The sequence below is a fragment of the Pseudomonas sp. 25 R 14 genome, assembly GCF_900004755.1.
In the GTDB taxonomy this organism is placed as follows: Bacteria; Pseudomonadota; Gammaproteobacteria; order Pseudomonadales; family Pseudomonadaceae; genus Aquipseudomonas; species Aquipseudomonas brenneri.
The window spans coordinates 1-54333 of record NZ_CVTS01000023.1 but is presented as its reverse complement, the minus strand read 5'-3'; the positions used below and the strand labels follow the sequence as shown (position 1 = coordinate 54333).

60 protein-coding genes and 1 tRNA gene (1 of these 61 only partly in view) are annotated in these 54333 nt (G+C 59.6%); 26 read left to right on the top strand and 35 right to left on the bottom strand.

Features of this window, described 5'->3' with window-relative positions; all coding sequences use genetic code 11:
- Window positions 1-172: the 5' portion of a LysR family transcriptional regulator gene (locus BFQ03_RS04255; RefSeq protein ID WP_065942540.1), read on the bottom strand. Its footprint begins 734 nt before the window's first position; 172 of the gene's 906 nt are visible here — the first part of the coding sequence; it begins with the start codon at window positions 170-172; its stop codon lies off the left edge, out of view.
- Between the two features lie 98 nt (window positions 173-270).
- On the opposite strand from BFQ03_RS04255, the gene BFQ03_RS04250 reads away from it, so the two are divergent.
- A complete protein-coding gene (locus BFQ03_RS04250; protein WP_065942539.1) occupies window positions 271-1437 on the top strand; it encodes an aspartate aminotransferase family protein in 1167 nt (388 codons plus the stop codon).
- Here BFQ03_RS04250 and punR read toward each other — a convergent pair.
- Window positions 1429-2346 carry a DNA-binding transcriptional activator PunR gene (punR, locus tag BFQ03_RS04245; RefSeq protein ID WP_032859329.1) on the bottom strand — a complete coding sequence of 306 codons (918 nt, stop codon included), beginning with the start codon at window positions 2344-2346 and terminating at the stop codon, window positions 1429-1431. The two genes, BFQ03_RS04250 and punR, sit on opposite strands and share 9 nt — an antisense overlap.
- 122 nt (window positions 2347-2468) lie before the next feature.
- On the opposite strand from punR, the gene punC reads away from it, so the two are divergent.
- Window positions 2469-3653, top strand: a complete 1185-nt coding sequence (punC, locus tag BFQ03_RS04240) for a purine nucleoside transporter PunC (protein ID WP_065942538.1) — start codon at window positions 2469-2471, stop codon at window positions 3651-3653.
- Here the strand turns inward: punC and BFQ03_RS04235 are convergent.
- Together BFQ03_RS04235 and BFQ03_RS04230 are read right to left on the bottom strand one after the other, a co-directional pair.
- Window positions 3650-4483 (bottom strand): hypothetical protein, encoded by an 834-nt coding sequence (locus tag BFQ03_RS04235; protein ID WP_032859335.1) that lies wholly within the window; start codon window positions 4481-4483, stop codon window positions 3650-3652. The two genes, punC and BFQ03_RS04235, sit on opposite strands and share 4 nt — an antisense overlap.
- A gap of 144 nt (window positions 4484-4627) precedes the next feature.
- The gene (locus BFQ03_RS04230) at window positions 4628-5578 is read right to left on the bottom strand and encodes a LysR family transcriptional regulator (RefSeq protein WP_065942537.1); all 951 of its coding nucleotides are present in this window, start codon (window positions 5576-5578) and stop codon (window positions 4628-4630) included.
- 172 nt (window positions 5579-5750) lie between these two features.
- On the opposite strand from BFQ03_RS04230, the gene BFQ03_RS04225 reads away from it, so the two are divergent.
- Window positions 5751-7262 (top strand): nucleobase:cation symporter-2 family protein, encoded by a 1512-nt coding sequence (locus BFQ03_RS04225; RefSeq protein ID WP_065942536.1) that lies wholly within the window; start codon window positions 5751-5753, stop codon window positions 7260-7262.
- Between the two features lie 141 nt (window positions 7263-7403).
- Here the strand turns inward: BFQ03_RS04225 and BFQ03_RS04220 are convergent, their stop codons facing one another.
- From BFQ03_RS04220 to BFQ03_RS04205, 4 genes are all read right to left on the bottom strand, one after another.
- Entirely contained in the window at window positions 7404-8153 is a 750-nt protein-coding gene (locus tag BFQ03_RS04220; protein ID WP_065942535.1) for an alpha/beta fold hydrolase, read from the bottom strand.
- Between the two features lie 133 nt (window positions 8154-8286).
- Window positions 8287-9561: an MFS transporter gene (locus BFQ03_RS04215; protein WP_032859347.1), complete on the bottom strand. Its 1275-nt coding sequence runs from the start codon at window positions 9559-9561 to the stop codon at window positions 8287-8289.
- A gap of 204 nt (window positions 9562-9765) precedes the next feature.
- Window positions 9766-10920 carry an acyl-CoA dehydrogenase family protein gene (locus BFQ03_RS04210; RefSeq protein ID WP_065942534.1) on the bottom strand — a complete coding sequence of 385 codons (1155 nt, stop codon included), beginning with the start codon at window positions 10918-10920 and terminating at the stop codon, window positions 9766-9768.
- A 69-nt stretch (window positions 10921-10989) separates the two neighbouring features.
- Window positions 10990-11847, bottom strand: a complete 858-nt coding sequence (locus BFQ03_RS04205; protein ID WP_065942533.1) for an IclR family transcriptional regulator — start codon at window positions 11845-11847, stop codon at window positions 10990-10992.
- Window positions 11848-12128: 281 nt separating this feature from the next.
- On the opposite strand from BFQ03_RS04205, the gene BFQ03_RS04200 reads away from it, so the two are divergent.
- A complete protein-coding gene (locus BFQ03_RS04200) occupies window positions 12129-13361 on the top strand; it encodes a CaiB/BaiF CoA transferase family protein (protein ID WP_032859353.1) in 1233 nt (410 codons plus the stop codon).
- A gap of 15 nt (window positions 13362-13376) precedes the next feature.
- On the opposite strand, the gene BFQ03_RS04195 is transcribed toward BFQ03_RS04200, so the two are convergent.
- Window positions 13377-14000 (bottom strand): hypothetical protein, encoded by a 624-nt coding sequence (locus tag BFQ03_RS04195; protein WP_032859356.1) that lies wholly within the window; start codon window positions 13998-14000, stop codon window positions 13377-13379.
- An 82-nt stretch (window positions 14001-14082) separates the two neighbouring features.
- Window positions 14083-14158, bottom strand: a tRNA-Asn gene (locus tag BFQ03_RS04190).
- 132 nt (window positions 14159-14290) lie between these two features.
- Here BFQ03_RS04190 and BFQ03_RS04185 point away from each other — a divergent pair.
- Window positions 14291-14794, top strand: a complete 504-nt coding sequence (locus BFQ03_RS04185; protein WP_050593321.1) for a hypothetical protein — start codon at window positions 14291-14293, stop codon at window positions 14792-14794.
- 10 nt (window positions 14795-14804) lie between these two features.
- Here the strand turns inward: BFQ03_RS04185 and BFQ03_RS04180 are convergent, their stop codons facing one another.
- From BFQ03_RS04180 to BFQ03_RS04170, 3 genes are all read right to left on the bottom strand, one after another.
- Entirely contained in the window at window positions 14805-17012 is a 2208-nt protein-coding gene (locus tag BFQ03_RS04180; protein ID WP_065942532.1) for a TonB-dependent receptor, read from the bottom strand.
- Between the two features lie 165 nt (window positions 17013-17177).
- A complete protein-coding gene (gene mug, locus BFQ03_RS04175; RefSeq protein ID WP_065942531.1) occupies window positions 17178-17690 on the bottom strand; it encodes a G/U mismatch-specific DNA glycosylase in 513 nt (170 codons plus the stop codon).
- A complete protein-coding gene (locus tag BFQ03_RS04170; RefSeq protein ID WP_032859362.1) occupies window positions 17683-18555 on the bottom strand; it encodes a LysR substrate-binding domain-containing protein in 873 nt (290 codons plus the stop codon). The genes mug and BFQ03_RS04170 overlap by 8 nt, the downstream gene beginning before the upstream one ends.
- A 135-nt stretch (window positions 18556-18690) precedes the next feature.
- Between BFQ03_RS04170 and BFQ03_RS04165 the strand changes: the two genes are divergently transcribed.
- The 4 genes from BFQ03_RS04165 to BFQ03_RS04150 are packed head-to-tail and all read left to right on the top strand — an operon-like array spanning window position 18691 to window position 22873.
- Window positions 18691-19743, top strand: a complete 1053-nt coding sequence (locus BFQ03_RS04165) for an agmatine deiminase family protein (RefSeq protein ID WP_032859365.1) — start codon at window positions 18691-18693, stop codon at window positions 19741-19743.
- Between the two features lie 4 nt (window positions 19744-19747).
- Window positions 19748-20656, top strand: a complete 909-nt coding sequence (gene aguB, locus BFQ03_RS04160) for an N-carbamoylputrescine amidase (protein ID WP_032859366.1) — start codon at window positions 19748-19750, stop codon at window positions 20654-20656.
- 1 nt (window position 20657) lies between these two features.
- Window positions 20658-21743 (top strand): extracellular solute-binding protein, encoded by a 1086-nt coding sequence (locus BFQ03_RS04155; RefSeq protein ID WP_065942530.1) that lies wholly within the window; start codon window positions 20658-20660, stop codon window positions 21741-21743.
- 20 nt (window positions 21744-21763) lie between these two features.
- Window positions 21764-22873 (top strand): agmatine deiminase family protein, encoded by a 1110-nt coding sequence (locus BFQ03_RS04150; RefSeq protein WP_032859369.1) that lies wholly within the window; start codon window positions 21764-21766, stop codon window positions 22871-22873.
- Here the strand turns inward: BFQ03_RS04150 and BFQ03_RS04145 are convergent.
- The 3 genes from BFQ03_RS04145 to BFQ03_RS04135 all read right to left on the bottom strand — a co-directional run bounded on the left by BFQ03_RS04145 (window position 22870) and on the right by BFQ03_RS04135 (window position 25575).
- Entirely contained in the window at window positions 22870-23931 is a 1062-nt protein-coding gene (locus tag BFQ03_RS04145; RefSeq protein ID WP_032859371.1) for a YkvI family membrane protein, read from the bottom strand. The genes BFQ03_RS04150 and BFQ03_RS04145 overlap by 4 nt on opposite strands.
- A 96-nt stretch (window positions 23932-24027) precedes the next feature.
- On the bottom strand, window positions 24028-24411 hold the full coding sequence (locus tag BFQ03_RS04140) for a RidA family protein (protein WP_032859372.1): 384 nt from the start codon (window positions 24409-24411) through the stop codon (window positions 24028-24030).
- Between the two features lie 27 nt (window positions 24412-24438).
- Window positions 24439-25575: an NAD(P)/FAD-dependent oxidoreductase gene (locus BFQ03_RS04135; RefSeq protein WP_032859373.1), complete on the bottom strand. Its 1137-nt coding sequence runs from the start codon at window positions 25573-25575 to the stop codon at window positions 24439-24441.
- A gap of 159 nt (window positions 25576-25734) precedes the next feature.
- Here BFQ03_RS04135 and BFQ03_RS04130 point away from each other — a divergent pair, with 159 nt between their 5' ends.
- The gene (locus BFQ03_RS04130) at window positions 25735-26352 is read left to right on the top strand and encodes a helix-turn-helix domain-containing protein (RefSeq protein WP_050593322.1); all 618 of its coding nucleotides are present in this window, start codon (window positions 25735-25737) and stop codon (window positions 26350-26352) included.
- Here BFQ03_RS04130 and BFQ03_RS04125 read toward each other — a convergent pair.
- Both BFQ03_RS04125 and BFQ03_RS04120 read right to left on the bottom strand, forming a co-directional pair.
- On the bottom strand, window positions 26346-26783 hold the full coding sequence (locus BFQ03_RS04125; RefSeq protein ID WP_065942529.1) for an N-acetyltransferase: 438 nt from the start codon (window positions 26781-26783) through the stop codon (window positions 26346-26348). The two genes, BFQ03_RS04130 and BFQ03_RS04125, sit on opposite strands and share 7 nt — an antisense overlap.
- Window positions 26780-27466 (bottom strand): ArsR/SmtB family transcription factor, encoded by a 687-nt coding sequence (locus BFQ03_RS04120; protein ID WP_065942528.1) that lies wholly within the window; start codon window positions 27464-27466, stop codon window positions 26780-26782. The genes BFQ03_RS04125 and BFQ03_RS04120 overlap by 4 nt, the downstream gene beginning before the upstream one ends.
- A gap of 112 nt (window positions 27467-27578) precedes the next feature.
- Here BFQ03_RS04120 and BFQ03_RS04115 point away from each other — a divergent pair, with 112 nt between their 5' ends.
- A complete protein-coding gene (locus BFQ03_RS04115; RefSeq protein ID WP_065942527.1) occupies window positions 27579-28079 on the top strand; it encodes a DUF2938 domain-containing protein in 501 nt (166 codons plus the stop codon).
- On the opposite strand, the gene BFQ03_RS04110 is transcribed toward BFQ03_RS04115, so the two are convergent.
- From BFQ03_RS04110 to soxR, 4 genes are all read right to left on the bottom strand, one after another.
- Window positions 28060-29919, bottom strand: coding sequence for a DUF3857 domain-containing transglutaminase family protein (locus BFQ03_RS04110; RefSeq protein ID WP_032859381.1), 1860 nt, complete (start codon window positions 29917-29919; stop codon window positions 28060-28062). The genes BFQ03_RS04115 and BFQ03_RS04110 overlap by 20 nt on opposite strands.
- Before the next feature lie 106 nt (window positions 29920-30025).
- Window positions 30026-30919 (bottom strand): bestrophin family protein, encoded by an 894-nt coding sequence (locus BFQ03_RS04105; RefSeq protein WP_032859382.1) that lies wholly within the window; start codon window positions 30917-30919, stop codon window positions 30026-30028.
- 77 nt (window positions 30920-30996) lie between these two features.
- Window positions 30997-32295, bottom strand: coding sequence for an MFS transporter (locus BFQ03_RS04100; protein ID WP_050593323.1), 1299 nt, complete (start codon window positions 32293-32295; stop codon window positions 30997-30999).
- Between the two features lie 140 nt (window positions 32296-32435).
- Window positions 32436-32918 (bottom strand): redox-sensitive transcriptional activator SoxR, encoded by a 483-nt coding sequence (gene soxR, locus BFQ03_RS04095; RefSeq protein WP_065942526.1) that lies wholly within the window; start codon window positions 32916-32918, stop codon window positions 32436-32438.
- A gap of 240 nt (window positions 32919-33158) precedes the next feature.
- Between soxR and BFQ03_RS04090 the strand changes: the two genes are divergently transcribed.
- Window positions 33159-33854 carry a tRNA (adenine(22)-N(1))-methyltransferase gene (locus BFQ03_RS04090; RefSeq protein ID WP_345788448.1) on the top strand — a complete coding sequence of 232 codons (696 nt, stop codon included), beginning with the start codon at window positions 33159-33161 and terminating at the stop codon, window positions 33852-33854.
- Window positions 33855-33908: 54 nt separating this feature from the next.
- The gene (locus BFQ03_RS04085; protein WP_065942524.1) at window positions 33909-34208 is read left to right on the top strand and encodes a DUF3144 domain-containing protein; all 300 of its coding nucleotides are present in this window, start codon (window positions 33909-33911) and stop codon (window positions 34206-34208) included.
- Window positions 34209-34299: 91 nt separating this feature from the next.
- On the opposite strand, the gene BFQ03_RS04080 is transcribed toward BFQ03_RS04085, so the two are convergent.
- The 5 genes from BFQ03_RS04080 to BFQ03_RS04060 form a co-directional block, all read right to left on the bottom strand.
- A complete protein-coding gene (locus BFQ03_RS04080; RefSeq protein WP_065942523.1) occupies window positions 34300-34839 on the bottom strand; it encodes a P-loop NTPase family protein in 540 nt (179 codons plus the stop codon).
- A gap of 65 nt (window positions 34840-34904) precedes the next feature.
- Window positions 34905-35531, bottom strand: a complete 627-nt coding sequence (locus BFQ03_RS04075) for a glutathione S-transferase family protein (protein ID WP_065942522.1) — start codon at window positions 35529-35531, stop codon at window positions 34905-34907.
- A 69-nt stretch (window positions 35532-35600) separates the two neighbouring features.
- On the bottom strand, window positions 35601-35768 hold the full coding sequence (locus BFQ03_RS04070; protein WP_065942521.1) for a DUF2986 domain-containing protein: 168 nt from the start codon (window positions 35766-35768) through the stop codon (window positions 35601-35603).
- 55 nt (window positions 35769-35823) lie between these two features.
- Window positions 35824-36510, bottom strand: coding sequence for an MOSC domain-containing protein (locus BFQ03_RS04065; protein ID WP_032859391.1), 687 nt, complete (start codon window positions 36508-36510; stop codon window positions 35824-35826).
- Window positions 36507-37076: a MarR family winged helix-turn-helix transcriptional regulator gene (locus tag BFQ03_RS04060; RefSeq protein WP_065942520.1), complete on the bottom strand. Its 570-nt coding sequence runs from the start codon at window positions 37074-37076 to the stop codon at window positions 36507-36509. The genes BFQ03_RS04065 and BFQ03_RS04060 overlap by 4 nt, the downstream gene beginning before the upstream one ends.
- A 115-nt stretch (window positions 37077-37191) precedes the next feature.
- Between BFQ03_RS04060 and BFQ03_RS04055 the strand changes: the two genes are divergently transcribed.
- The 3 genes from BFQ03_RS04055 to BFQ03_RS04045 are packed head-to-tail and all read left to right on the top strand — an operon-like array spanning window position 37192 to window position 37952.
- Entirely contained in the window at window positions 37192-37422 is a 231-nt protein-coding gene (locus tag BFQ03_RS04055) for a thioredoxin (RefSeq protein ID WP_065942519.1), read from the top strand.
- Between the two features lie 25 nt (window positions 37423-37447).
- Entirely contained in the window at window positions 37448-37708 is a 261-nt protein-coding gene (locus BFQ03_RS04050; RefSeq protein WP_032859395.1) for a Rho-binding antiterminator, read from the top strand.
- Between the two features lie 10 nt (window positions 37709-37718).
- Window positions 37719-37952 (top strand): hypothetical protein, encoded by a 234-nt coding sequence (locus tag BFQ03_RS04045; protein WP_032859396.1) that lies wholly within the window; start codon window positions 37719-37721, stop codon window positions 37950-37952.
- Here BFQ03_RS04045 and BFQ03_RS04040 read toward each other — a convergent pair.
- Window positions 37949-39004 carry an NAD(P)/FAD-dependent oxidoreductase gene (locus BFQ03_RS04040; RefSeq protein ID WP_065942518.1) on the bottom strand — a complete coding sequence of 352 codons (1056 nt, stop codon included), beginning with the start codon at window positions 39002-39004 and terminating at the stop codon, window positions 37949-37951. The genes BFQ03_RS04045 and BFQ03_RS04040 overlap by 4 nt on opposite strands.
- Window positions 39005-39222: 218 nt before the next feature.
- Between BFQ03_RS04040 and BFQ03_RS04035 the strand changes: the two genes are divergently transcribed.
- From BFQ03_RS04035 to BFQ03_RS30505, 3 genes are all read left to right on the top strand, one after another.
- Window positions 39223-39918 carry a DUF1963 domain-containing protein gene (locus BFQ03_RS04035; RefSeq protein ID WP_065942517.1) on the top strand — a complete coding sequence of 232 codons (696 nt, stop codon included), beginning with the start codon at window positions 39223-39225 and terminating at the stop codon, window positions 39916-39918.
- Between the two features lie 182 nt (window positions 39919-40100).
- Window positions 40101-40841, top strand: a complete 741-nt coding sequence (locus BFQ03_RS04030; protein WP_065942516.1) for a DUF1353 domain-containing protein — start codon at window positions 40101-40103, stop codon at window positions 40839-40841.
- Between the two features lie 232 nt (window positions 40842-41073).
- Window positions 41074-41625 (top strand): hypothetical protein, encoded by a 552-nt coding sequence (locus tag BFQ03_RS30505; RefSeq protein WP_065942515.1) that lies wholly within the window; start codon window positions 41074-41076, stop codon window positions 41623-41625.
- Between the two features lie 221 nt (window positions 41626-41846).
- Here the strand turns inward: BFQ03_RS30505 and BFQ03_RS04020 are convergent, their stop codons facing one another.
- Window positions 41847-42641 (bottom strand): aminoglycoside phosphotransferase family protein, encoded by a 795-nt coding sequence (locus BFQ03_RS04020; RefSeq protein WP_065942514.1) that lies wholly within the window; start codon window positions 42639-42641, stop codon window positions 41847-41849.
- 188 nt (window positions 42642-42829) lie between these two features.
- Complete coding sequence (locus BFQ03_RS04015) at window positions 42830-43762, bottom strand: LysR family transcriptional regulator (protein WP_065942513.1); 933 nt, start codon at window positions 43760-43762, stop codon at window positions 42830-42832.
- A gap of 109 nt (window positions 43763-43871) precedes the next feature.
- Between BFQ03_RS04015 and BFQ03_RS04010 the strand changes: the two genes are divergently transcribed.
- The 3 genes from BFQ03_RS04010 to BFQ03_RS04000 are packed head-to-tail and all read left to right on the top strand — an operon-like array spanning window position 43872 to window position 46216.
- Window positions 43872-44957, top strand: a complete 1086-nt coding sequence (locus BFQ03_RS04010; protein ID WP_065942512.1) for a TauD/TfdA family dioxygenase — start codon at window positions 43872-43874, stop codon at window positions 44955-44957.
- A 4-nt stretch (window positions 44958-44961) separates the two neighbouring features.
- Window positions 44962-45720 (top strand): sulfite exporter TauE/SafE family protein, encoded by a 759-nt coding sequence (locus BFQ03_RS04005; protein WP_032859412.1) that lies wholly within the window; start codon window positions 44962-44964, stop codon window positions 45718-45720.
- A 16-nt stretch (window positions 45721-45736) separates the two neighbouring features.
- On the top strand, window positions 45737-46216 hold the full coding sequence (locus BFQ03_RS04000) for a YbaK/prolyl-tRNA synthetase associated domain-containing protein (protein WP_016964635.1): 480 nt from the start codon (window positions 45737-45739) through the stop codon (window positions 46214-46216).
- 74 nt (window positions 46217-46290) lie between these two features.
- Here BFQ03_RS04000 and BFQ03_RS03995 read toward each other — a convergent pair whose 3' ends face one another.
- Window positions 46291-46821: a hypothetical protein gene (locus BFQ03_RS03995; protein ID WP_032859415.1), complete on the bottom strand. Its 531-nt coding sequence runs from the start codon at window positions 46819-46821 to the stop codon at window positions 46291-46293.
- 50 nt (window positions 46822-46871) lie between these two features.
- Entirely contained in the window at window positions 46872-47312 is a 441-nt protein-coding gene (locus tag BFQ03_RS03990; RefSeq protein ID WP_032859416.1) for a PACE efflux transporter, read from the bottom strand.
- Window positions 47313-47427: 115 nt separating this feature from the next.
- On the opposite strand from BFQ03_RS03990, the gene BFQ03_RS03985 reads away from it, so the two are divergent.
- On the top strand, window positions 47428-48318 hold the full coding sequence (locus BFQ03_RS03985) for a LysR substrate-binding domain-containing protein (RefSeq protein WP_065942511.1): 891 nt from the start codon (window positions 47428-47430) through the stop codon (window positions 48316-48318).
- Between the two features lie 114 nt (window positions 48319-48432).
- Here BFQ03_RS03985 and BFQ03_RS03980 read toward each other — a convergent pair whose 3' ends face one another.
- A complete protein-coding gene (locus BFQ03_RS03980) occupies window positions 48433-49923 on the bottom strand; it encodes a DUF1254 domain-containing protein (RefSeq protein WP_032859420.1) in 1491 nt (496 codons plus the stop codon).
- 19 nt (window positions 49924-49942) lie between these two features.
- Entirely contained in the window at window positions 49943-51406 is a 1464-nt protein-coding gene (locus tag BFQ03_RS03975) for a DUF1254 domain-containing protein (protein WP_139115635.1), read from the bottom strand.
- A 424-nt stretch (window positions 51407-51830) separates the two neighbouring features.
- Between BFQ03_RS03975 and BFQ03_RS03970 the strand changes: the two genes are divergently transcribed.
- The 3 genes from BFQ03_RS03970 to BFQ03_RS03960 all read left to right on the top strand — a co-directional run bounded on the left by BFQ03_RS03970 (window position 51831) and on the right by BFQ03_RS03960 (window position 53437).
- On the top strand, window positions 51831-52241 hold the full coding sequence (locus tag BFQ03_RS03970) for an ASCH domain-containing protein (protein ID WP_065942510.1): 411 nt from the start codon (window positions 51831-51833) through the stop codon (window positions 52239-52241).
- 188 nt (window positions 52242-52429) lie between these two features.
- Window positions 52430-52999 (top strand): DJ-1/PfpI family protein, encoded by a 570-nt coding sequence (locus BFQ03_RS03965; RefSeq protein WP_032859423.1) that lies wholly within the window; start codon window positions 52430-52432, stop codon window positions 52997-52999.
- Window positions 53000-53203: 204 nt separating this feature from the next.
- The gene (locus BFQ03_RS03960; RefSeq protein WP_032859424.1) at window positions 53204-53437 is read left to right on the top strand and encodes a hypothetical protein; all 234 of its coding nucleotides are present in this window, start codon (window positions 53204-53206) and stop codon (window positions 53435-53437) included.
- A gap of 84 nt (window positions 53438-53521) precedes the next feature.
- Here BFQ03_RS03960 and chrA read toward each other — a convergent pair.
- Window positions 53522-54333, bottom strand: an 812-nt coding sequence (gene chrA / locus BFQ03_RS03955; RefSeq protein WP_065942509.1) for a chromate transporter, incomplete at its 5' end; no start/stop codon positions are given.

The window sequence follows — 54333 nt, the reverse complement described above, 5'->3', positions numbered from 1 at the left end:
GGCTTTGCTTGCGGGTGGTGCGCTTGAGCAGGCTGACGCCGAGGCGCTGTTCCAGGGCGCGCAGGTGATTGCCGACCATGGTGGTCGACAGTCCACAGGCCTGGGCTGCCGCAGTCATGCTGCCGGCCTCCACCACTTTGACGTAGACGGTCATTGCCTGGAACAGATCCATTATCAACCCTTGATTCAAAGTCATTGCATATATGTGCAGTTTATCCAGCTTGAGTGGCTAACGATACTAAGGCCCTGACCCCGATGGAGCCCTATGCCATGACCGCCGCTTGCCTGATGACCACCTATCAACCCCTGGCCCTGAGTTTTACCCGTGGCCTGGGCACACGCCTGTGGGACCAGCAAGGCCGTGAGTACCTCGACGCCGTGGCCGGGGTGGCCGTGACCAATGTCGGTCACTCCCACCCACGGCTGGTGACGGCAATCAGCGAGCAGGCCGGGTTGCTGTTGCATACTTCCAACTTGTACGGCATTGACTGGCAGCAGCGCCTGGCGCAACGGCTGACCCAGTTGTCGGGCCTGGATCAGGCGTTCTTCAACAACTCCGGCGCCGAAGCCAATGAAACAGCGTTGAAACTGGCGCGCCTGCATGGCTGGAAAAAGGGCATAGAGCAGCCGCTGGTGGTGGTCATGGAGAATGCCTTCCACGGCCGTACCCTAGGCACCATGGCCGCCAGTGATGGGCCATCAGTGCGCCTGGGGTTTCAGCGTTTGCCGGGGGATTTCATCAAGATTGGCTTTGGTGACCTGGCGGCATTGGAGGCGCTGACCCGTGAGTTCGGCCCCAGGGTCGTCGCGGTGTTGCTGGAGCCGATCCAGGGTGAAAGTGGCGTGCAACTCGCCCCGCCGGGCTATCTGAAAGCCTTGCGTGCGCACTGTAGCCAGCACGGTTGGTTATTGATGCTCGATGAGATCCAGACCGGCGTTGGCCGTACCGGCACCTGGTTTGCCTTCCAGCAGGAGGGCATTGTCCCGGACGTCATGACCCTGGCCAAGGGGCTGGGCAACGGTATCCCGATTGGCGCCTGCCTGGCGCGTGCCCCGGTAGCCAAGCTCTTCACCCCCGGCAGCCATGGCAGCACCTTTGGCGGTAACCCACTGGCGTGCCGTGTGGGTTGTACGGTGCTGGATATCATTGAGGAGCAAGGCCTGCTGGAGAACGCCGCGCGTCAAGGCGAGCGGCTGCTGGCGCGGCTGCGGGTGGAATTGAGCGAGCACCCGCAAGTGCTGGCGATCCGTGGGCGCGGTTTGATGATCGGCATTGAACTGGCCACGCCGCAGCGCGACCTGGCCGAGCGGGCCGCACGGGAGCAGGGTTTGTTGCTCAATGTCACGCGGGGCAAGGTCATTCGCCTGCTGCCGCCCCTGACCCTGGATAGCAAGGAAGTGGAGATGATCGTGCGGGGCATCGCGCGGTTACTGTAAACCTGGCCCGTTCAGCCACTCCTGGTTCATCGTTTCGCTATCCCCCAGGTATTCCAGCAGCCAGGTCATGGCCGGGGACAGTTTGTTCTGCGCCCAGGCCACGCAGGACGGGCTGGCCGGGAAGGGCCGGGACAGTTGCAGGGCGGCCAGTTCGCCGCTGTCGATCAGCGGTTGCACCAGGTGCGCCGGAACCATGCCGACGCACAGCCCGTCCTGCAGGCAATCCATGGCCGATGCCCAGTTGGGGACTACCAGGCGTCGCTGGTTGTCCAGGGTCCAGGTATCGCGCTTGGGCAGGTTGCGCGAGGTGTCGGTCATACACAGTGATGCAAAGGGCCGCAGTTGATCGTCACTGAGTAAACCCTCGACCTGCGCCAGCGGATGCCGGGCGCTGACCACGCACAGCCAGTTCAACAGCCCCATGTCGCGAAACGTAAAGTGGCTGGCCACCGGCACCGCGCTGGTGGCGCCGATCACGATGTCGGTGCGCTCGTCAGCCAGGGCGTCCCACACCCCGTTGTACACCTCGTATTCCAGCAACAATTCCACTTCCGGGAACTGGCGATAGAAATCCAGTACCAGTTGCCGGCACCGCTGCTGCTTGACGATGGAATCCACCGCCACTTTCAACTGGCCGCTCCAGCCATTGGCCACCTGCTGGCACAGACGGCGGGTACCGAGCATGGTTTTCATCACGCCGCGGGCTTCGTCGATAAACAGGCGGCCGGCAGGTGTCAGTTCCACATCACGGTGGCGGCGGATAAACAACGGCACCGCCAACCATTCCTCGATTTGTCGTACTGTGTAACTGATGGCCGAGGGTACGCGGTGCAGTTCCTGGGCGGCGGCGCTGAAGCTGCCGTGACGCGCCACCGCATCCACCACATCCAGGGAGTATTCGGACCACATGGGTTCTGCCTTCAAAAATATTGATAAGAGTGTCCAATTATTATCGCTTCACAGGGCGGCTGTCAGCTTCATAATAGGCGCCAGTCAGCAAATTGTTTGATGGCAGGACCTACAAGGCTTCAATGAAAAACTCTTTTGGTTTCACCTGGTACCTGGCGGGGCTGAGCATGCTCGGCTACCTGGCCATGGATATGTATTTGCCCGCGTTCGGCGCCATGGGCGAACACCTGCAGATTTCACCCGGTGCGGTGGGCGCCAGTCTGAGCATCTTCCTCGCCGGTTTTGCCGTGGGGCAACTGCTCTGGGGGCCGCTGTCTGACCGCCTGGGGCGCAAGCCAATCCTGCTGGCCGGCCTGAGTCTGTTTGTGCTCGGCTGCCTGGGGATGTTCTGGGTCGAGACCGCGCCGCAACTGCTGGCGTTGCGGTTTGTGCAGTCGATCGGGGTGTGCAGCGCCGCTGTCAGTTGGCAGGCGCTGGTGATTGACCGTTACCCGGCCGACAAGGCGCATCGGGTGTTTGCCAGCATCATGCCGCTGATGTCCCTGTCACCGGCGCTGGCGCCGCTGTTGGGCGCGGTGGTGTTGAATCACTGGGGCTGGCAGGCGATCTTCGCCGTGTTGCTGGGCGTCTCGCTGTTATTGCTGGTGCCAACGTTGTTGCTCAAATCCATGCCCAAACGCCTGGCTGGCGACGGCGAAAAAGTCCGGTTGGGCTACGGGCAACTGTTCAAGTCGCGGGTGTTCACCGGCAACGTGATGATCTTTGCCGCATGCTCCGCCAGTTTCTTCGCCTGGCTGACCGCATCGCCGTTTATTCTTGGTGGCATGGGTTACAGCCCCAATGACATTGGCCTGAGCTATGTCCTGCCGACCCTGGCGTTTCTGGTGGGTGGCTACAGTTGCCGCAGTGCCTTGCAACGGTTCCAGGGCAAAGTCCTGTTGCCCTGGTTGCTGGTGGCGTACTGCATCAGCATGGTGGCGCTGTATCTGGTGGCGACCCTGACGGTGCCGACACTGACCACCTTGCTGATTCCGTTCTGCCTGATGGCCCTGGTCAACGGCGCCAGCTACCCGATTGTGGTGGCGAATGCGCTGATGCCTTTTTCGGAAAACTCCGGCAAGGCTGCCGCGCTGCAAAACACCCTGCAACTGGGCTTGTGCTTTGTCGCCAGCCTGCTGGTGTCGTCGCTGATCGAGGAACCCTTGCAGATCACCGCAATCGTGATGCTGGCGACCGCGCCGCTGGCGGTGCTGGGGTATTGGCTGGCGCGGCCCAAGTCGGATGAGTCGGAGCTGGCGGCGGCTTAAAACGTCACTTCCATGTTCACGGTTGGTGTCGAGGTGCGGCTACCACGGCCGCCATCCACACCGAACTTGTTATGCCAGTATTCGTAGCCCACGCCCAGGTACAGGTTGGGCTTGACGCTTTTGCCTGGCCGTACCGCGACCATCAGCGCGGTGCGCATCAGGGTCTCGGCCGCAGTGTCGCGACTGTTGTAGTCGTGGCCCTTGTCCCCGACATGGTTGATGAACCCCTGGAATTTTGCGCCATGGTTGCCGATCTCGAACGGGCGCATCCAGGTCAGGTTGAGCATGTAGGTGTCGTCGAAGGTGTGGTTCGGATCCTTCGCCCCGGGGATTCCGGAATGGTTGTTTTCCTTGTAGTACATCAGGCTCAGGTCCAGCACCCCGACCGTGTTGAACTTCAGGGTCGGCCCGATCACCAGGGCGCGCTTTTTCGCCGAGGCCAGGTTGTTGTTGCGGTTGGCGTCGAACCCCAGGGTCAGCGCGTAATCCTTGATCAGCCCCGTGCCCAGCGGCTGGTCAAATATCCGTGACGCATACAGCTGGTGCCGATAGACCGCATACACTTCACTGCCGCCGTGATCGGTGCCCTTGCGCGGGTCGCGGCTGTCGGACAGGAACACGTCGAGGTTGAGGAAGTTACTGCCGTACTGGTAGCCGCTGGCGTGGGTGAAGCTGTAGATGCGTTTGCTGAAGTCGTCGGGGTTGTTCGGATTGGTGAACTGTTGCCCGTAGCGAAATCCTACGCTGTTGTTCATCCACTCCACCGCGACAGCCTCCCCGCCGCCGAGGAGGGTGAATAATACGGTTGCGCCGTGCAGTGCCTTTTTCATTGTTTTAATTCCTTTGGCGTTTTGGCTCTTGGCAGCCGTGCAAGGGCTGCCGGGCGCAGTATCGGCACAACCTCGGTGACGCTCAAAGAACAGAATGTCGACTGGGCCGCTGCCGAATCGGCAGCACTGAAGTTGGCCAAAAGGTCAGGAAATGCGTGGTGTACAGGGTAATTCCTCGCGTTCACGCAAAGCGATTTCCTCGCTGATCAGGTGGGCCATCGACTCGACTGCCGTAGGCAAATCCCGACCCTTGCGCGCATACAGCCCCAGGTCGCTGAACATTCCGCCCTGATCACTCAGGGGGATATGCAGCAACTCACCCCTGGCCAAATCGGCCTCGATCCCGATCCGCGTCTGGAACGCCACCCCCAACTGCTGACGCGCCAACTGCCGCGCCAGTTCCATGGAGTTGCTTTGCAGCAACGGCTTGTGCGCAGCCGGCGAACGCTTGTGCAGCGGGGCGATCAAGTGGTGGATCGACAGCTCGCTGTTGGCCTGGATCACCCCGTGTTCAGCGCACAGGGTGTAGCTGACGCTGGCGTGGGAGGCCAGTGGGTGACCCGGAGCCACCAACGCACCAAGGCGGAAATGGCCGACACACAGTTGCGTGGTTTCTGCGCTGCGCGGCAGGGCAAAAGCCAGCCCCAGGTCCGCCTGGCCGTTGATCACCGCTGCCGGAATCGATTGTGAACCCTGCACGGTCACACCGATGGTCACCGCCGGATAGCGCTGGCGCATGCGCTTGAGCACGGCCGGCAACAACTCCACCGTGGCGCCTTCCACCGTGGCGATTTCCACATGCCCGGTCTGCACTTGGTTCAATCCTTCCAGTTCGCCGCGTACCCGTTCCACATCCTGCAGCACCAGGGTCACATGGCGGGTCAGGATTTCCCCGGCAGCGGTCAGGCGCAGCCCGCCGGGCAGGCGTTCGAACAGAGGCGCGCCGACTTCGTCTTCAAGCTTGAGAATTTGCCGGTTCACTGCGGACGATGCCACGTTCAGCCGGCGCGCGGCTTCGCGGATCGAATGGCAGCGACGGACCATATCGAAGTAGCAAATGGCCGCAGAGTGGATGCGCAGCGTGCGGTTGAGCATTTTTTTCAGGTCCTTGTGGGCACGGCTTCAAGCCTTGGGGCAGGGCGGCTGAATGGATTTTTGTAACGTCGATGGCAGGTATCTTGTGGAAATGATTGTATACAACTCTATGGACATCCAATCTTTCTATTGCATACAGTGAGCGCACAACAAAAACAGAGATCCCCTCACCATGACTATCCCGAAGGCGTCACCGCAACGGCCAGAAGATGAGAATCTTGGCGTCGCTGCCAACATGGCTTACGGCCTGCAGCATGTACTGACTATGTACGGCGGCATCGTCGCCGTGCCGTTGATCGTTGGCCAGGCGGCCGGGTTATCTCCAGCCGATATTGGCCTGTTGATCGCGGCGTCGTTGTTTGCCGGTGGCCTGGCCACGTTGTTGCAAACCCTGGGCCTGCCGTTTTTTGGCTGCCAGTTGCCGCTGGTGCAAGGGGTGTCGTTTGCCGGCGTGGCGACCATGGTGGCGATTGTCGGCAGCGATGGTGCGGGCGGTGTGCCGGCGATCCTTGGCGCGGTGATGGCCGCGTCGTTGATCGGGTTGCTGATCACCCCGATCTTTTCGCGAATTACCAAGTTTTTCCCGCCCCTGGTGACCGGGATCGTGATTACCACCATCGGCCTGACGCTGATGCCGGTCGCCGCCCGTTGGGCCATGGGCGGCAACAGCCGTGCCGCGGATTTCGGCAGCATGCCGAACATTGGCCTGGCGGCCATCACCCTGGTGCTGGTGCTGTTGTTGAGCAAGGTGGGCAGCGCCACGATCTCGCGCCTGTCGATCCTGCTGGCGATGGTGTTTGGTACGCTGATCGCAGTGTTCCTGGGCATGGCGGACTTCTCTACCGTGGCCCAAGGCCCGATGATCGGTTTCCCCACGCCGTTCCATTTCGGCATGCCGACCTTCCATGTGGCCGCGATCCTTTCCATGTGCATCGTGGTCATGGTGACGCTGGTGGAAACCTCGGCGGATATCCTCGCGGTGGGCGAGATCATCGACACCAAGGTTGACTCCAAGCGCCTGGGCAACGGCCTGCGTGCGGACATGTTGTCGAGCATGTTCGCGCCGATCTTCGGCTCGTTTACGCAAAGCGCCTTCGCCCAGAACGTCGGCCTGGTGGCGGTGACCGGGGTCAAGAGTCGTTATGTGGTGGCCACGGGCGGCCTGTTCCTGGTGATCCTTGGTCTGTTGCCCTTTATGGGCCGGGTGATTGCGGCGGTACCGACCTCGGTACTGGGCGGCGCCGGGATCGTGTTGTTCGGCACCGTGGCGGCCAGTGGGATCCGTACGTTGTCCAAGGTCGATTACCGCAACAACATGAACCTGATCATCGTCGCCACCTCCATCGGTTTCGGCATGATCCCCATCGCCGCACCAAGTTTCTACGATCAGTTCCCCAGCTGGTTCGCCACCATTTTCCACTCGGGGATCAGCTCCTCGGCGATCATGGCGATCCTGCTGAACTTGGCGTTCAACCACTTCACCGCCGGTAACTCAGACCAGCAGTCGGTGTTCGTCGCCGGCACCGAGCGTAGCCTGTGCTTCCAGGATGTGGCGGCACTGCGGGATGGGGATTACTTCAGCAAAGGCAAATTGTTCGATGCCGACGGTAAGGAAATTCCGGTGGTGGCGAACTCGCAGCACAAAGCGACGGCGCCGGGCAGGGCTGAAACCAGCGAGGTTTAGCCCGAACACCACGCACTAAATGTGGGAGCGGGCTTGCTCGCGAAAGCGGTGGATCAGTCGGTACATCCGGCGACTGAAAAACGGCTTTCGCGAGCAAGTCGAATCGTCGCACCGCCGCTCCCACATTTGATATGTGTGGTTTCAACATCGGGGGTGACAGGCCTCATCCAAAAACTTCACCACTGTGCCCATGCAAGCCTGGCGCTCTTCGACATGGGGCATATGGCTGGAGTCTTCGAACAACGCCTCGCGCACATCGGCGATTTCATCGAGGAACACCTTGAATTCCAGTGGTATGACCTGGTTATGGCGCCCGCAAATCATCAGGGTCGGTACTCGGATCTGCGTTAGCTGGCCAATCCTGATCGGGCCGTGCAGGGCGTTGTACACCGTAGGATCGGCCGCCATCTGGGCGAAGGTGCGTGCCACTTCTTCGGGCCACGGGTTGATCCGGCACAGAGGCTGGTCATCGAAGCCGGCAGCCAGGTTGGCGGCGATAAGTGCGCACAGGCCCTTGGGTTGGCGAATCGCGTGTTCACTGCCGAGCCTGGCGCCCCAGGCGTGCCCGAGGATCGCGTAATGGTTGCTGATGCGCAGATGGTCGAGCAGGTTGTCCAGCTCTTCGAGAAACAGTTCAACCGTCCAGAAATCGGCGGGCTGGTGGGGCAGGTGGGTGGAATGGCCATTGCCCAGTTGGTCGTAATGAATCACCGCATGGCCACTGGCAGCTACGTCCTTGAAGGCGTCCAGATAGTCATGGGTACCGCCGGGGCCACCATGGAGGATGACCAAGGGGGGCTTGCCGCTGTCGAGGTTCCCGGTCACGCGATACCAGGTCTGGTAGCCGCGAAAGGCGGCGTAGCCCTGGTGGGTCTGTTCGATGAATTCCATTTCCGGCCCTGCCATCAGCAATTGGTCGGGTACACGATAGTTTGAACAAAGCGTTTAAGTAACTGGCAAAACGGCTAGGTTTTCCTGCTGACCCAGGTGGGAACCGGTAACCCGGCTCCCGCCCAGGTTTGGCTTATTGCTTCTGCGGATCAAACTGCTTGTCACGGATAAACAGCGCCGGGATCACCCCGCAGATAAAGTACGCCGCGCCCATCACCATAAAGCCCACGCCAATCGAGCCGTGGGACGCCAGGAAGCCAATGGCCGCCGGCGCTACTGCCGCGCCAACCCGGCCGATGTTGTAGGCGCCGCCCACGGCCGAGCCGCGGAATTTCGCTTCGAAGCTTTCGGTCATGTAGGTCGCATTCACGCCGTAGGGAATGCCGTACAGGAAGCCGAAGGCAATCAGCAGCCAGAGGATGTTGTCCGGGCTCTGGTACAGCACGATCACCGGCAGGAACACCGCCGTGCCGAGGGCACCGAAGGCAAACACCACACGCCGACCCAGGCGATCAGCCGCGAGGCCGGCGAGGATCTTGCCGAAAATCATCGCCGCGTAGGTACCGACCATGTAGCTGGTCATCGACTTGAAGTTCATCCCCAGTTCGCCTTCCAGGTAGGACGGCATCCAGTTGTTGACCCCGTAGTAGCCGAACTGCAGGAAGCCTGCGGTCAGCGCCCAGAGCAGGAACATGCGGCTGGCCCTGGGGTCGCTGAAGATCAGCTTGAACATGCCATCGGGCTTTTTCGCCGAAACGCGCTGGATGCCTTCGGCTTTTTCCCGCGCACGTTCGGCCTGGGCGTTGAGCCAGGCCTGGGGTTCTGGCACCAGGCGTTGCATCAGTACGGCGAGGATCACCGGGATGATCGCCACGTAGAACAGCCAGCGCCAGCCGTGGTCCGGCAGGATCCAGCCGGCCAGCAAGGTGGCGACGATGTAACCCACCGACCAGCCGGCCTGCAGGGTGCCGAGCACGGTGGTGCGGTAGCGGGTCGGTACGTATTCGGCCATCAGGGTATTGCACGCGACATACAGTGCGCCCAGCCCGAGGGAGGCGAAAAAGCGGGTGGCCGCGAACTGCCAGTAGCTGTGGGTCAGGCCGAGGATCGCGGTGCCTACCGAGAACAGCACGATGCTCCACACCACGGTCTTGACCCGGCCAAAGCGGTCACAGGCCCAGCCCCCATAAATCCCGCCGACCGCCATCCCGGCCAGGGTGAAACTGCCCAGGCTGCCAGCTTCGACACTGGTCAGGCCGAACTCGGCCTTCAGGCTGCTGAGGCTGTAGGAAAGTAGCATCAAGTCTGCGCCGTCGATCAAAAGACCGAGGAAGCAGAAGATGAAGACAATGATCCACAGGTTGTTTTTTGCGGGCGACAACGCCCCCGTCGATGTGGCGACTTCCATAGCGATACCTTGTTGTAGTTGTAGGGCACTGGTTATGGGTGCTGCATGAACAATGAATATCTACTGTGGGAGCGGGCTTGTGTGGGAGCGGGCTTGCCCGCGATAGCGGCGTGTCAGTCAACTTTAATATCGAATGATGCACCGTCATCGCGGGCAAGCCCGCTCCCACACAAGCCCGGTTCCCCCCAAAGGGTTGTGTGGGGTTTAGCGCTGGGCCTCGCGAATCATGTTGCGCGCGATCACCAACTGCTGGATCTGCGTGGTGCCTTCATACAGGCGGAACAGGCGCACATCGCGATAGAACCGCTCGATCGCGTATTCGCTCACATAGCCCGCGCCGCCGTGGATCTGTACGCAACGGTCAGCCACGCGACCGCACATTTCCGTGGCGAACATTTTTGCGCAGGAGGCTTCGGTGCCGATATTCAGGCCCTCGTCACGCTTGCGCGCGGCGTCCAGCACCATGCAGCGGGCCGCATAGATTTCAGCCTTGCTGTCGGCGAGCATGGCCTGGATCAACTGGAACTCGGCAATCGGCTGGCCGAATTGCTTGCGGTCGATGGCGTAGTGCAGGGCATCGTCGAGCATGCGCTCTGCTGCACCGACGCTGATAGCCGCGATATGCAGCCGACCCTTGTCGAGCACCTTCATCGCGGTCTTGAAGCCCACACCCTCGACGCCGCCAATCAGTTGCTCGGCAGGCACCCGTACATTGTCGAAAATCACGTCGCTGGTATGGGCGCCTTTCTGGCCCATCTTATGGTCGCGCTTGCCCAGGGACACGCCCGCCGTGTTGCGCTCGATGATAAATGCGCTGATGCCACCGGAGCCCTTGATGTGCGGGTTGGTGCGGGCCATCACCGTGAAAACCCCGGCGTGGGGCGCGTTGGTGATAAAGCGCTTGGTGCCATTGATCACGTAATGCTCGCCATCGCGCACGGCGGTGGTTTTCAGCGAGGCGGCGTCAGAGCCGGAATCCGGTTCGGTCAGACAGAACGAACTGAGCAACTCGCCGCTGGCAAGCTTGGGCAAGTAGTGTTGTTTCTGCGCCTCGGTGCCGTCCAGCAGAATGCCAATGGCGCCGATGCCATTGTTGGTGCCGAAGTAGGAGCGGAACGCCGGCGAGGTGCGACCCAGCTCGAAGGCAATGCTCACTTCTTCTTCCATGGTCGCGCCCAGGCCGCCATAGGCTTCGGGCAAGGTCAGGCCGAACAGGCCCATGTCCTGGAATTGCTGGACGATATCCGCCGGGATTTCATCAGTCTCGGCGACTTCGTTTTCCCGGGGTATCAGCGCTTCGTTGACGAACTGGCGAATGGAGTCCAGCAGCAGGTCAAGCGTTTGCGGGTCTCGGATCATGTACATTCCTCGGCGGCCCGTTCGGCGGGCCTGTTGTATTGAATCTGCCAAGGCCGTGCACCGATCTGTCTAGCGGGCAGCGGCCTCGATGTTATTGACCATGTGCTTGAGACGCGGCCCGATGTCGTCTTCGAGTTTTTCCCGGGAAAGGTGAAAACTCGGCCCGCCACAGTTGAACGTCAACAGCCCATGTTGTGTGTGCAGCATGGGCACGGCGATGGCGTTGACATCGCGGTGCCACTCACCGATCGACATGCAGTAGCCGAAGTCGGTGTAATCCCGGAACGCGCGCTCCAGCCCTTTGCGAATCTTTGGCCAATCCTCCGGATGGCGCTGGCGGATATGCTCAAGCATGAATTCACGCTCGTTCCCCGGCATCGCCGCCAGGCACGCACGCCCCGCAGAACTCAAGTGCAGCGGCAAGCGCGTGCCGACCTGGCGGCGCATGGTCATGTTCGCTTCGCCCTGGACCACGTCCAGGTACACCATGTCCAGGCGGTCCCGGGTAGCCATCGCGACGGCGGCCTGGGCGTACTTGGCCATGGTCTCCATCACCGGGTGGGCCACGGCCCGCACCGACAGGTTGGAAAGCATCGCGTAACCAAACGCCATCACGCCCACATTCAACTGGTACCGGCCCGACTGCGGCAGGTGCTTGAGGTAACCCAAGCGGGTCAGGGTGTGGGTCATGCGGGTAATCGTCGGTTTCGGCAGGCCGGTCTTGCGCGCCAGTTCCTGATTACTCAACACGCTTTCGCTAGGGGTAAAGCAGCGCAGCAACTCCAGGCCACGGGCCAGTGCCGTGATGAACTGGCGGTCCTTGTCTTCCTCCTCTTCGGTGTTCATCGGATCCACCAGCAGGTGTTCGAAAGCAGTGCTGCCTGCAGGTGTCTCTGGTGTGTTCGGGTCCAGGCTTCGACGGCGCATGGTAGACATCCTTCTTTTATAAAATCAACAAAACAAAACCATATTCCGCTGTGCGAAACAATTGAATTTATTGAGCTTTAGCTGTGTCTTCATATTTATTCATTTTAAAACAGTTACTTATGGTTATTTTTATTGGGGTTTTAGGTTTTTACGTTTACATCCTCCATGCTGCTACATATCATTTGTTGAAAATGCGAAATGTTATTCCGCACTGCAAAATAAGTCATGGGTTTTAATCTATAACCCACAGTCGGCGATACAGACCTTCAGGAATAAAAACAATGGGTGCTTTAACAGGTTTGCGGGTACTGGATTTGAGCCGGGTGTTGGCCGGTCCCTGGTGTGGCCAGGTGTTGGCGGACCTGGGCGCGGAAGTGATCAAGATCGAACGCCCGCACAGTGGCGACGACACACGTGGTTGGGGGCCGCCGTGGATGAAGACCGACACCGGCGAGTCGTCCGGGCAAGCGTCGTATTACCAGTCCACCAACCGTGGCAAGCTGTCGGTGGCCATCGACCTGGCCAGTGCGCAAGGCCAGGAACTGGTACGGGCGCTGGCGGCCAGCTCCGATGTGCTGATCGAGAACTACAAGGCCGGCTCCCTGGCGCGCTACGGCCTGGACTATGCGACTCTGGCCGAGGTCAATCCACGTTTGGTGTATTGCTCCATCACCGGTTTCGGCCAGACCGGCCCACGTGCCGAAGAGCCCGGTTACGATTTCATCATCCAGGGTATTGGCGGGCTGATGAGCATCACCGGCGAGCGCGATGACTTGCCGGGCGGCGGCCCGCAAAAGGTCGGCGTGGCATTTTCTGATCTGATGACCGGGCTGTATTCCACCGTGGCGATCCAGGCCGCGCTGCTCAGCCGCGAACGCAGCGGCGTCGGCCAGCATATCGATATGGCCCTGCTGGATGTGCAAGTCGCGACCCTGGCCAACCAGAGCATGAACTACCTGGCCTCTGGCAAAGTACCCCAGCGCTTTGGCAATGCCCACGCCAACATCGTGCCGTACCAGGTGTTCCGTGCGGCCGACCGCGACTTCATCATCGCCTGCGGCAACGACAGCCAATTTATCGCGTTGTGCCAGAGCATCGGCCTGCCACACCTGCCGGATGATCCGCGCTTTCGGCGCAATGCCGATCGCGTTGCTCATCGCGCCGAGATCGTCGAGCTGTTGTCGGCGCACTTTCTTGGACGCACGGCGGATGAGTGGGTCGCCTGTATCCATGCCTCGAAAGTCCCGGTGGGTGCGATCAACAACATCGCCCAATCCCTGGAAGAGCCACAGGTAATCGCCCGCGAACTGATGGTGAAGATTCCCCATCCGCAAAACCCTGACTTCGCCATGGTCGGCAGCCCGATCAAGATGTCCGGCACCCCGGTGGAGTACGTGCGACCGGCGCCGATGTTGGGCCAGCATACGGATGAGGTGTTGGCGGGGCGGTTGGGGTTGTCCAGTGAGCAGTTGGGGCTGTTGAAGAGCAGTGGGGTGATTGAACAGTTACCGTAACGAGGGCGCGCGTGGTCACCGCTGCAATATTTTGCCCAATGCGCCCATGTCCATGGCTTCATTCATGCTCAACGGGCCGGAAAAGGTGAAGGGTTCCTTGTAGAGCGATTCATAGTGCATCTCCACAAACACGTCATTCCTTTGCAGGAACAGGCTCATTTGCAGCAGGCACAAGGGGCCGAACTGCGTGCTTTTAGTCGGCTCCAGAATCACGATGTCATTTCCAGGCCTGACCGCTGCGCCTTCGGTAGGCCAGCCTTTGGCGAAACACTCGGGATTCAATCGCGCTTTCTCCAGCACGGCCGGCCAGCGACTGTCCCCCAGCCCGTCGAACTGCTTGTCGCCGACGCGAACAGTGAACGACGTGATGATGCCCGGCCCAATCCCTTCGTTGGATAAGTACAGTCCGCTTTTTTTCGCCGTCAAATGCGGTGTAATCATCAGGTAGGGCCGTACGGAAAGGCGGTTGTGCTCGCGCATCAGGTCCAGTTGCCAGAAGGAAATCGACGCGGCGGCAATGGAAATCACCACTGCTGCCAGGGAAAGGAGGGTGCCGGAGGAAAGCGTGGGCTTTTTCGGTGTCAGTGTGGCGGTGGGGCGGCGCGGTTTGAAAAAGGGATGGTCATGCAGTTTTTTCACGGGTCGACTCCTTGTCGATAGGGGGACACGAGAAATTTCGGGCAAAAAAAAGCCTGCATTTCTGCAGGCTTCTTCTAGTGTATGGCTCCACGACCTGGACTCGAACCAGGGACCCAATGATTAACAGTCATTTGCTCTACCAACTGAGCTATCGCGGAATGCGGCGTATCTTACTGATTGAAAAGGATAAGTCAAACGTTTCGTGTTTTTTGTGCCTGTGCATGGCAGGGTACGCAACGGATTGCCTATCGCCGCAATACCTTCGGTGCCGAGTGCCCAAGGAAAAGTTCATGAGTTTCAGTTGGGTAGAGTTAGCTTTTGGCGCGATGGTGATTATCGCCCAGGGCCTGTCGTTTTGGTTCATGTATTGGTTGTTTAAAAAGCTACGAAAACCCAAGTCGGCAGCGCCTGCCTACGCCCTTGACACTGGTCTTGATGGTAAGGCGATTCCAGTGTTGGCGACGTTCACCGGGTTGAGGCGTGTTCCTTGGGTGGCTGTGGCTTCCAATAGTCTTAACCCGATGTTTCGCCTTGACGGTCAGCAGTTGTTTTACCGGGTTTTTCGGCAAAAGCAGCGCATGTTTCACGATATTTTGCTGGTGGACACGCGCAGCGCCTATGGCACCTTCAACCTGATTTTTGAATTCACCGACTCGCCGTTCACCTTCATCGTGAACCTGGGCAGTGCATCGCGAGTGGCTTATGTCCTGAGTCTGCTGCCCAGCAGCGTCCCGCTTTCCGAGCGGGCGCAGGCGGCGTGCCTGGGCGAGCCCCCGCGTGAGCGGGGGGTATGAATGGTTCTGATCAGAACGAGTAGGTCGCCGAAGCAATCGCTGAGCGCGCATCGCCGTATTCAATAGCCGAGGAGCGTGCAGCGTTGCCGTTCTGCTGGCGTACTCGCTCGACATAGTCCTTGTTGAACAGGTTATTGACGTTCAACTGCAGCTCCAAATCGTCGTTGACCTGATAACCCACCATCGCGTTGTGCACCCAGAAGGCATCCAGCTTGGCGGTGGTGCTGGAGGTTACATTGCGTTTGCTGGCATATCGCGCACCATAACCGACAGACCAGCCAGCCGGCAGTTCATAGGTTGTCCACAGGTTGAATGAGTGCGGTGGCGTATTTCCCAGGGCTTGGCCTTTGCGATCATTACCGGCTGGCGTGTTGGCGGCATCCAGGGTTTCGCTGTCGAGGAAGGTGTAGTTGGCGAACACATCCCACAGTTCAGTGACGCGACCGGTCACGCCGAGTTCGAAGCCTTGCACGCGTTGTTTGCCGGCCAACTGGGTGGAGCCGTCAGACATCGTTTCGCGAGCGTTGGTTTTTTCGACACGAAACAGCGCGGCATCCAGCTCCACGCGTTTGTCCAACAGCTCCCATTTGGTACCCAGCTCCCAGGTCTCATTTTTCTCCGGCGCCAGGTTTTCGGTCGCCGCACTCAAGCCGCCGCCGTTTGATGCCAGGTTTTCTGCCGATGGGTTGAAAGAGTTGCCCCAGGCAACATAGAAGCGACCGTTCTCGGTCGGCTTGTACACCAGGCCGGTGCGGGCACTCAGTTTTTCGTCGGTGGAGGACAGGCTGGAGGTTTGTACGTGGGTGCCTGTGTATCCGTTTGCCCGGCCTTCGATCTTGTCGTAACGCAGGCCCAGGTTGAGGTCCCATTGCTCATGCAGGGCGATGGAGTCGAACAGGTACAACGCTTTGTCGGTCAGTTTGGTTTCGGTGTAACCGCTGGTGGTTTTGTTGACCGGGCCACTCCAGTGGCCAGGCGGATTGCCCAGGTCATAACCGTTGCCGGGGTACAAAGAGGTACCGAGGCCATGGTTGTAGGTTTTCAGGTCCAGGGTTTCACGGGAGATTTCAACACCGGTCACCAGGTCATGGCGCATTCCGGCAAGTTGAAAGTTGCTGATCAGGTTGGTTTGGTTGATCCACATTTCGGTGATGGCATCACGTCCATAAGCTTGTGGGCCAGCCGGGCGGTAGCGGCCCGCTGGCACGCCGCCGGTGTTGACGTGCGAGGCCGACACGATGGTATCGCGGTCAGTACGGCTGTAGCGTGTGAGGTTTTGCAGGCGCAGGTTGTCGTTGAAGTCGTGTTCAAAGTTGGCGGTGAAGGCGCTTTGTTCGAGCTTCTCCTTGTCGAGATTCTTCCAGCCGAAGTAAGCATCGCGGTCAACGCCGGACAAACGTTTGCCGTCGAGCGCCGGGACGCCGTAGTCCGGCAAATTGTCATCGACTTGGTGAAATGCACTGAGGGTAAGGCTTGTAGATTCGTTGAAGCCCAACCGCAGCGACGGCGCGATCCCCCAGCGTTCCCGATCGATCTCTTCACGGCCGGCGACGTCGTTCTGATGCCCCATCAGGTTGAGGCGCACCGCGCTGTTGTCGCCTACACCCTCAAGCGGCTGGTTGGTGTCCAGTGTCAGACGGTAGTAGTTGTCAGTGCCAATACTGCCGCCAAGGCGGGTGAATGCCTGATCCTGAGGCTGTTTACTGATGATATTGATGCTGCCGCCTGTGGTGCCGGCACCGCCGAATACCGAGTTGGGGCCTTTGATCACTTCCACTTGTTCGACGTTGAACGTATCGGTGCGGCTGGTTTGCGCACTGTCGCGCAGGCCATCGATCTGGATGTTGCTGTTGGCAGAGAAGCCGCGGATGTTAATGCTGTCCCCAGATCCGCCACCCCCTTCACCGGCATTGAAGGTAATGCCCGACACGTTGGACAGCACCTGGCGCAGGCTCAGTGCCTGCTGCTCCTGAATCACTTTGGGCGACACCACGGTGATGGTTTGCGGCGTATCGAGTAGCGGGGCCACATATTTACTCGACGCCGAGTGCTCGGTCCTGGAGTCTTTGCGCGCGGCTTCGATCTTGATGCTATCCAATTGCAGGGCCTTCTGGCCTTCGGCGGCGATAGCAAAGCCGGAAGACGAGGCGATGGCAACGCTGATGGTAGAAGCCAGAAGGTGACGCTGTGGGAGTGGAGGGGTGGTGCCGGCGCGCATGGGAATTATTCTCAATTATTAAAATGAGAACCAATACTATTTGAGAATTTATGCTAAAAACTGTTTTGGCATAAAATGTTACATATTGAGGTGTGGCTATGGGAACTTTGCATCGGCCGCTTTCGGGTGAAGCGGCTTTATCAAGGCACTTGTGAGAGATGTTGGTTATCTGCCATCCATTGCCTGGCGCAACTGACGGTAGGCATCCACCAGTTGGTCCAGCGTAAAGGCGAGGTTTCTGCCACTGGGATTAGGCAGTACCCACACCGCAGCATCCCCCAACGTCCTGGATTGAAGTCCCCACGCGACCTCCCGCTGGCCCGACAATGCGCAATACCCCGCCTTACCCAGAAACGCCACATAGCGCGGTGCATTGCGGCGGATCTTGTGTTCAAACCCTTCGGCCGCTGCCTTGAACTCATCCAGCGATAACTGATCCGCCCGCGCCGTTGGCCGCTCTACCACCGTGGTCAGCCCGCAGCCGTACTGCAAGATCGTCCGATCCTCCTCGGGGGGCACTTGATGCGGGGTAAACCCGGCCAGGTGCAGGGTGCGCCAGAAGCGGTTGCCGCGCCCGGCGAAGTGATGGCCCTGGGTAGCGGCGAGCAGGCCGGGGTTGATCCCACAAAAGATCACCGCCAGCCGTTCGCTCAGAATATCTTCCAGCCCCTCACTCATCCGAGCCTCCAGGCGTCAGGTTGCCTATCAGCCACTGGCTGAAGCTGCGCGCCAATGGGTCGTTTTCGCTGTCACGGTGGGTCAGCAAGGCCCAGTTGGGGCCGCGAATGGTCGCCTCGACCAAAGGTTGCAGCAGGCCATTGTCCCGCGCGTGCTGGCTCAGCAATTGGCTGACCAGCGCGATACCCAGGCCGCCGCAGGCCGCGTCCAGCAACAGGCCGGGATCGGAAAAATTCAGGCCCTGGTCCTGCTGGCCGACATCGATCCCGGCCTCCACCGCCCAATGGCTCCAGTCCATTTCCCGCTCGCCATGCAGGGTCGTGCGCTGTTCGCGGGGCAGGGTCAGTACGCTGGGATGGGCGGCGGGATACAGGCGGTCGGCATGCAGCACTTTGAAGCTGCACTCGGCCTGGGCGCTGATGTCATCGCGCACGGCAAGGTCGATGGTCTGGGTGGCCATGTCCGGCACTTCATCGGTGCTGAACAGCCATAAGTCCACGTCCGGGTGGCGCCGGCGAAAATCCCCCAGGCGCGGCAGCAACCAGTGGCGGGCAAAGGCGGGCGTGGTGTTGAGCACCAGTTGATTGGCCTTGCGGTACTGCCCCAGTCGACGCACGCCCACCGACAGTTGCTGCAACAGGGCCTGGGTGGTGCTGAGGAAATCATGGCCGGCATCGGTCAGGGCGACGCTGCGCCCATTGCGAAAGAACAACGGCTGTTCCAGGTACGCTTCCAGGCTGCGGATCTGCTGGCTGATGGCCGATTGGGTCAGGTGCAGTTCGTTGGCAGCCTTATGAAAACTGCCCAGCCGCGCGGCTGCTTCAAAGCCACGCAGTGCCCCCAGGGGCGGCCAGTGCTTAAGCATACTGATAAGTTTTTCTAATCATTTTCCAGCAAAATCCATCGTTTGTTTGGCGGTTTGGCCAAACGTAGCATGGATCCCCATAGCGTGTACGCCGTTTTTGGTGAACACAAAGGCTTAACTCAGAAGGGGGTTTTCATGCTGCATAACGAGATGCCACACAGCGGCTGGTGGATGCCGGCGGAATGGGCCCGGCATGCCGCGACCTGGATGGTCTGGCCCCATAACCAGGCGCTCTGGGAATCCGGGTGGCGCGTGACCCTGGCCCAGGTGCAGGAGGATTTTGCCCGGGTCGCCAATGCCATTGCACGCTTCGAGCCGGTGAAACTGGTGGTTGACCCGTCTGCACTCGACAGTGCCCAAGCCCTGTGCGGCCCCAACATTGAACTGATCGCGCTGGCGGTCAACGACAGTTGGTGCCGCGACTCCGGCCCCAGTTTCATTGGCCACTCGCAACTGGGCCTGGCCGGTGTCAGCTGGCGTTTCAACGCGTGGGGCGGCAAGTCGGCCCATGACCTGGATGAGGGCCTGGCCCGGCGTACCCTTAACCATTTGGGCCTGCCTTGTTTCGGCACGCCGTTGAGCAATGAAGGCGGGGCAATTCATGTGGACGGTGAGGGCACGCTGATCACCACCGAGTCGGTGTTGCTCAACCCCAACCGCAACCCGGGCATGAGCAAAGCCGAGATGGAGGCGATCTTTGCGCGCTGGCTGGGGGTGACAAAAACCATCTGGTTGCCGGGGGATCCGCAGTCTGTCACCGGGGACATGACCGATGGCCATGTCGATGGCGTGTGTGCCTTTGCCCGACCTGGCGTGTTGCTGGTCGACGCCACCCATGATCAGGGCTCGGTGTACGCCGAGGTGGCCAGGGAAAACCGCCGCGCCCTGGAGTTGGCCACCGATGCCCAGGGCCGCCGCTTCGAGTTGATCGAACTCTATGAAGCCAGCGAGGCAGTGGATGCCGACGCCGAGGTGTTTTGCGCGTCCTACACCAACTTCTATATTGCCAACGGCGCGATCATCATGCCGGCCTATGGCATCGCGGCGGATCAAGTGGCGGCTGATGTGCTGGCCCAGGCATTCCCAGGTCGTGTGGTGGTGCCGGTGCGCATCAATCACCTGGCCCATGGCGGCGGCGGTGTGCATTGCATCACCCAGCAACAGCCGGCCTGGCCGGTACAGGGGTGATGCCATGACTCTGTTGACCATCGCCACTACCCAGATGCCCTGCACCTGGGACTTGCAGCACAACCTTGAGCAAGCCGAGCGATTGGTGCGTGAAGCGGCGGCCCAGGGCGCCCAGGTTATCCTGCTGCAAGAACTGTTCGCCACGCCGTATTTCTGCATCGAACAACAACACAAACACTTGGCTCTGGCCGAGGAGTACCGCCACAGTAGGGTGCTCAAGCGCTTCGCCGCGCTGGCCAGGGAACTGGGAGTAGTGCTGCCGTTGAGCTGGTTCGAAAAGGCCGGCAATGCCTACTTCAATTCATTGAGCGTGGCCGATGCCGACGGGCAGTTGCTGGGGGTGTATCGCAAGACCCATATCCCCAATGCCATCGGCTATCAGGAGAAGGAATATTTCAGCCCCGGCGACACCGGCTTCAAGGTCTGGGACACCGCGTTCGGCCGCCTCGGCGTGGGCATCTGCTGGGACCAGTGGTTCCCCGAGACCGCACGTTGCCTGGCGTTGCTGGGGGCTGAGGTGTTGCTGTTTCCCACCGCCATCGGTTCCGAGCCCGGTTGTGCCAGCCTGGATTCCCGTGACCATTGGCAGATGGCCATGCGCGGGCATGCTGCCGCGAATCTGCTGCCGGTGGTGGCGGCCAATCGTGTCGGCCGGGAAGTGGCGACCACCGATGCGAGCTTGCAGATGGACTTCTACGGTTCGTCGTTTATCTGCAATCACAAAGGCGCGCTGCTGGCCGAGGCCGACCGTGACAGCACCGGCGTGCTGGTTCAGCAGCTGGACTTGGCGGCCATGGCCGAAGAGCGCCTGACCTGGGGCATCTACCGAGACCGCCGCCCGGACATGTATGGCGGCTTGCTGACCCAGGACGGTCGCCACCTGCACCCACGCTGGCAGACCCAAGGGGTATGACATGAAGCTGATCCACTGCACCCTGGCCCTGAGCATCGTCATCCCGACGGTACAGGCCGACGAAAAGATCCTGCGCCTGTACAACTGGGCCGACTATTTTGCCGAAGACACCCTGGCCCGCTTCACTGCCGAAACCGGGATCCAGGTGATCTACGACGTGATGGAGGGCAGCGAGACCCTGGAGGCCAAGTTGATGGCCGGTGGCAGTGGCTACGACCTGATCTTCCCCGGCGACACCGTGGGCGAGCGCCTGATGCGTGCCGGCAGTCTGCAACCGCTGGATCCGGCAAAACTTGAGGCGCTGGATGATATCGAGCCGGGCCTGCAACAGCTGCGCAGTCATTATCGAGCCTCCAATCAGGCTACCGTGCCCTACACCTGGGGCACGATTGGCCTGACCTATAACGCGGAGCAGATCCTACAGCGCATGCCGAATGCGCCGGTCAACAGCCTGGACCTGTTGTTCAAGCCTGAATTGGCCCACCAATTTGCCGACTGCGGTATCTCGCTGATCGACTCGCCGGATGAAGTGCTGGCCGTCGTGCTCATCTACCTGGGGCGCGAGCCGCGCAGTGCCAAGCCCGAGGACCTGGCGGCGGCCAGCGAACTGTTGCTCAAGCTGCGGCCCTCTATCCGCAAGTTCCAGTCGCAGCCGGTGAGCGACCTGGTCAATGGCAACCTGTGCCTGTCCCTGGGCTACAGCGGCGACATGACCCAGGCGCAACGGGCGGCCGATGCGGCGGGTAAAAAAGCCCAGTTCCAGTACCACATTCCCCGCGAGGGCACGACGGTGTGGATGGACACCATGGCCATTCCTGTGGATGCGCGGCATCCGGAATACGCCTACGCGCTCATCAACTTTGTCATGCGCCCGGAGAACATGGCGGCCATCAGTAATTTCACCGGTTACCCCACGGCCAATGCCAAGGCCCGCGCCAGCGTTGAGCCGGCCATGCGCAACAACCCGCAGATTTACCCGGATGACGCCACTTTCAAGCGGCTGGTGGCCGGGCAGGACATTCCCCAGGCCGACATGCGTGCACGCATGCGGGTTTGGACTAAATTCAAGACAGCCATCGGTCAATGATGGTTCACACAGAGGTACACATGAGCACACGTCGCCAATTCATCAAACAGGCCGCGGTGGTGGCCAGCCTGGGCGCCGTCGCGTCCATGGGCTTGCCTGTGCAGGCGGCGCTCCAGGGCCGCTGGTTCATGCCCGATGAGGGCGAGAAACACCAGCGCGCCTTTATCGCTTTTGGCGCCCAGGAGGCGATTCACGAAGACTTCACTCCCGCTGTGCAGGACGCCCTGGGCCGTATCGCCCGGGCCATTGCCGAGTACGAGCCGGTCACGGTGTTCTGCCGCGAAGAGGAGCGCGAGCTGGCCGAGGAAAAATGCGGCACCCGCAATATCACTTTCGTCCACGCCGAACTGGATGACATCTGGATGCGTGACACCAGCGCCAACTTTGTCGTGGATGACCAGGGCCAGTTGGGCGCGGTGGACTTCAACTTCAACGGCTGGGGCAACAAGCAGCAGCACGCCGACGATGCCGAACTGGCGGCTCACGTTGCCGAACTGGCAGGCGCAACCTATATCCGCAGCGAACTGGTGGGCGAGGGCGGTGCCATCGAAGTGGACGGTCATGGCACCGGGATCATGACTGAAAGCAGCTGGATCAATACCAACCGCAACCCTGGCTGGAGCAAGGCCGATGTGGAGGCCGAACTGAAAGCCCGGCTGGGCTTGCGCAAGATCATCTGGTTGCCGGGCATCAAGGGCAAGGACATTACCGACGCCCATGTCGACTTTTACGCACGCTTTGTCACGCCGGGCGTGGTCATCGCCAACCTGGACACCGACCCTGAGTCCTACGACCACAAAGTCACCTTGGCCCATTTGGACATTCTCAAGCAGGCCACCGATGCCGATGGCCGGCCATTGCAAGTACACACCGTGTCGCCGCCGCTCAACCCGCGCAGCAACCGCTTTAGTCGTGACAACCCGGATTATGCGGCGGGTTACATCAACTATTTCGTGATCAATGGCGCAGTGATTGCGCCAGAGTTTGGCGACAAGGTCGCCGACCGCAAGGCCTTCGACCTGCTGTCCAGGCTCTACCCGGGGCGCAAGGTGGTGCAGCTCAATATCGATGCCATCGCCGCAGGCGGCGGTGGCATTCACTGCGTGACCAGCCACCAGCCTTGGGTTTAGCCCGTTGCCCCGGCAAGGCGCCCGAGGCGCAACCAGCCAATCAACACGGCGGCGATCAGCAAGAAGCCCAGGTAGCCAAACAGCGGATACACCTGGCCGACCAGGCTGATAAAACCGATCAGGCTGCCGGCAAAGGCCAGCACCGCGAAGGCGGCAGAACCGATACGGAATGTGCGGGTGCCGGGTGGCAGCAGGCGGGCCGAGAAAGAGTACAAGGTGCCGACGGCGGTGTTGAGGATCATCAGGAAGATAATCACCGCCATCAGCAGCCCGAGGGCTGGAGAGACTTCGCTGGCGATGGACAGCATTGGCATCGGCAGATCCGCCACGCTGTCCAGGCGCGACAACAGTCCCAGGCTCATGACCAGCATCAGCAGGCCCAGGATGGCGCCGCCGAGAATTCCGCCCCAGATCGCCTGTTTTTCGCTTTTCGCCGCGCCGCCCATGATCGCCAGGATCGGTACGCCGGCCACGATGTTGTAGGACACGTACAGCAATGCACCGAGCAGCCAATGGCTGGCACCGGCACTCTGGCGGCTGGCCAGTTGATCCAGCTCTGCGAAGCCCTGGCCACGGGTGGCAACGCCGTAGAGCGCTACACCGACGGCTGTGAGGATCAAAAACGGCGTGACCGAGCCGATCAGGCCGATGACCTTGTGCACGTCCAGGCACACGATAACGATCACCACCAGGGTGACCGCCACGCTGCCCAGTGTGGCCGGGATGCCGAACTGCTGTTCCAGCAATGCCCCGCCGCCCGCCAGCATGACCACGGTGACCGCAAACATGAAAAAGGTGATCATCAGGTCGACCAACACCCCCAGGTGGCGCCCGCACAGTGCATACACCACATCTTTATGGGAGGTGGCGCGCAGGCGGCTTCCCATGCCCGCCAGCGCCATGCCGAGGAAGGTGAACAGTACGGCGCTGAGCACCGCACCGAGTAATCCCCACACGCCGAAATCGACGAACATCAGCAACAGTTCCCGGCCCGAGGCGAACCCCGCACCGACGATCACACCGACAAATGCACCGGCAATCTTCAGACTTTCTTTCATGACGACTTCCCTTGAATTGTTGTTGTTAAGGGGCGTGCGAGCTTGCTTGTGAAACACCTCAACGAAACGCGTTGCCTTGAGGCTTTTCGCCAGGTATCAGCGGGTTGGCGGGCCGACCCAGGCCTGGACTTCGATTTCTATATCGACCCCCAGCGCCAGTTGCGCCCCGACGGTGGAGCGCACCGGGAAACCTTGTTTGAAGTAGCGCGCATACACCTCGTTGAAACCGGCGAAGTGCTGCATGTCCGACAGCCACACCGTAGCCTTTACCACTTGGTCAAACCCCACGCCGCATTCGGCCAGGGTTTCGCCGATGCGGCTCATGACGGCTTCGGTTTGCAGCTGGATATCGCCGCGTACCACTTCACCTTTCGGGTCCATGGGCACTTGCCCGGAGAGGTACAGCAGATCGCCCACCCGAATGGCTTTGGAAAACGGGTAGGGCAGGTGGCTGGGATAACGCTGGAGACTTTCTGGCATGACAGGGAACCTCGGCAGAGTGAATGATCAGCGCAAGCGGGCGGGAGCCAGGCGCTGGGGTTCGACGCCCTGGCGCCGCAGCGCCTCAGGCAAGGGTTGATCGAGCAATAGGGCATAGGCCAGTTGCGAGACCCCGGCCGCCGACTGAATGCCATAACCGCCTTGGGCGGCGAGCCAGAAGAAGCCTTCACAGCGCTCGTCCCAGCCCACCACCAGATCGCCATCGGCCACGAACGAGCGCAGGCCGGCCCAGCTGTGGCGTGGCCGGCGAATGCTCAGGGAGGTGGCGGCTTCGATGTGGTAAATCCCGGTGGCGATGTCCAGCTCTTCGGGCATCACGTCTTGTGGCGGGACCGGGTCGGCGTTGGCCGGTGAGCCCAGCAGTTGGCCGGCGTCGGGCTTGAAGTAAAAGCTTTCATCGATGCCGATAACGGCGGGCCAGCGTGAAAAGTCCAGGCCTTCGGGACCGTCGAAGGTAAAGGCGGTACGGCGGCATGGTTGCAGGCCGATCGGTGCTACGCCGCATTGTTGCGCCACCTGATCGGCCCAGGCGCCAGCGGCGTTGACCAGGTTGCGAGCTCGCAATTGTCGGCCGTCGGCCAGTGTCAGCAGCCAATGCCGGCCCTGGCGGATGGCGGTGCTCAACTGCGCGTCACACTGCAAGACACCCCCAGCACGACGCATGGCCCGCAGGAAACCCTGGTGCAGCGCATGCACATCAAGGTCGCGGGCCTCGGTTTCAAGCATGGCGCCGGCGATGATTTCCGGACGCAGGCAAGGCACCAATGCCAGCGCCTGTTCGCAATCCATCAACGAGACATTGGCCGTGTTTGCCTGATGGCCGTCGAAGGTTTTTTGCAGTAACGACTGCTGCTCGTGACTGGCCACATACAGGCAGCCGCGTGGCTCCAGCAGCGCGTGCTCGGTAAAGCCTGCCGGTGGCTGCTCGTAGAAGGCCCGGCTGGCGCGGGTCAGCGCTTGAATCTGCGCAGTGCCGTAGGTTTCCATGAACATGGCGGCAGACCGGCCGGTAGCGTGATACCCCGGCTGGCTCTCACGTTCGAGCACCACCACACTGGCTTCGCCGGCCAGGCGATAGGCCAGTGACGCGCCCGCAATGCCGCCGCCGATGATGGCGAAATCGAAACAATCACTGTCCTGCATGCCGACGTCCCTTGTGTGTGCGAATGAAGTTTTTCTCGTTTTTGATAATTCTCACATAAGAGAAATGTAGGATATGAGAATTTTCCAGTCAAGCCTTCGTCGTGGGTTAATATTCCGGCCCGAGTCCCCGCACCGTTTTTTGTACGACAGAGAGACCGCATGAGTTCCGATCAGACAGCGCCCGCTTCGTGTTCCCCGGACCATCCGCTGATAGATCGCAGCCAGGTCGGCGCGCGTTTGCGGGGGATCCGCAAAGACCAGAAGCTGACGCTCAAGCAGTTGTCCGAGCGTTCGGGCGTGGCGCTGTCGACCCTGTCGAAGATGGAGTTGGCGCAGGTCTCGGTGAGCTACGAAAAGCTGGCGGCGGCGGCGCGTGCGCTGGGTGTGGATATTGCGCAGTTATTCAGCCCGGTGAAGGCGCTGGCGAACCTGCTCCAGCCCACAGTGGTCAGCACCGCCATTGATAGCGCGGCGGGCTACAGCACGGGCAATTACGATTACCACCCGATGGCAGGGGACTTCCCCGGGCGGCGCATGACGCCGATGTACGCGCGCATCTTCGCCCGTGAACTGACCCAGTTTGACGACTACATCCGCCATCCCGGCCAGGAGTTTGCGGTGGTGCTGTCCGGACGGGTGCGGATTCAATTCGAAACGGGCGAGTCCATCAGCATTGGCTGCCGCGAAACCGCTTATTTCAACAGCGGCATCGGTCATATCTACCTGGCGGAAAGCGAGGCGGACGCTGAAGTGATGGTGGTGATGACGGATTACTGAGGTGCGCTGGCGCCACTGCTCATCAAGTATTCCACTTGGCCGCTGTGTTCATCGACCTGTTCATGGGTGACTACAAACCCTTGCGACAGGTAGAACTGGCAGCTGGCGGTGTTGTTTTTATACACCGCCAGGGTCAGCACGGGGCGCTGCTTCCTGGCGTGAGCCATCAAGCGTTTACCGATGCCCTGGCCCTGGCAGTCGGGGGCGACAAACAGCGCGGCCATCTGGTTATCGAGCAGCGAGTAGAAACCCACGACCCTTGAGTCGCGCTCCATGACGTAGGTTTCTGAGGCCGGGATATACAGGTTGCGCATGTTCTCGATCTGCGATTGCCAGAAGGCGGCGTCGATAAAGTCGTGGGCGATGAGCGAGGCATCCAGCCAGATTTGCAGGACGCAGTCGAGGTCTTTGGGTTCCAGGAGTCGGATCATTTTTCCAGTCTTGCAGGGGGTTGTTCGACACTCAGGCCGGCCGCTTTCCAGTCGTCAAACCCGGCGCGCAGCCGGCGCGCGGGTAAGCCATGGGCGTGCAAGGTGTTGATGGCATCGGTGGACAGTACGCAATAAGGCCCGCGGCAGTAGGCGACCACGTGCTTGCCTTTGGGCAGCTCGGCCAAACGCTGTTGCAGGGCCTGCGCCGGGATGTTGAGCGCACCGGGCAAGTGCCCTGAAGCGAACTCATCTTCGGGGCGCACATCCAGCAGCACCACGCTCTGGCTTTGCATCTGCATCAGCAGCTCCTCGATGGAGATGCCCTCCAGGCGCTCACGTCGCGAAAGACTGTCGAGGGCGACCTCGCGTATCTCGGCATGCTGGAACGCCAGGAAACCCCGCAATGCTTCCAGCAAAGGTGTCACGGGCCCGCCCCCCAGGCTGTACAGCACACGTTTGCCATCGCGACGCGTCTGCACGATGCCCGCGCGCTTGAGTTGCTGCAAATGCTGCGAGGCATTGGCGACAGACACGCCGGACAGTTGCGCCAGTTGTTCGACAGAGCGTTCTTCCTGGGCAATGTGCTCCAGCAGTGCCAGGCGATGGGCATGGCCCAGGGTCCGGGCGATGTCTGCCAGGGCGGTGAAGTGATCGGCGGGGAATAGGGGGCTTGACGGTTTCATGGCAAAGATCCTAGCATCGGCCAAACATTCAATCAATTAATTGAATGTTTGTCTGGGTGACGCCTAAGCCTCTCTGCTGCGTTCACCGTCCACGATCAGAAGGAAGCGCGGCATGCTTGAGTTTGTTGGGTATTCGGTGGTTATCGGGGCCGGTGCGACCCTGGTCATGGATCTTTGGGCATTGTTGCTCAAGCGTTGCCTTGGCGTGCCGTCCCTGGATTTTTCCATGGTCGGTCGCTGGGTCGGCCACCTGCCGCGTGGGCGCTGGATGCATGCCGGTATCGCCCAATCACCAGCGGTGTCGGGGGAGGGATTGTTGGGTTGGGTCACCCATTACCTGATCGGGGTGTTCTTTGCGGCGTTGCTGCTGTTGATGGTGGGGCTTGAATGGGCGCGACAGCCGACGTTGCTGCCGGCCCTGGCCTTTGGTGTGCTGTCAGTGGTCGCGCCGTTCTTCGTCTTGCAACCGGCGATGGGCGCCGGCATCGCGGCGTCCAGAACCCCCAGGCCTAATACTGCGCGGTTGCGCAGCACGCTGGCCCATGGGGTGTTTGGGGTGGGTCTGTACCTGGCCGCCTGGGCGCTGGTCCTGCTTACAGGGTCTGCACGATGATCTGGCTCTTGAGGTCGTTGACCATGCTTTCAATCACCGGCTTCATCGCCTTGAAGTCCTCGGGGCTGCATACCGTATTGGCATGGGCGAACTTGAAATGGCGGGTGATCAGCACCGTATTGCCTTCCTTGGCGTAGGTCGCCTGGTAGTCAAAGCCGGCCTGTTGCAGGGACTGCGGCTTGGGCACGGCGAGGACGCTGACTTCCTTGGGAAACTCGAAGCGGGCCTGCTCCTGGGTTTCTCCCGAGAGGCAACCGAAGCCTTGGGTGCGGTCTTTTTCGGAGGCAAAGGCAAACACGTTCTGCGCAATGCCGCCGACCAGGCTGCTGAGTGCTGGTACACCGGTTGGGCCTGGCAGGTTGACCAGGTTGTCGGTGCGCCCTTCAAGGGTGTTCTTGAACGGGTTGACTTCATCTTGCAGCGAGTCGCTTTTGAACGTGCCCTGGCCCGTTTGCCCGTACCAGCCGAGGACGTTACGGATCATCGAGTCGCGGTCAGCCGGCTTCATGGCATTGAGCAGGTAGCGATTGAATTCCGAGCCCCAGCCTTCCACGGTGGTGGCATGCACAAAGTCCGCCGCACCGTTGCTGTCGACCTTGAACAGCAGGTCGTTGCTGACCTTGCCGGTTTGCGCGGCCGGGGTCTTGGCCAGTTCGCCGGATTGCGTCAACAGCACTGGCTTGCCCAGCACGGGGATTGGCAGGTAACCGGCGGCGATGGCCGTGGCGGTCGAGTCCAGGTACAGATCCAGGGCCGGCACGTAGGTGATCGCATGGTTGAGCACGCCCAGGGTAGGCACTTTGGCCAGGGTGTAGCTGTTACCCAGGTTGACCAGCACCGGCGAGCTTTCAATTGCCACTGCGCGCAGCATGGCTTCAAGCAGGGCCACGTGGTCCTTGCAGTCGCCATAACGGTTATCCAGCACGGCCTGGGCTGGATGCGGCACCACACCGCCCGCGCCGACATACACCGCCACATAACGAATGTTCTTGCGCACCCAGTCGCTCAGGGCCAGGGCCTTGCTGTGCGGGGTGGTCAGGTTGGCCGTGAGTTGCTTGGCCAGGGCGGTAATGGCCGGCGTGACCTCTACTTGGGCCCTGGCTTCATAGGCCTGGGCAAAGTCCTTGTAGCTGGCGAAGGTCGAGACCGCGAGGAACTGGCCGTAATCGACATAGGACACGGCGCCGGTTTCAATACGCGCCTTTGCCTGCGGTACGTAGTCCCAACGGTACACCTTGCGCCCGGCGGCGGCGGCCGGTGTGCTTGCCTTGAAGCCCCGGGCGTCGACAAACAGCGGCTTGTCGGCCGGCAAGTCGTAGCTCAGGCTCAACTGTTCGGTGTCGTAGAAGTCCGGCACGAAGAAGTCTTCGAACTGCTGGGGGAACAGCGCCGTGGTGCGCTGGCGCTGGTAACGCAGGACCAGCCGGTCACCGACCGCCACCTGCGGGAAAATCACCACCTTGACCCGTGAGTCCTGGAACATCGGCGCCTCGGAAGAGGCCGTCTCCTGCTGTTCCTTGATCTGCTCGGCGCCCACCTTCACCTGGCGGCCATCGGCCTTCTGGGTGAAGGCTTCAAGCACTTCGAGGGTTTCCAGGGAGCGGTTGTAGCTCAGCGAACGTTGCGCATTATTCTTGATCGCCCGCTCTTCATTGATCCGTGTCACCAGTTCAATGGTCTGGACGAAACTGCCATCGGCATTGATCACGTAGGATTGTTGATTTTTTTCGAAGGTGGCCGAGTGGTCGGTTTCATCGGTGGCGGCCTGGACCGTCAGTGAACAGGCCGCCAAAAGCAGTACGCCCAGCAGGCGCAGAGGGGGCAGGTAAGAGCCTTGCATAGAGATCCTTCTGACTAATGCGACGCTTACCGGGTGAGGGCATCGCGATAAACGAAATGTTTAATGCGACGCATTATTATATAGAGGTTCAAAAAATGCAGGCTTTTTAATGGCCCCTGCGCACATCCCCCAACGAATCACGCTGCATCGACTGCAGGTTTTTCTCGATGGTTTCGCAAATGGCTTCGGTCTGGATCTGGTGCTCGCTGGAGCGAAACGGGCTTTGCAGGTCGGTGCCGATGCGTTCGATGGCCAGCAGCATAAACCCCACCACCGTCGAGGCCAGCGGGGTGAACCAGCCCAGGGACTCCACCAGCCCCACCGGCACGATCAGGCAGAACAGCGAAATAAACAGCCGTGGAAAATACACATACGGGTAGGGCAGTGGTGTATTGGCGATGCGTTCCATGCCGCCCTGGCTGTTGGACAACTCGACCAGGGTGGATTCGAGCCGCGCCAGGCGAATGCTGTCCAGGCGTCCGGCCTTGTACTCCCGGGCCAGCAAGGCGGCAGAGCCGGTGAGGATGTCGTTGGCAAAGTTGTTGGTGGCACCGTTGCGCGCGAACTCATCCATGGGAATAAACGCCCGCACTTCCTCCGGGCACGGCTCACCCCGCAGGTGTGCGGCCAGGCAATTCACATAGGCCACGTGGCGGCGCAGCAGGGTCGACTTGATCGGGTTGACCTCGCTGTCGGGGTCATCGAGCAACGTCAGTACCTGCCGCGCAAAACTGCGCGAATTGTTGACCATCGAGCCCCACAGCGTGCGCGCTTCCCACCAGCGGTTGTAGGCGCTGGTGTTACGAAAACTGATCAGCACCACCAGCGCCGAACCGAGCAGCGTCAGGGGCATCAGCGGCAGGTTGATCTTGGCGTTGAGGAACAGCATGAAGTCTACGGTGACCGCAATGTCCCAGAGCAGCAGCCAGAACAATGCCCAGCCTACATACCCCATGGTCTTGATAATCAGCCGGTACTTTTTGACGATGGCAGCTTTCAAACACAAACCTCCGAGCGGGCGAAAAGCATCAGTGCCCTAGCTCGGACGGTGTTTGCGCAAGAAAGGTTCGTCGTTTTTCAGGCTTCGTGCAGGGAAATGCGCGAGGTTTCCGGCAGGGCCAGGCCACCGGCCAGTGCGAGCAAGGCCACGGCAATCAGGTAAAACGCCGGTGACAGGTTGCTGCCGGTGCTGCTGATCAGCCACGTTGCCACCAGTGGCGCAGTGCCGCCGAAGATCGTGTAGGCCATGTTGTAGGTGATCGCCGAGGCGGTGTAGCGCGTGCGGGTCGGAAAGGTTTCCGAGAGCAGGGCGGCCGTGACCACGCCACACAACACCGCCCCCACCGCCAGCAGCATCACGCCGACGATGGACGCGGCGAACGAGCCGGAACTGGCCATCAGGAACGACGGATACACCACCACCATCAACAGCCCGCAGGCGGTCATTACCGTGACGCGCCGCCCGACGCGGTCGGAATACCAGCCGGCTGCCGGGCATATCGCCGCGGCGAAGATCAGCGCAATCAGCGACACCAGCAGCGCTGTCGCCCGGCTCAGGCCACCGGCCACTTGCAGGTACGTGGCAAAGTAGGTGGTGAACATATAAAACGACAGCGCCGTCAGCGACACAAAGGCGCCCAGGCAGCAGATCGCTGCGCCATGGTTGCGCAGGGTTTCCTTGAGCGGCGAGTGGGCCACGGCATGTTCTTGCTTTACCGCTTGGAACGCTGGGGTTTCATCCAGCCGCCAGCGCAGGTACAGGCCCACCAGGCCCAGCGGCGCGGCGATCAGGAACGGCAGGCGCCAGCCCCAACTGCCCATGGCCTCGGCCGACAGCGAGGCTTCCAGCGCATAGGCCACCACCGCCGCCGAGGCGAAGGCGGCAAAGGTCGACACCGGGATAAAGCTGCCGTACCACGCCCGTTTATCACTGGGTGCGTGCTCCATCAGGTAGGCACAGGCCCCGGCGTATTCACCGCCGGCGGAAAAGCCCTGGGCGCAGCGGATCAGCGACAGCAGGATCGGCGCCGTGACCCCAATCGCGGCATAGGTGGGCAGCAGGCCGATCAAGGTCGTCGCCCCGGCCATGAGCAAAATCGTCATCGCCAGGGTGCGCTTGCGGCCAATGCGATCGCCGAGCATGCCGAAGAAAATCCCGCCCAGGGGCCGAAAGGCAAAGGCCACGGCAAACACCGCGAATGTCTTGAGCAGCGCCACGCTGGCATCCCCGCTGGGGAAAAACTGTTGGGCGATGGTGGTGGCGAGAAAGCCATACACGGCGAAGTCGAACCACTCGACAAAGTTGCCGATACCGGCGGCGACAATGACTTTTCTCAGGGTTTGCGGCGGGACCTGTTCGGTAGATGAGCGCGTCATGGCGGGGCCTCGGCATTTCGTCAGTAAGCCCTCGATTATCGGGAAAGCGCCTGGGGCGGCTTACTTCAAAAGTGTCATCGGCATAGTCAGCACCGACCTACGGCCCATGGATTGCACTGTAGGAGCCGGCAAGCCGGCTCCTACAGGGTGGGTTGCGCCCGGCTGGCGCGTTCGAGGATCCTCGGCCCCGGTCCTTCCTGGCTCAAGGTATCGCCGGGGTTGCGCAACGGGCAGTCGCTAAGCGACAGGCAGCCGCAACCAATGCAGTTGTCCAGGCTGTCGCGCAAGGTTTCCAGGGTTCTGATGCGTTCGTTGAGGTTGTCGCGCCAGGCCGAGGACATTTCCCCCCATTGTGCGGCGGTCAGTTTGCTGTTCGGTGGATAGCGGCTCATGGCGCGCTTGATTTCTTCCAGGGGGATCCCGGTACGTTGCGCCACCTTGATGATCGCAATGCTGCGCAGCACCAGCGACGGGAAGCGCCGTTGGTTGCCGGCGTTGCGCGTGCTGGCGATCAAACCCTTGGACTCATAGAAGTGCAGGGTGGAGATCGGTACGCCGCTGCGTCTGGCAACCTCGCCGATGGTGAGCGAGCGCACACCGTCCGGGTTCTTTTCTGCTGCCATGGGGGTTATCCTCAGGTTAAGTTGAGGTTTTATAGTCCCGCCCGATCTTTGCTGCAACCGCTTTCTTTGCCTACCACTCAGGAGGGCCTGCAACTGACCCACTGGGTGCTGGTGGGCTGGGTGCTGCTGGGGTTTGTGGTGCTCGATGTGTGTTGGGTTTAGTGCTTTACCCTGCGCCGATCACCGCGCATCATGCGCCGCCGGCACCCATGTCAGTGGTGCCGTGAAAAGGAACAGCAGTTGAACCCACACACATTGTCCATGCGTCTCGAACGCGTGGCGGCGCAAGTACCGACCGGTGCGCGCCTGGCCGACATCGGCTCGGATCACGCCTACCTGCCGGTGGCGTTGATGAACCGTGGCGCGATTGTCGCGGCGGTCGCCGGCGAGGTGGCTGTGACACCGTTTCGCGCCGCCCAGCGCACCGTGCACGACAACGGCCATGAACTGCACATTCACGTGCGCCTGGCCGATGGCCTGGCGGCAATCGAGCCGGCAGACCGGATCGACGCAGTCAGCATCTGCGGCATGGGCGGTGAGACCATCCGCGATATGCTCGACCGCGGCAAGGCATACCTCAGCGGCCGGGAGCGCCTGATCCTGCAACCCAACGGCGGCGAGCAACCGCTGCGCCTGTGGCTGATGGACAACGGTTACCGCATCCTCTGTGAGGAGCTGCTGCGGGAAAACCGCTTCGACTACGAAATCATCGTCGCCGAGCGCAGCACACCGGTGAGCTACAGCGCCGAACAACTGTACTTCGGCCCCTTGCAGATGCAGGCCCGCAGCCCGGCCTTCCTGGCCAAGTGGCAGCGCCTGCTGCGCTACAAGCAACGGACCCTGGGCCAACTGGCCGAGGCGCGACAGGCGCTGCCCGAGCAGAAGGTGCAGGAGTTGGCGCAGGAGGTACGTTGGATCACGGCGCTGTTGGTGTAGATCAGCTTCCTCAGAAATGCTCCAATACGCCATCCTCCAACCCAGGTGCCCCGCATGCTAGACGCTACAGACCAAGCCTTCTACGACCGCGCGGATGCGCATATCGAGCTGTCGAACGAACAACTGAAAACCCTCGAAAACCTTGGCCAGGTCAGTGCTTCGATGATGTTCGGCACCACCCGTTTCAATGCCTGGGCGAGTGCGCGCAACTTCAAGTCCGGTGCCGAAATGGCCGAGGCGCGCGAAGCGATGTTGAAGTACTTCTGTGAGCAGTACCGGATGATGCTGGAAGATAATCTTGATGATCACATCAACAACTTCAGCCAGTACATGACGGCCCCGAAACCGCAGTGATCCCTGTAGGAGCTGTCGAGCCCCGGCGAGGCTGCGATAGCGGTAGGTCAGGCCACTCAATGCTGGCAATGCCGCCGCCAGTGCAGCCTCACTAGCGCTCGATCGCGCCGATACCTGATACGGACAGACTGTCGAGAAACTCCGCCACCTGCTGGTTACCGCGCAAATGCACCGTAGGAATCTGCGGCCCCACCGCCAGGCGCATCGCCTCGATACCCGGCCGGTAGCCGCGATCAAAGTTCCACACAAAATCCAGAAACGTCAGGAACTCCCGGTCGAGCTTATCGGTACAGCCCACCGGCCGGTCCGCGCGAGGACGTTTCAGGGCGCTGCGAATAAGGACCCGGGTGAAGCAGGTCAGGCGCGGTGTATCCAGCCAGATGATCAGGTCGGCACGGGGCAGGCGCAGGTCGAAGGTGCGGCGGGCGTAGTTGCCTTCACACACCCAGGTGTCCGACGCCACGGCTTCGCGGACCCGGGTGCGAAACTGTTCGGCGTCGGTCTCGACCCAGTTGGGTTCCCAGAACAGCGTGTCCAGGTGCACAACGGGCAGGCCGAGGCGCTCGCCAATGGCGCGGGCGAGGGTGGATTTGCCGCTGCCGGCGTTGCCCAGAATTACAATCCGTTGCATGGAGACGTCCTGAAAAAAGCCGGCAATTATGCCGGCTTCAGAAGGGGAGTCAAACGCCCGGCTATTTACTTGGCAAACGCATATTCCCCGCCCTGTTCCAGCGCCTTGCGATACGCCGGGCGGTCCTGGAACCGCCGCACCCACGCCGCCAGGTTCGGATACGCCTGCAGCTTGCCCTGGGCCTTGGCGATTTCGCCAATAAAGCTCATCTGGATATCTGCGCCGCTCAGCTCATCGCCCATCAGGTAGGGCGACTGCGCCAGGGCGTTATCCAGGTAGCCCAGGTAGTTGGCCAGTTCCGACTCGATCCGTGGATGCAACGGCGCGCCGGCCTCACCCAGGCGGCCGACGTACAGGTTGAGCATCAGCGGCAGCATCGCCGAGCCTTCGGCGAAGTGCAGCCATTGCACGTATGTGTCGTAGTCGGCGGTGGTCGGGTCTGGTTGCAGGCGGCCCTGGCCGTGGCGACGGATCAGGTAGTCGACAATGGCGCCGGACTCGATTACCACGCGCGGCCCATCTTCAAGCACCGGCGATTTGCCCAGCGCGTTGATCGCCTTGAGCTCCGGTGGCGCGAGGTTGGTCTTTGGGTCGCGCTGGTAGCACTTGAGCGAGTAGGGCAGGCCGAGTTCTTCGAGCAGCCAGAGGATGCGCTGCGAACGTGAGTTGTTGAGGTGGTGAACAATCATCATGGGAAGCTCCGCCGGGCGAGAGTGGGGTGTCTGATAGCAGACTGCTGCGCCGGCGTAGAGTGCCCTGAATCAGTTGGGCGTGTCAGGGGAAATCGTTGCGTCCGGCGCGGGTTGTGCTTCCAGCTTCAAACGATCGGCCTTGCTGATGTACTTGTCTTTGCTTTTGGGGGCCAGTTTGGCATTGGCCTTTTGGGCGTTTTTTTTCAAAATCTGATTGAGTTTCTTACGACGGTTCATGCTTTCTACTCAGCGCGTTGATGCGGGGATGATATCAGCTCCTATAGGGGGGCGCTCAGCCTTGCAGGCGCGGCCCCCAGTCCTCGGTCATGCCTTTTTCCAGGCGCCGTTCCAGCGTACGCCGCCATGATGGCACCAACGGCAGCGCCAGGCATTCGCGCAACAGCTCGGTCTCCACTCGCTTGTCGAACAGCACGGCGGACAAGCGTGCCAGTGACCAGTCGGCAAAGGGCCGTTCGACCAGTTGCAGGCGATCGCCCGCGCTCACCACGCCTTCCTCCAGCACCCGGTAGTACCAGCCGGTGCGGCCCGACTGCTGCACGCGCAAGGCCAGGTTGGCCACGGCGAAGCGGTCGCTGAGCTTCCAGCACGGCATGCGTCCCTGGGACACCTCAAGCAAGGCGGTCCCCGCCTGAATGCGATCGCCCAGGCACACGTCATGCTCGCTCCAGCCGGTGGTACTGAAGTTCTCGCCAAAGGCCCCCGGCTGCATCAGCAAGGGATGAGCGCCCAATTCGTCGGCCCAGCGGGCGTAGTGCTCAAGCGGGTAGTGGTGAATGGCTTTTTCCACTCCGCCATGCACGCGCAAGTCGCCCTGTTCGTCGCCGTGAAGGCCCAGGGTTGCGACCTTCAGTTGGCCGTGTCGCGGCTGTTTGTCGATGGCGCTTTGGGTGCCTGGGCGGGTGAAAGGCTGCGCGCGGCCGGTGAGCAGGGTGTCGAGGCAAATAGTGGGCAGGCTCATGCAGGGACCTCCGGTGTTTGATGTTCACGACAGATCAATGCGGCATCGCTCGGCGCCAGGGGCTCCTGGGTCAGGCCGCAAAACGGCAGGTCATCGACCTGCTGATGGAAGCGACAGGTGCTGCACAGACCGAAACTGGGCACATCCGCGCTGCGCTGCACTTCGCGCAGCAACTCGCCCAGCAGTGTCTCCAGTTGCAGGCCGCGCACGCCCATCCGCGCCTCACCTGCGGCGAGGAAGTGCGGTGGCAACAACGCGTCCAGCAGGCTGCGCGCGGTGTCCGTCAACTGCAGGTGAACGCTGCGCTTGTCGTGCGCATCCTGGGTCTTGACGATCAGCCCCTTGGCCTCCAGCGCCTTGAGCGACTGCGACACCGTGCCTTTGGTCAGGCCCAGGTAGTCCGTCACGCCCAACGGCGTATTGGAGTAGCGGTTGCAGCGTGCCAGGTACATCAGCGCGCTCAACTGGATGGGTTGCAATTCGGCCAGCAGCGGGTGCTGGCGGAACCAGATGCGGCTGAGGCTGGCGAGCCTTTCAAGCAGATCAAAAAGGGTGGTGTCGGACATAAGTCGCTCCTGTCGACACATAGTATCGACTAAATACTATATTGACAAACGCCAAGATGCGCGCAATTCTTGTTTAGGTATCGATTCGATACTAATTGAATGAAGGAGACTCAAAATGTCCACTGCACGCTTCTACCATGCCGGCTGCTCTGTCTGTGTTTCTGCCGAACAGACCCTGCTCAACCTGCTGGACCCGGCACTCAAGGTCGAGGTCGTCCACCTTGGCGAACAACCCCAGTGCATCGCCGAAGCCGAACTGGTCGGGGTCAAGTCGGTCCCGGCGTTTGTTCACGACGGCCAGGTGCTACACCTGAATTTTGGTGCCTCCATTGACGATCTGAAGTAAGGCGCTGCCAGCCAGGAGAACCACCATGAACGCGTATCAGCCCCTGAACTGCGATGTGCACGATTACCTGGAGATCGCCTGCCTGCACGGCTACCGCCTGCAGGTTGAACTGATCGACGGGCGCAGCTACGCAGCCAGGGCGCTGACTACGCGTACCGCGACAAGCAAGGAAGAGTTTCTCGTACTGTGCAGCGACAGCGGCCAGTTCGAGGTGCGTCTTGACCAATTGCTGGCCATTACCCCGCTCGACGATAATGCCCGTTTCGGCCGTATCGAGCTGACATAGAGAGAACAGGATGAATAGATACCGACTGATGGTTAGTCGCAACAACCGGCTGGCAGGGCATTTCGAATCCGCCACCCCCTGGGCGCTCGACGCCGTGCAAGACATCGCACGCTGCCTGGCGGATGCCGGTTACGACATTGAGTTCCAGGTCGCCGATGGCGAGCGCCGGCTGCTTGAAAGCGGCCCGGAAGGGGTTCGAGTGCTGCACAGCGAACCGATCTTCAAGAAGGCCGTCTTGCCCTAGGTGGCAAGGCCACGGACAAATCGATCCGGACGGCATGGGCCAAACCCAGAGGGCGCCTTGCCGTCGATGATCTCCTCACTGGCAAGACGTCCCACCACCGCCGCCAGCATCACGCCAGGGTGCATGGCGCACACGTACACACCGCCGACCTGAGGCAGGTAACCGATGATGGGAATACCATCGGCGGGCATAGGCCTGAGCCCGACGCACGCCAGTTCAGGCTCAATGCTGACCACGCCGTGGAGTTCATTCTGGATAGCCTCAGCCGTGCGCAGCGCAATCGCCATTGGCTGGTTTTCCGGGGTGTCGTCCAGGTAATCCTCTGCCGCCAGCAACGTACCGCCCGCACCGTGCCGAACTTCCATTTCAGGGCTGGAGATCAGGGTCTGTACGAGGTTGGGGTGGGTCTTGTAGCGGATGAAAATCGCCGGGGAGGCGTTGATTGGGAGCGCTGCGCCAAGCATCTGCGCCAGCTTGGCAGTGCCTGTACCGGCGGCCAGCACGACCGTATCGGCCGCGATAAAACCCCTTGCCGTTTCGACGCCGGTTACTTGATCACCCTGGGTGGCAAAGCCCAGCACCCGAGTCTGGGTGAGCACCTTGGCCCCGTGGGCCTGGGCACCTTTGACCAACGCGTGGGTGGCGGCCACGGCGTCCAAGGCGCCCTCTTCAGCGGCATGGCTTGCTTGTTCGGGGGGATGCTTGAGATTGGGCTCAAGGTCGAGAATCTGCGAACGGGAAATACGGTTGGCTGAAGGCACAGGGGCTGCGCCGTAAGTCAGGGCACCAGTCCAACGGATCTGCAGGCCAGGGAGTTGGGCTTCGAGGCGGTGATATTCCTGGATGGCTGCACCCCGTAATTGCGCGATCGGGTCGGGGGCCGGATAGGTGGTGTTGATCCAGGCGAATGAGGTTGCGGTTACGCCGCAGGCGATATCTTGAGCCTCGATCAGGGTGACCTGTGCGCCCTTGGTTGCTAGGTGATAGGCCAGGGACGCGCCGACGATACCGGCTCCGATGACGGTGATTTTGTTGTTTGGGCTGTTTTCCATAGCAACCTCTGGTTTGTCGATTGGGGAGGGTACGACAGTGGGGGTTGATTGGTCCTCTCGTCAGTATCTGGGGGAGAGCAAGTATGACGGCTACTTTCGGCCAAAATAGGTCACTCGGCGCGTCTATGAAAGCCGGGGCTATTCAGGCTGCTTTTGGCCAAAACCCTCTGTGAGGCCCGGTACAGAACGCCTGAGTCGCAAAGGAGCTTTACACCGCCATGGAAATTCAGCAAATAAAGCAGCTCTTGGCCCGTCCCGCTGTAAAGTTCAGCGCCGGTGGCTTCCGCCCTGCCGGTACTGACGAAGAAAGCTGGCTAGGTCGCATCTTTCTGTTCCGTCCTGATGAAGATGTACCGACCAATCAAGCCGGGCAACCGATGCTTCCCTATGCACAGTTCTATCTGCCCAGCCTGCCCTTTACCAGCCCGTTACTGACAGGAATCAGTGTACTGACGGTGTTTATTTCAAACCCGTTTCCCGAGCATTTTGAGCCGATGGGACAAAACTGGGTCATCCGTGAATATGGGCCAGATGATGTATTGGTACGCAAGGCATTGCCCGTGGAAGGGTCGTTCCTCAAACCCTTCCCACTAAACGCAGAGTTGGTGTCGGAGGACTTTCCGCTGTGGGATGGCGGTGGTGTCCCGTCGGACCTTGAGCAAGAGATATTGAAGCTGGAAAGCACGGGCGCGATACAAAGCTATTACGACCTGATCACTCACACCTATGAACATAAAATCGGCGGCTACCCCTCGTTTTGTCAATCAGGGGTGGATCCCGGTGAAGGCTTCGAATTTGTGTTCCAGATTTCGTCGGATGCGAAGATCAATCTGAACGTAATCGACAGCGGCAGCCTGATGTTCTGGAAGCATGTCGAAACGGGGAAGTGGGCGCTTTATTATGATTTTTACTAAAGGCAGGTAAGCAGTTCGCGTAGGAGATGAGGTCAGTGATGGCCGCTATGGGTCGTGATCTGTCATTGCGCTAGATGACTTTCTCGCCGTCAACATGCGGTCTTGGACAAGATGACGTCCATTTACTACTGTCAGTTCTTGAAAAGTGATCTCTGCCAACGACCGTGTTCAAGGAGGGGCTAATGAAGGCAACCATTGCGGCAGCTACGATCCTGCTTGCTGCCAGCGTGCAAGCACAAGACTGGGGAAGATTCTCGGAGCCACTTAACGTGGAGCTTTTGAACGAGAAAAACCATGCCAGGCTCTTGATGGACTTCACGTACAAGGGGACGGGGCCGGAGGAACTTTTCTGGTTGGCGCCTAAGGACACTATCACTGACGGAGCTTCCATCCCTCGCGTTGCTTGGAGCGTAATAGGGGCGCCGTTCGAAGGTCAGTATCGAAAAGCCGCCATCATTCATGACGTCGCATGTGTGGAGCGAACCAGGAGTTGGCGAGCCACACATCGGGCGTTCTATACCGCCATGCGGGCTGCTGGGGTTGGTGAAACTCAGGCAAAGATCATGTACGCAGCGGTGTACCACTTCGGCCCTCGATGGGCTGAGCCGAAAAGCATAATGCTACCTCGCACTGAGGCGGCGTTGATTGCGCCGAAGCTGGAAAAACTGAAAGCAGAACTTCCTGTTGGTATGGAGGTCGTTCTCGCAAGCGACGGAAGGCTTGTTTCGAGGACGATTTCAACAGGTTTGCTGAAGCGCGAGAAGGTGGAAGAAGTCGTTGGCGCGGTCTTCGAGGTGCGTGTGGTCCAACCCCCATCATCAGAGGCTGGGTTTGAGCGGATGAAGGCTGAGATTGAACAGAAGGACCTGAGTCTCGCAGAGATCGAAGATATCCAAGTCGCCGAGCTGAGCGAAACCAGATAGCGTGGACCTGTGAGATGCTTGCTCGAAGCCTCGCTAGATATTCCCTGCTCTAACTCCTAGAGACGGTCTGGGATCGGCTCCAGGTCCAAGACGTGCTGCTAACTCCGAGGAGTTAAGACGCTTTGAAATCCTCAACCTAGACATGGATGGGAACGGAGCAAGGAATGTTTTATACACGCCGAGTCGGGGAGTTATGCACCAATTTGTGTCCATTTATAGTTAGGCGCTAAATATGATCGAATCCTGTTACTGGCGCGCAGAGCTTAGAAATGATCTCATTTGGCTCCGCAAGAAACGTAAGTATCAACGATGGTCTGAAAAGCAGCATGTTCTCTTTGAGAGAAAACTGATGATAGTTGCTTTCCAAGTTCGCTCGCTCCTGGAGCGGCCAAAAGTAAATGATCAAGCTCGCGGAACTTGCCTGCCGGTACTACGTTACAAAAAGATCGGAGATCGACCATTCACCAACACAGGTGCGGGATGGCCTGAAGATCGATTCGAAATGGAGCATCCGGAGCCTCACACTCTCTCCGCACTTGAGGTGTGCAACCAGCTAATTCATTACTACTGGATGCAAATAATTACTGAAGGTACATCCTTTACATCAATGCTTGTTTTCTCAGACTACCAGCGGCATAAATGGGCATACGAGATTAGAATCGACGCTCTTTTGAGTTTCTTTGGCGCATTCAGTGAAGAGTCATCTGCGATAACTAGTGCTTCATTTAAGTGGTGCGACAAAAAACAGGATTACTTACTAGTAAAAGCAAGCGGCTCTGGGTAACGGCAGCCTAACAAATAGTTTAAGCCGTTCGCTTCGCTTAACGGGACAGTCTGGAGTCCGCTCCTAAACTACCCCGGTTTGGCAGTCGCTAGTTATTCGCTTCTGCGCTCGTTTTTGGCCTTTGTTGACCGGCAGCTCCTGGCCAGAGGCAGCCGTCATCAAACAACTGCACTCACCCAAAACGGACAGAAAATTACTCTGACAGGCCCCTACCGTAAAACTCACAAACCCAGCGCCAACGTTGCAAGCTTCGCCACCTCAAGCGGGGTAGTCGGGTCAATGTCGTCTTCGAGCATCCAGGCTGCTGACAAGCCGGTCCACGCGAGCACCCATTGCAATAACCTGCGGTGATCAATGTCGCCGGCCTGTCTCACGATTTCGATCCGACGCGCGAAGCAACCCGGCGCCAAAGCGCTTTGGCTATCGGGATTGCAGAAAATATTCGCGAAATCAAAACCGCGCTCACCGTACAGTCCCTTAGGGTCGATAGCGAGCCAGCCCTTAGGGCCGAAGTCCAATACATTGGCGTGGTGGATGTCACCATGCAGTACCCCGACGTCGCGCGGGGCATCCAGGAGTTCGCGAGCGGTTTTTGCAGATTGTTCAAAGACTCCTCGGTGGGTTGCCGCTGCGCTCCACAGGGCTTCGAACCGTTGCAGCAGTGGAACTAAAGCAGGAGCCGGCTTTGTACGTGGCGTGTGAAGGCGGCCGGCCACAGCACAAAGAATGCGAGTAGCCTCATCATCCTGGCCGCCGTTCACCATGTGCATGAGTGAGCGCGCGCCGCTCGCGCGTTCCATCAGCAAGGCTTCGCCATCCTGCGCCAACACGGGCGCTGCTCCCTGACCGTCCCACCAAGCCATGAGCCGATTGCCCGCTTGCTCTTCTGGCTCTTGCGAGATTTTGAGCATGGCTGGCGTGCCGTGGTAGCGAACAGGAAGTAGATTGCCATTCAGCGAGGTGAAAGCATCACCGTCGATGGTCAGCTCCCATCGTTTCAAATATTGATCAAACATAAAGGCATCAACTTTTCGCTTTGTCTGGAGCAATCATTATGAAGGCTTGAGGCATAAGACTGAATGTCGGCTTTATCCTCGGCGGAGCATCTTGCCGATGCTCGCCTGCGGTAGCCGAGGGTGGGTTTTCGCGTATTAGCGTCTGATCAATTGCCAAGTGAGCGGACAGGGCGGAACGACCCGTAACCTCATATTAGTGCTGAGCCGCGTTTACATTCCAGGCTTTCACCTAAGCCACGGATCATCTCCATCAATGCCTTCACCCGCTGCGGCAAATTTCCGGCCGGGTACACCGCGTGCATCTGTGGGCTCTCACCGCTACTGGAGGTGAGCTTGTACTCAGGACAAACCCGGAACAGGCGGCCCGCTTCCACTTCGGGCTCCGCCATCCAATCCGCCAAGCGGGCGATCCCGACGCCCGCCAGGGCTGCCTGGAATACCGCCAGACCGGAGCTGAAACGGAATTTTGGGTGAACCCGAAAGCTGATGGCCTGCTCCTCACTGCGAAAATTCCACTCCTTGAGAATCCGCGGCGCCGTATGCAGGATCAGCGAATGCGCCTCCAGTGCCTCGATGGAGTCGGGCATGCCGTTGCGCTCCAGGTAGCCGGGGCTGGCATACAGATAACGTGAGTAACTCCAGAGCGCAAAGCCGATCAAGTCGCTGGATTGTGGAAACGCGCCGCGAATCGAGAAGTCCAGCTTGCTCTTGGCCGGGTCGATGATCTCATCGGTGAAAATCACATCGATGTTAACGTCTGGATAACGCTCGCAGTATTGCGCGATCAACCGGGGCAATACCCCGTGTCCGAGAAACTCGGGGGCGGAAAAACGGATCCAGCCGGAGGCCAGGCCGCTGAGACCGGCCAGGTCTTCATCCACCTCACGTTGCAGTTCGAGCATTTTGTACGCGTGGGGCAATAAGCATTCACCCGCTTCGGTCAAGCTCACGGCATTGGAGGAGCGATTGAATAACTTGAGCCCCACACTTTCCTCCAGGGCTTGAACGGCACGGGTCAGTGCGCTGGGGGAGCGCCCCAGCGTCCGTGCCGCGACGACGAAGCTGCGCTTGCGAGCCACGGTCGCGAAGGCTTCAAGTTCCCCCAACATATTCAATGCCATTCTCCACCTCATTGCACTTTTCACAACGCGGCATTGCAACACAAAAACGGCCCTTCCGTTAACCTTCCCGTTCAACCCACAAGGATGGGGCAAACAGGAGCGCAAGGACGTGTCGAAACTGGATGAAGTAATCGGGAAAGCCGCAACGGGTGTTGATGAAGTAGTTCATGAATGGCTGGAAAAAAAATCAGTGACTTCGACCCGACGGGAGATACCGCAAATTCATCTGTCGCTCGAAGAACAACGCACACTTCAGGCCGGTCTGGCATCGCTGGACGTGACCGATAGCGCCTCGGGTATCCGCCACATGCCGGCCCTGGGGCTGTTGCTGGAAAGTGCCCTGTGCACCGAGAAAATCCAGCAGCTACGCAATTTTCCACAGGCCCCTGAAGTGGCGATGATCGTCAGGGGGCTGCCGCTGGACCCGCAACTGCCGGCCACGCCCTATGACCTGGAGCCGGGTATCGAGAACTTGTCGATTCTGGCCGGGGCTATTTTGTCCGTGCTGCAAACTCTGCAAACCCGTCCGCTGGCGTACGAGGGTGAAAGCAGCGACACAGTGTTCCGTCACGTATCGCCCAAGCACAAGCGAGAGACCGAAAAGAGCTCCTATGGCTCGCGCGCGGATCTGGACATGCATGTCGACAATCCTCACCTGCCTTTGACCTGCGAACCCGTCTCGCAGTTGTCGGCCTGTCCGGAGTACCTGTCCCTGACCGGCCTGCGCTGCGAGCTCGACGTGCCGACGCGCATCGTCGCCATTGACGAGGTGCTGGCCATTCTGCCGGCCTACGTCGAAGAAGAATTGTCACGACCGAACTTCACCGTTCGCCGACCGGCCTCCTTCGGCAAACAGGGGAATGTGCTGGAAAACGTCCCCTTGCTGTACAGAAGCGCAACCGATGGCCTGTATTGCCGCTACAACAAAGCGAGTGTCGAAGCGACCTCGGCCAATGCGCGGTTTGCCCTCCAACTGTTCGCCGCCGTCGCCAATCATCCCGATGTCGTGCACCACATACTGCTGCAGCCAGGGGACATGCTGATCTTCAAGAACCAGCAAACCCTGCATGCCCGGGATGGTTTTACACCCCGCTACGACGGCCGTGATCGCTGGATGTTGCGTGTCTTCGGGGTCAATGATCCGACACGCGTGGTGCCGCTGGACCCTCATCAACCCTACATAGTCAGAGCCTGATTTCATGGTCGATATTGTCATCCTTTGCGTGTTCGCCTTCGCCGCCGGCCTGATCGATGCGGCGGTGGGCGGCGGCGGACTGATCCAGATTCCCGCGCTATTCAACGTGCTACCCAGCGCTCAACCGGCGGCGCTGCTGGGTACCAATAAGGTCGCGGCCGCCTGCGGCACCGCATTCGCGGCCCGGTCCTTCGTGCGCAAGGTGGTGATCGACTGGGGGCTTGTGATCCCTGCCGCCTGCGCGGCTTTTGTCATGGCTTTCTTCGGCGCCGCCACGGTGTCGTTCGTACCCCAGTCGATGATCCGGCCGGCGGTGCTGGTGTTGATTGTACTGATGGCGATCTACACCTTCTGGAAAAAGGATTTCGGTGCCCTGCACAAACCCATGCGCATCGGGACCAAGGAAAAACTGCTGGCGATCGTCATCGGCGGTGCCATCGGTTTCTACGATGGTCTGTTCGGTCCCGGCACTGGCAGCTTCCTGATCTTCCTGTTTATCCGCTGCTTCGCCTTCGACTTTCTTCATGCCTCGGCATCGGCCAAACTCGTGAACATCGCGACCAACGTCGCGGCACTGATGTTCTTCATTCCGACGGGTAACGTGCTCTACCTGATCGCAATCCCCATGGCGGCATTCAACATCCTGGGCGCGCTCACTGGCACCTGGCTGGCGGTTCACAAAGGCGTGCCTTTTGTCCGGGCTCTATTCCTGGTGTTACTGGTGATTCTGATCAGCAAACTGTCCTACGACCTGCTCCTGTAAACCTGAGGAAAACTACATGCATCCCATGTTCGATCGCCTCGTGGCACTACTCGATGCCCGCTCAGCCTCCTACCGGGTGTTGATGCACGATGCCGAGGGCCAGTCGGCACGCGTCGCCGAAATCCGTGGCACCGAGCCCGGCCAAGGTGCGAAGGCCATGCTTTGCTCCCTCAAGGGGCAGGCCGGACCCTATGCACTGGTGATACTGCCGGGCGACCAGAAGCTGGACATGAAGAAAGTCGGAGCAGCCCTGGGCGGGAAAAAAGCCGAACTGGTGAAGGCCGAAACCGCCATGGAACTGACCGGGTGCCGGATCGGCGCCATCCCTCCTTTTGTTTTCGATGAGCGGATTCAATTGATCGTCGATCCGGCCTTGACCACGGGCTACGCTGAAATAGCCTTCAACGCGGGGCGACTGGATGCGTCGATGGTGCTCGATACGCAGGATTACCTGGCGATTGCCATGCCTCGATTGCTGGATATCAGCCAGGCCTGAGCAGAGGTTTTCACATACGTGTCTAGTCCTGAGGTCCGCAATCGGCCAAACGCATCCGTTTACATCGATAGGGGTCATGCAGCAACGTAGACAAGAACCGGCTGGAGGCAAGTGAGCGGCGGTGCCGAATCAAGCATGTCGGTAGACTCACACCAGGGATAGCTGCGACCTTGAAGCCAATCCATTATTTTGCGCATATGTTGGGAAGGGCACTCCAACATGTGTTCGATAGTAATGGACAGTTGAATGGCCAGGCCGCTTTGCGGTGAAAAGACCCAATGATATTCCCCGCAGCCTACACGCAACTCTCCAGTCGCTTTTGTTGACATGCCAACCAGCCATTTGCACTTATGAACATTTGCCTCGGGCTCTGGAGGGGCACCGAAGCAGAATGTATAAACGTTCTCATATTGCAGGCTAAAGCTGCGTACGAGTACTTCAGCAATAGCTTCGCGCCCTTGGACGTTGGGAGGAAACAGGATGGTGTTTGTCTGCACTAGCACGTTAAGCGTTGCGTCTGGGCTGAAAGCATGTTGCAACAGGTCAGGCCGATTTCCGTCCTTGCCGAAGATGTAGCTCTCAATCGCTTTGCTAGCATTTTTCATGCACAAATCCTAGTGCTGTCACAGGTTGGCTAATCGGGATTGCGCGCGGATTATGGGTTAACCGAAACTTCCCCCTGCGCGGACTTTGGTACATCAAACACTTTATCGAAGACCCACTGAAACGCCAGCGCGTAAAAGAAGAAGAAAACGAACAGCCCCAGATCGGTGACCAGTGCAGCCCACCAAGAAATCTCCAGCCACCATGCCACCAGTGGTACCAAGAGTAGAACTAGCCCGCCCTCAAAACCCAGTGAGTGGAGTAAACGTCTGCCCAACGTGCGAGTACGCTGTGGCTGATGCGCTTCCCAGCATTCAAAAGCGTAGTTAAACAGCACGTTCCACAGCAGCGCGCATACAGATAACATCAACGACAGCGCACCCGCATGGGCCAGGCCTTCGTCGTATATCAACGAGATGCTGGGCGATAGCACCGCAACAGCGATTGATTCATAGAGGATGGCTTGAAGAATTTTTCGCGAAGGTCCTTGCATGGTGTTTTCCCAAGGGTGGGTAGATCGAATACCTGCGACGGTATCGCTGCGTACACACCAAGAAAAATGAGATAAATTGAATGCTCATCAATTCAATTCATCTAGGGAACGATGCGTGTTTTCCACTCTTGCGCTTAACGCGCTGCGCACCTTCGAGTCGGCTGCGCGACTGGGTAGTTTTAAAGCGGCAGCTGAGGAGCTATTTGTCACCCCCGCGGCCATTTCCCACCAGGTCAAGGCGCTGGAAGCCCGCCTCGGAGCGATGCTGTTCAAGCGGACTGGACAAGGTGTGGCATTGACCGAAGAGGGCGAGTTGCTCTATCGCCAGACTCATCGCGCCTTATTAGACATTCGCCGCAGCCTGGAGGCTTTCTATCCGGACACTGTTCCCCAAACCCTGACCATTTCCACTACGCCGGGCTTGGCGGCAGCCTGGCTGATTCCACGGCTGGGTGGTTTCTATCGGAGCTTTCCACACGTCAATGTGCGGGTCGATACCCGTAACGAACTAGTCGATCTGCTGCGTGATTCCAGCATCGATCTTGCTATTCGCTCGGTCAGCCGCGATGACCCGAAGTTGTTCTGTCAGGCGCTAATGAACGAGCAATTCTCGGTTTACGGCGCCCCAGGTCTGGTGGCCTCGCTGAATGTAAATCAGATCGAACTGATCAACCTGCACTGGAAAATCCCGGGAGCATTTTCAATCAACTGGGAAAGCTGGTGCGCGGCCGCAGAATGCCAGACCTGGCTCGAAACGGCGCAGATGCGTGAGTTCGACGATGAGCATTTTGCTTTGAGCGCTGCGATTGCGGGTCATGGGCTGGTGCTGGCAAGCAATGTACTGGTAGCCGACAGCCTCAGGGATGGAGAATTAGTGGCCTATAGACCAGAAGTAAGCCTGCCTGGTCCGCGTTACGTTGCGGTGTGCGTGCCAGGACGGGAGCGGCAGGTGCATGTGAGTGCGTTCCTGATGTGGCTGGCAGGTGCCGCTCTACAGGATGGGTGACGATACTTGTTTGCTGCTTCTTGCGACAGGCAGTAATCGACCCAAAGCTGTCGGTCAAGAACGCCGAAGACATGAATGCATTCATGCACTCATGTCGTTCAGACGCAGTTCAGATCATTGCTTGATCAAATCCCCCGGCTTCCATGCCTTGTCGAAGAACGCCTTGGTCGGGCCATATAACCGCAGAATCACGAAGTAGCCTTCGCCCGGCAGGGTTTTGATCCAGTTTTTGCCGGCGCCCGGTGAGTTCGGGCCGAAATGCACATCGATCGAGCCGTCGGCGTTGGTGACGGGCTTATCCATGGTGTTCAGCGACGGGAACGGCTGGCCGTTATCCAGGCCTGATGCAGTGATCGAGTCATACGCCGTCACCGACCAGAACAATGCCGCCGGAATGCCTTTGGGCAGGTTCAGCGAGTAGCTGTTGCTGCCGGACAGGAATTGGCCTTTGGCATCGACGAAGGTGGCCGGGTACTTGGCACCGACGTTTTCCATGTTCACCGCCATGCCCGGGCTGGCCGAGTAGGCATTGGTGAAAAAACCGGTGCGCGGGTCGATGTAATTGAAGGTGTCGGCGGTGAACGTCGCATTGCCGGGGAATACGTTCAACCACTTGCGATCCGGATACCAGGTGCCATTGGCGACAATGGTTTGCGGCGTGTAGGAAATGGCATGGCCGATCTTGCTGGCGGTTTTCGCTGCCTTGTCGAGCAGGTCGCGGGTGGCTGGCTCCGGTTTGAACGGTTTGCCTTTAACGATACCCAGAGCGGCGAGCATGCCGCGCATTTCCATGTCTTGCGGGTCAACGTATTCGTGATCGATGAACCGCGACAGCATGTCGAACGCACTGCCGTCGGAGGGGTAGAGCATGTTGACTGGAGTTTTCGAGGCGTTGGGGAATTCCATCGCTTTGGCCGTGGCCTGTTTGCCCAGTGGATAGATGCGCGTCTGCTCCATGACTGCGACCGGTGCCTCCAGTTGTTTCGGGTCCTTGAAGAATCCGCGCCAGAACACGAACACACCGTAAGTGCGCGAGCGGTAAGTCAGGTAGCCCGGCGGTACCTCGCCCTTGTAGTCCGGTGGCAGCACCAGATACTTGGCACCCTTGCCTTTGTCCGGTCCCGGCAGCCCGACATCACCACACCATTGGCGACCTTCGATCTGGCCCTCGGAGCAGATCGGCCGTTGGAAGAAGTCATCGAGAATGCCCTGCAAGCCTGGCGGGACTTCGATCACCATCGGGCCGTCCTGCTTGAGATCCAGATAGCCCATGGCATAGATCACGTCGGAATTGGGCGTGGTGACGCGGGTCTTGGCGTTGAGGCGGTCCTTCCAGATCGGCAGCACGTTGTAGCCGGCACCGAAGGCTTTTTCCGAACCTTCTTTCATGGCGTACATGTTCAACGCCGGCAGTGCCCAGATGTACGACTGCACGGCACGCTGGAAAAGCAATTCGTTTTGCAGTTGCGCCACGCCCTCCAGTGTTGGATAGCCGCCGGCAAAAGGCAGATCGGCCAACTGTTCATAGTGCGTGGCCGCCTGGGCGCTGAGGCTGATCGAGATGGCCAGGCCCGTTGCAGTCAGTGATTTTGCAAATGTGCTCATCGCGAACGTCCTGTTCTGGTCAATTGGTTTTCAGTACGGCTGGGGGCACCCACTGGCCATTCAGCGCGGCCGGTTCAGGCCAGTAGGCGCGGATGTACAGCGAGAAATCAGCACCTTGGGGCGTCGGCAGCCAATTGCTTTCCTTGTCCTTGCCCGGTGATTCGCTCTGCACGTAAATCGTCAACGAACCATCGGCATTGGCCTGCAGTGATTTGTTCTTGGTGCCGATCGAATAGCGCTTAAGGTCATTCGGGGAAAAGAAGTGCTGCTCGTTGTACAGGGTCAGCGACCAGAAGCCTTTAACCGGCGGCAGTTGCCCCTTGGCAAAGGTTACGGAGTAGCTGTTCTGCCCATTGAGACGCGTACCGGACTTGTCCAAGTCCTGATAGAAGTATTTGGTCTCTTTCTGTTGGTTGACGAAAATATTCGAGCGCGCCACGGCGGTACGGCTGAAGTAGTCGGTGCCAAACGCTGCACCGTTGCTGATGGTGCTCCAGTGATCCGGCAGTTGCAGGCCATAGTTGCGGAACTGCAACAGCGGATCGATCACTTCGCTGTCGGCTTTTTTCGCTTCATCGATCATCGCCGCTTTCAGTTGCGGATCAGCCTTGGCGATGGCCGCGAGGGTGGCCATCTGCGCGTAGCGGGCTTCTTCGCCCGGCAACGGTTTGGCGTCCTTGAGTAGCGCCGGCAACTCGTCGAAGAATTTCTCCGGCATCACCCATTTGGTTTCGCCGCTGCCCGCCGCCTGCGCCGGGAATTTTGGCAGTTTCGCCCAGTCCCGGTGTTTGACCTTGCCGTCGTATTGCGACAACGGGTACATGTCCACGCCCGACAGCGACGCTTGAATGGCTGTGCGGTCGGCTGCGGTATCGTCCTGGAACACTCGGGGAATCACGAAGCCGGTGCTGGTACGTGCCCGAAAGACTTTGGTGATGCCCGCAGGCACCTTGCCATTCCAGTCAGGGCCAACCAGCAGATAGAAGCCGGGTTTGCTGCCGTACATCTTGCCGAGTTCGGCAAAGCTATCGGAGCGTAGATCCACCACCTGATACACCCAAAAACGGCTGCCGAAGTCCGGCACTTGCAGCACGACCGGTTCCAGATCCAGCGCGATGCTGCCCGCGCCGTACACCACATCCTGATTCGGGCATGCGACCAGCCGTTCCGCCGGATCAATGTAATCACTGAGCATCGACAGTCGATTGATCGGCGCGACCGGAACGATGCCACCCATCAAGCCCGGTTCGGGCAGGTCTTTGAAGGCCTGGCGACGGTTGAAAATATTGGCCATCGGCCAACCCCAGAAATACGCTTCACGCGCCATCATGCGCACATAGGGTTCGGTGACCTTGGTGCCGGCGACAGGCCCGGCAACGGAAGCTTCGCCAGCGTAGCTGGGTGGCACCAGCAGGGATGTGGTTGCCAGTGCACCGAGCAGCGTCAGTGCGAACAGGTTCAGGCGATGGGGCGATTGATTCATAAAAGCATCCTTACTTGCGGGATCACCTTTTGCTGGTGAGTCGCAGGAAAGATAGCTCAAGTTTGGTGGGGTGACGCTTGATCGGCTTGAACGTCAGCTTTTGGCCGGTTTCTGCCTTTTGTGGCGGGCTTCAATCGGCCAGAGGCAAGCATTCGAAAATTTTACGAAGCCGGGGGGCGTTCACTCATTCATAACGAACAGCCCGTTGGTCGGTCCGCTGCAGGCGGCGGTCGAACTTGATTGATGGTACCGAACTAATCATCCGCTCAAGGTTTTTTGGCACGCCGATGAGGTCGCTTGCAGTATCTGGTCCGAAGAAGCGAGGTTGGATTAGAATAAAAAATTCTAGCAACTGAGTTTCGCAGAAGCCTTTATCATGACGATTTAGTGGGCGCCAATAATATGATTTGAAGGGGGGGAGGTTGTGAATGTAGTTGATAGTTTAAAGGTTAAGTATCCCGGAGCTATTGCATGGCAATTTGGGGATACTCCAGAAATGGCCGATGAGCTGGCTGAGCTTGTTGTTAACGGAATAAAAACAGCCGGGTGTAGCTCGCTCTCGTCATTCAAACATGAAGAAGAACCACCAACTATTGGCGGTTACAGCATCATTCTCAACAGCAAGGGAGAGCCTGTATGTGTCATTAGAGTTATTTCGATGCGTATCATTCGTTACTGCGACGTAGATCAAGATCTTGCAAGGAAGGAAGGCGAAGGGGATCTCAGTCTTAGGTACTGGATGCAGGGTCATAAAAATTTTTTCCAAAGAGAGGGCTCGTTTGACGAGTCTATGGAGCTTGTGGCAGAAGAATTTGAGTTGATGGAAGTATTGTAAAAGACAAGGTTCTCAAACTAACTGTTTTTAGCATGTAAGTGTTTGGAGTAGCTTGTCTTTATCTAGTGGTAATGTTCGTTTTTGGCCGATCGCTGCCTGTCGCAAGGTGCTTCAATCGACCCAAAGCAACCCTTGATGTATGTTTGTTGCCGCCAAACGTTATTGGCATTCATGGAGGAGTCTGACTGATGGCACGTGTGGGATTGATACTGACCCCCGGTTTTGCGGACTGGGAATATGCGTTCATTGCTGGAACTGCGTCCCCGTTTTACGGGATCGATGTCAGGTTTTTCGCTTCTACTACGGGGCAGTTCTGCTCGCAGGGTGGATTGGCTGTAACGGTTGATTGCAGTTTGCAACAATGTTTGGACTGGAAACCGGACGTTGTTGTCGTCATTGGCGGAATGATCTGGGAAAGTGCAGAAGCACCGGATATTCGAGACTTTCTTCATGCCAGTCGTGCAAATGGAGCGACACTTGCCGGTATTTGTGGGGGAACGCTGGCACTTGCTAGGGCCGGGCTTCTCGACACGGTGCCTCATACCTCGAACAGCGCTGACTTCTTAAAGCAAAATGCCGTAGGTTATGAAGGGCGCACGCTTTATCGAAATAGCCCAGTCGCTGTGGTTGCAGACGGCATCATAACGGCTCCGGGCCCTGCACCTGTTAGCTTCACCTGCGCAGTGTTCAAAGGTGCCGGGCTATCTTCAGAGATCATTTCTCAGTTCAGGTCAATGTTGGCTGCGGAACATCGGTGACTGCTTCGTCTTGCAAAACAACCGATCCAGATGATGTGTTCGAGTGGCCACTCTTGGCCGAAAACTGCCCCCTCATCCCTATACCGGTCTACCATGCCACCCCGGCAGCGGCCAAGCGCGCTATCGGCCCCAAGTCCTCAAGGTATCGCCAATGACCACGCTATCGCGCAACACACCATCCCTCACTTCATCCGAGGTGCCGCAATGAGCATCGACCAGATCAGCCTGCCCAAGGGTGTTGGCCCGCACGCGGCCAAATTGCTGGACGCGATCACCGGTGCCAGCACCCTTGAAGACTTGAACCGCGCGGGCGGTAAGGCTGAGGGTTTTGTGTTGGGGCTGGAGTCCAGCAAGGCCATCAAAAGCCAAATTGCCGAGTCGTTGTATGTGGCGTATGACGATGCGGCGAGTCATCGGGCGGGTGAGTTGAAGGGCTAGCCGGTGCAGGACGTTTCACGGTCGAGGCGTTTGGCTGTGTCGCTCAGTGGGTGGATGGCCAGCAAGGCGCTGCGGCTGTGCTTTTCACAGCGTCAGACTTAATAACCACCCCAGTCCGCCGCTTCCCACAACCACCAGCCACGGTGGCAGTTTCCAGAGCATCAGCGCCATCAGGGCGATTAACGCCAGGCCCAGGTCTTGTGCGGTGAATATCGCGCTGGTCCACACCGGCTGGTACAGCGCCGCCAGTAACAAACCCACCACCGCAGCGTTCACACCGGCCAGTGCGGCTTGTGTGCGGGGGCTTTGGCGTAGGTTTTCCCAGAAAGGCAAGACGCCGAATATCAGTAAAAACGACGGCGCGAAGATTGCCAGCAACGCGATCAGGCCACCCCACCAGGGGTTGATGGCGGCGCCGAGGAAGGCGGCGAAGCTGAACAGCGGGCCGGGTACGGCTTGGGCGGCGCCGTAGCCTGCGAGGAACAGGTCGTTGCTCACCCATTGGCGCGGTACCACTTCGGCTTGCAGCAGCGGCAGTACTACGTGGCCGCCGCCGAATACCAGCGAGCCGGTGCGGTAGAACGCGTCTATCAGGGCCAAGGCGAGGTTGGGCAGTGCTTGGGCGAGGAGCGGCAGGCCCACCAGTAATATCAGGAACAATGCCAGCCACATCGCGCCCGTGGGACGGCGGATCGGGATTGGCAGGGGTTCGTGGGCGCCGCCGTATGCAGGTTTGAAGAGCAGCAGGCCAACTACGCCGGCGCTGGCAATGATGGCCACCTGGGCCCAGGTAAATGGAAGCAGCAGGGCGGCGGCGGTCGCCAGTAGCATCAGGCTGATGCGGCCCGCGCTGCGGCACAGGTTGCGCGCCATGCCCCACACCGCCTGGGCGACCA

Bases quoted from the DNA above. Each gene is read 5' to 3' on its own strand.
- BFQ03_RS04020 (WP_065942514.1), bottom strand. From the start codon at position 42,641: ATGTTTGATCAATATTTGAAACGATGGGAGCTGACCATCGACGGTGAT.
- BFQ03_RS04225 (WP_065942536.1), top strand. From the start codon at position 5,751: ATGACTATCCCGAAGGCGTCACCGCAACGGCCAGAAGATGAGAATCTT.
- punC (WP_065942538.1), top strand. From the start codon at position 2,469: ATGAAAAACTCTTTTGGTTTCACCTGGTACCTGGCGGGGCTGAGCATG.
- BFQ03_RS04220 (WP_065942535.1), bottom strand. From the start codon at position 8,153: ATGGAATTCATCGAACAGACCCACCAGGGCTACGCCGCCTTTCGCGGC.
- BFQ03_RS04200 (WP_032859353.1), top strand. From the start codon at position 12,129: ATGGGTGCTTTAACAGGTTTGCGGGTACTGGATTTGAGCCGGGTGTTG.
- BFQ03_RS04120 (WP_065942528.1), bottom strand. From the start codon at position 27,466: ATGAAACCGTCAAGCCCCCTATTCCCCGCCGATCACTTCACCGCCCTG.
- BFQ03_RS04085 (WP_065942524.1), top strand. From the start codon at position 33,909: ATGCTAGACGCTACAGACCAAGCCTTCTACGACCGCGCGGATGCGCAT.
- aguB (WP_032859366.1), top strand. From the start codon at position 19,748: ATGACTCTGTTGACCATCGCCACTACCCAGATGCCCTGCACCTGGGAC.
- BFQ03_RS04210 (WP_065942534.1), bottom strand. From the start codon at position 10,920: ATGATCCGAGACCCGCAAACGCTTGACCTGCTGCTGGACTCCATTCGC.
- BFQ03_RS04145 (WP_032859371.1), bottom strand. From the start codon at position 23,931: ATGAAAGAAAGTCTGAAGATTGCCGGTGCATTTGTCGGTGTGATCGTC.
- BFQ03_RS04030 (WP_065942516.1), top strand. From the start codon at position 40,101: ATGAAGGCAACCATTGCGGCAGCTACGATCCTGCTTGCTGCCAGCGTG.
- BFQ03_RS04035 (WP_065942517.1), top strand. From the start codon at position 39,223: ATGGAAATTCAGCAAATAAAGCAGCTCTTGGCCCGTCCCGCTGTAAAG.
- BFQ03_RS04165 (WP_032859365.1), top strand. From the start codon at position 18,691: ATGCTGCATAACGAGATGCCACACAGCGGCTGGTGGATGCCGGCGGAA.
- mug (WP_065942531.1), bottom strand. From the start codon at position 17,690: ATGAGTGAGGGGCTGGAAGATATTCTGAGCGAACGGCTGGCGGTGATC.
- BFQ03_RS04215 (WP_032859347.1), bottom strand. From the start codon at position 9,561: ATGGAAGTCGCCACATCGACGGGGGCGTTGTCGCCCGCAAAAAACAAC.
- BFQ03_RS04110 (WP_032859381.1), bottom strand. From the start codon at position 29,919: ATGCAAGGCTCTTACCTGCCCCCTCTGCGCCTGCTGGGCGTACTGCTT.
- BFQ03_RS04135 (WP_032859373.1), bottom strand. From the start codon at position 25,575: ATGCAGGACAGTGATTGTTTCGATTTCGCCATCATCGGCGGCGGCATT.
- BFQ03_RS04130 (WP_050593322.1), top strand. From the start codon at position 25,735: ATGAGTTCCGATCAGACAGCGCCCGCTTCGTGTTCCCCGGACCATCCG.
- BFQ03_RS03995 (WP_032859415.1), bottom strand. From the start codon at position 46,821: ATGAAAAATGCTAGCAAAGCGATTGAGAGCTACATCTTCGGCAAGGAC.
- BFQ03_RS04060 (WP_065942520.1), bottom strand. From the start codon at position 37,076: ATGTCCGACACCACCCTTTTTGATCTGCTTGAAAGGCTCGCCAGCCTC.
- BFQ03_RS04170 (WP_032859362.1), bottom strand. From the start codon at position 18,555: ATGCTTAAGCACTGGCCGCCCCTGGGGGCACTGCGTGGCTTTGAAGCA.
- BFQ03_RS04115 (WP_065942527.1), top strand. From the start codon at position 27,579: ATGCTTGAGTTTGTTGGGTATTCGGTGGTTATCGGGGCCGGTGCGACC.
- BFQ03_RS04235 (WP_032859335.1), bottom strand. From the start codon at position 4,483: ATGAAAAAGGCACTGCACGGCGCAACCGTATTATTCACCCTCCTCGGC.
- BFQ03_RS04155 (WP_065942530.1), top strand. From the start codon at position 20,658: ATGAAGCTGATCCACTGCACCCTGGCCCTGAGCATCGTCATCCCGACG.
- BFQ03_RS04065 (WP_032859391.1), bottom strand. From the start codon at position 36,510: ATGAGCCTGCCCACTATTTGCCTCGACACCCTGCTCACCGGCCGCGCG.
- BFQ03_RS04045 (WP_032859396.1), top strand. From the start codon at position 37,719: ATGAATAGATACCGACTGATGGTTAGTCGCAACAACCGGCTGGCAGGG.
- BFQ03_RS04055 (WP_065942519.1), top strand. From the start codon at position 37,192: ATGTCCACTGCACGCTTCTACCATGCCGGCTGCTCTGTCTGTGTTTCT.
- BFQ03_RS03975 (WP_139115635.1), bottom strand. From the start codon at position 51,406: ATGAATCAATCGCCCCATCGCCTGAACCTGTTCGCACTGACGCTGCTC.
- BFQ03_RS04015 (WP_065942513.1), bottom strand. From the start codon at position 43,762: ATGGCATTGAATATGTTGGGGGAACTTGAAGCCTTCGCGACCGTGGCT.
- BFQ03_RS04150 (WP_032859369.1), top strand. From the start codon at position 21,764: ATGAGCACACGTCGCCAATTCATCAAACAGGCCGCGGTGGTGGCCAGC.
- BFQ03_RS03980 (WP_032859420.1), bottom strand. From the start codon at position 49,923: ATGAGCACATTTGCAAAATCACTGACTGCAACGGGCCTGGCCATCTCG.
- BFQ03_RS04205 (WP_065942533.1), bottom strand. From the start codon at position 11,847: ATGCGCCGTCGAAGCCTGGACCCGAACACACCAGAGACACCTGCAGGC.
- BFQ03_RS03960 (WP_032859424.1), top strand. From the start codon at position 53,204: ATGAGCATCGACCAGATCAGCCTGCCCAAGGGTGTTGGCCCGCACGCG.
- BFQ03_RS30505 (WP_065942515.1), top strand. From the start codon at position 41,074: ATGATCGAATCCTGTTACTGGCGCGCAGAGCTTAGAAATGATCTCATT.
- BFQ03_RS04180 (WP_065942532.1), bottom strand. From the start codon at position 17,012: ATGCGCGCCGGCACCACCCCTCCACTCCCACAGCGTCACCTTCTGGCT.
- BFQ03_RS04080 (WP_065942523.1), bottom strand. From the start codon at position 34,839: ATGCAACGGATTGTAATTCTGGGCAACGCCGGCAGCGGCAAATCCACC.
- BFQ03_RS03990 (WP_032859416.1), bottom strand. From the start codon at position 47,312: ATGCAAGGACCTTCGCGAAAAATTCTTCAAGCCATCCTCTATGAATCA.
- BFQ03_RS04000 (WP_016964635.1), top strand. From the start codon at position 45,737: ATGCATCCCATGTTCGATCGCCTCGTGGCACTACTCGATGCCCGCTCA.
- BFQ03_RS04070 (WP_065942521.1), bottom strand. From the start codon at position 35,768: ATGAACCGTCGTAAGAAACTCAATCAGATTTTGAAAAAAAACGCCCAA.
- soxR (WP_065942526.1), bottom strand. From the start codon at position 32,918: ATGGCAGCAGAAAAGAACCCGGACGGTGTGCGCTCGCTCACCATCGGC.
- BFQ03_RS04185 (WP_050593321.1), top strand. From the start codon at position 14,291: ATGAGTTTCAGTTGGGTAGAGTTAGCTTTTGGCGCGATGGTGATTATC.
- BFQ03_RS04040 (WP_065942518.1), bottom strand. From the start codon at position 39,004: ATGGAAAACAGCCCAAACAACAAAATCACCGTCATCGGAGCCGGTATC.
- BFQ03_RS03965 (WP_032859423.1), top strand. From the start codon at position 52,430: ATGGCACGTGTGGGATTGATACTGACCCCCGGTTTTGCGGACTGGGAA.
- BFQ03_RS04005 (WP_032859412.1), top strand. From the start codon at position 44,962: ATGGTCGATATTGTCATCCTTTGCGTGTTCGCCTTCGCCGCCGGCCTG.
- BFQ03_RS04100 (WP_050593323.1), bottom strand. From the start codon at position 32,295: ATGACGCGCTCATCTACCGAACAGGTCCCGCCGCAAACCCTGAGAAAA.
- BFQ03_RS04050 (WP_032859395.1), top strand. From the start codon at position 37,448: ATGAACGCGTATCAGCCCCTGAACTGCGATGTGCACGATTACCTGGAG.
- BFQ03_RS04140 (WP_032859372.1), bottom strand. From the start codon at position 24,411: ATGCCAGAAAGTCTCCAGCGTTATCCCAGCCACCTGCCCTACCCGTTT.
- BFQ03_RS04250 (WP_065942539.1), top strand. From the start codon at position 271: ATGACCGCCGCTTGCCTGATGACCACCTATCAACCCCTGGCCCTGAGT.
- BFQ03_RS04075 (WP_065942522.1), bottom strand. From the start codon at position 35,531: ATGATGATTGTTCACCACCTCAACAACTCACGTTCGCAGCGCATCCTC.
- BFQ03_RS04125 (WP_065942529.1), bottom strand. From the start codon at position 26,783: ATGATCCGACTCCTGGAACCCAAAGACCTCGACTGCGTCCTGCAAATC.
- punR (WP_032859329.1), bottom strand. From the start codon at position 2,346: ATGTGGTCCGAATACTCCCTGGATGTGGTGGATGCGGTGGCGCGTCAC.
- BFQ03_RS04230 (WP_065942537.1), bottom strand. From the start codon at position 5,578: ATGCTCAACCGCACGCTGCGCATCCACTCTGCGGCCATTTGCTACTTC.